We start from the raw sequence: 56,170 nt of genomic DNA on the forward strand, positions 1-56,170 counted from the left end.
CCCGTCGAGCGAAAGGGAGAGATATGAGACGAGCGATATTTGCGGCCATCGCGGCGCTTCTTGCGGGACCGGCAGTGGCGGCGCCGCTATGCGACAATCTGGGGTTTGCGGGCCTTCTTGCAAGCTGCAACCGGGGGGAGACGATCGAGCTTACACTTGCCTCCGGACAGCCGCTTGGCGAGGACCAGACATTGCAGTCGGGTGCCTACTACAAGCTGCACATCACCGCCGACGGGTCGGCCGAACTCGCCGTCTCGGGGCCGGATTTCTTTCGGGCGATCTGGATGAACGAGATTGTCATCAACCAGATCGAGATTCGCCCCATGGCCATCGATAGCCTGGAGTTTGATGCCGCGGGCACAGCAGAGCTTTCCTTCATCGCCATCAAGCCGGGCCGTCATGTGCTTCGGATTCCCGGCTCGACCGGAGAAAGCCAACAAGTCGTATTCAGCATCCAATGAGGAGGATCCCCATGAAAACCCTTGCGACCACCCTGTTTTGCGCCGCGCTCGCAGTGCCTGCCTTCGCGGCCAGCCACGAAGACGTCTCCGCCGAAGCCGTTGCCAAGATCGAGACGACCTTGGCCGACATGAAGTGTCAGATGGACCCGGACGATATCGAGATGACCGAAGACGGGGGCTATGACCTCGACGACGTCATCTGTGAAGGCGGACAGCAATACGACATCGAACTTGATGCGGAGTTCAAAGAAGTCGGTCGCCGGGCCGAGTAAGGCTGCACCCGCTTCTCAGCGTAGAGGACATGTGATGGCGGCAGGCGCAAAATGCGCTTGCCGTTTTTTTGATGTATCCGGGCTGGCCTGTGCGCACTTCACGTCTGATCGGTGTGGTTCTCTCTTTGCACCGAGTGTGGAAAAACGCTTGTCCGTTCCAACTATTTACCAGCGGCATCATTTCTGTTCTCAATCGGTTTATCTAAAACCGATTGGGGCAGGCTATCATGCTTGAAAAGCTGGAAATGTTCATTGCCGTGGCGCAGGAAGAGCATTTTGGGCGCGCGGCTACCCGCTTGGGGATTACGCAACCCTCCCTTTCTGCAGGTATCAAGCAACTCGAAGACCGGCTTGGCGTGAAGCTCATCTTTCGGGGGTCGCGTTTCGGAGGATTGACTCCAGAAGGGCAACGCGCGCTCGTCTGGGCACGCCGCATCGTCGGTGACGCGCGGCAGTTGAAAGAAGAGATGCGCTTTACTCGCCACGGCCTCGCGGGTGAATTGCGTATCGCGGCAATCCCGACGGCTCTGTCTTGGTCCGCACGTCTCGCCGCGCGTTTCAGCGAGACCCATCCACGTGTGAGTTTTACCATTTTATCGCGAACTTCGGGGGAAATCCTGACGCTGCTCGACAACCTCGAAGTGGATGCGGGAATCTCCTATCTCGACAATGAACCAATGGGAAAAGTGACGACGGAGCCGCTTTATCGAGAACGCTACATGCTCGTCTGCCGTGAGGATTCACCCTTTGCCGGGCGAGAGTCAGTTGGCTGGAACGAACTTCTCGGAAGCCGTCTGTGCCTCCTGACCAAGGACCTGCAGAACCGCCGCATCATCAATCGAAATTTCGAGCGGGCGGGGGTACTGCCCGAAGCGATGATCGAATCGAACTCCACGGTCGCTCTCGTTGCGACGGTTCTGGAGGGGGAGTGGGTCACCGTCCTGCCGGCGGATATCGCGCGGTTCCTTGCTCTGGAGAACGGGCTCAAACTCATTCCCCTGATGGAATCCTACACCGGTCATACCGTGGGGCTGGTCGCGCCGTACCGCGAACCGCATACCCCCGTCCTGCAGGCATTGCTAATCGAGGCCCGCCGGTTGGCGACGCTTCTTTGATAGGCATTCTCTATTGGACTACGGAATAACGATATTGATCTAAATAACGTTTCGCCGTTCTCTGTTCCTATCCGGCCAGGTGACTCGGGACGCGGAACAGGAACCGCAAACCTCTCGGAAAGGTCGGAAACCGGGGGTGATGAGAATCGCCACATGGGTTACCGAAGCCTCCCTTCGGTTACATCGGGTTTGGTCTGGACCCGTGACCCAGATGTTGCCGCGAACCGTTCTGCCGCCCCGCGAACGGTTCGCGGCGACCGCTCGGACCAGCATGACTTGGGGTAGAGATCACACGAAAAAGGAGGGCGTCTCCGCCCTCCCGTACTCGCTACAAACACGGTGGTTCTGGCTACACGGGATCTCTCGGTATCATTGTCCATCCAAGGTAAACAAAGGTCGAGAGAAAACCCCGCGTACCGATCACAATTCCGCGATCATCCGGTCCAACTCGTTGCGAGCATCTTCTTTGCTCTTGCCGTATTTGGCCTGCACGATACCGGCCAGTTGTTCCCGGTCGCCGCGTGCTTTTTCGACTTCGTCGTCGGACAATTCGCCATAGGCTTCGCGAACACGACCTTTGAATTCAGTCCAACGGCCTTCAACTTGATCCCAATTCATAAGAGCCTCCACTCTATTGATTGCTGATACGGGATGAACGTTGCGCGGCGCCAAGTGTTCCGGGCTGAGAATCCGAGCGAAGCGGAAATTTGCCGATGTCAGATGCGTCCCTGTGACAGCCAGCGCCCAAACCGATCCACGGCGGCATGAAGCAGCAAGGTAAGGATCGCCAGAACGATAAGCGCTGCAAACATCAGGTCGATCTTGGCGCGCCCGTTGGCGAGCAGCATGAGATAGCCAAGCCCTCGCGACGCGCCGACCCACTCCCCGATGATCGCTCCGATCGGAGCATAAACCGTTGCTAGTCGCAGGCCGGAGGCAAATCCGGGCAGTGCGGCAGGGATGCGTACATGCCACAGGATGCGGCCGCGGTTGGCCCCCATCACACGGGCGAGTCCGATCCAACCTTCCGGGGTGCGCATGAGCGCGTCGTAAAAGGCGGATGTGACGGGAAAGAAGATGATGAGCAGCGCCATCGCGACTTTGGACCACAGCCCATAGCCAAGCCACAGTGTGAGAATGGGCGCGAGGGCAAAGACGGGCACTGTCTGGCTGAAAACCAACGCGGGCCGCAGGATGGCGCGCGCCGTGCGAGATGTGGCCAGCAGGATGGCAAAGAAGAAACCGAGGGCAGCCCCGAGGACGAGCCCGATCAGCACTTCTGCGCCGGTGATGAGAGCATGCTCGGCGATGAGAGATCGGCTAAACCAGAGTGTCTGTGCCACGAGGCTTGGAGGCGGCAAGATGAACCGGGGCAGCCCAGCTACGATCACAAGGCCCTCCCATAGCAGCAGGAAGAACGCGATAAGGGCGAGGCTTCTGCCGATCGTTCTCATGCGTCGGCCATGAGGCGGCGCATCAATTGTGCCTCAAATCGAAGTGTCTCTTCGGCATCGGGCGCGCGCGGCGAGGTGCCTTCGGGCGGAGCAATAGCGTCTATCCGGTCGCGGGACATGAGCAGGATCTGATCGCCGAGGCGGGCCGCTTCGGCAGCATCGTGAGTGATATGCAAAACAGTCCTCTCGCGGAGCACCTCCCCGGCAAGCCGCTGCATCCGGGCGCGGGTCTGGGCATCGAGCGCGGAGAAAGGTTCATCCAGCAACACGATGGGCCTGTCTTCCATAAGAGTGCGAGCGAGTGCGGCGCGCTGTCTCTGGCCCCCCGACAAGGCAGAAGGCGGTTTGGCCGCGTGATCGGCAAGGCCGACGCGCGCCAGAATGTCCCTTGCCCTCGTGTGATCGGGCCGCTCACCGCGCATCCGCGCCCCAAGCGTGACATTCCCCATCACATCAAGCCACGGCAGCAAAAGATCATCCTGCGCCATCATGGCAACGCGCGGCATGAGGGGCCCGCCGTCCGAGGCGCCATAGTCACCATCAAAGGTGATCCCCTCATCCAGACCGGCAAACAGCCGCAAGATGGTTGACTTGCCAACACCCGAGGGTCCGAGCAGGCAGGTCCATGCTCCGGCAGGGGCCATCATGCTGAGCGGGCCGAATATACGCGTTGCTCCGATATGCGCGGTGCCGTTCAGGGAAAGCGTGGGGGTCACGGATCAAGCCCCATATCCCAAAAACCGACCTCAAGCCGCGTCGCCGTGGTGAACCGCTTGCTGAGTGCCGCCCAACGGGGTGAGGCGGCAAGGTCCGCGCCGATCCGCTGCGCGACTGCCGTGTCCAGAAGCGCGCCTACCTCGGTGCAGAGGTGCTGGTAACCTGCCCCGCCATAGGTTGCGATCCAGTCGGCATAGGGCGTTGTTTCCCCGCAGTGCGAGAGCCTGTTGCCGATTTCACCATAACCGAGAACGCATGGCGCAAGAGCGGTGAGCAAGTCCAGAAAGTCACCCGAGTATCCCGCGTCGAGAACATAGCGGGTGTAGGCGAGGTTTTCCGGACGTTCTTCAGCTTGCTCCAACTGGCGGGCGTTGATCCCCGCCTCGCCGCACAGGGCTACGTGAAGCTGCATTTCTTCGTGCAGCAAGGCATGGACGACCCCTGCGCAGTAACGCATCTCATCCAGCGTTCCGGCCTTCGCCACGGCGAGAGACCAGGCGCGGGAGAAATGGATCAGAAAGAGGTAGTCCTGAACGAGGTAGTGCAGGAACGCAGCTTGCGGCAGGGTGCCATCGCCCAGTCGCTCGACAAAGCTGTGGTGGGTGTAGTCCTGCCAGATCGGCCCCGCTGCCTTTCGCAGGGCCGAGAATGTCGTGCCATAGGTCATTGCTGACCCAGATCCACAGCCAACTCTGAGACCGGGCGAGCCTCTTGCAGCAAGCCAGCCTCGACAAGGAACGCCTCGAACCGGGCATAGCGCCCCTCATCCAGCGCTTCGGGCCGCAGGGCAAAACGCGTGATCGTATCTGCCCATGCCTTCTCGTTCAGCTCATCCTGAAGCTCTAGGGAGGTGCCCGCAAAGATCTCCCAGCTTTCCTGCGGGTGGTTCACGATGAATTGGGTGGCAAGCTCGGTCGCGGCGAGGAAACGCCGGATCTGGTCGCGATCCATCGTTTCGGGGTTCGCGACATAGATCAATTCGTCATAGGCCGGAACGCCTTCTTCCTCGATATAGAAACAGCGCCCTTCGATCCCTTCGATTTCCATCTGGTTCAGTTCGAAGTTGCGGAAGGCCCCAATGACGGCGTCAACCTGCTCAGACATCAACGCCGGAGAGAGGGACCAGTTCACATTGACAAGCTCGACGTCGTCCAGCGCGACATCGTGCTTGGCAAGAACCGCGGTCAGGAGCGCTTCTTCGACGCCAGCGACGGAAAACCCGATCTTGCGACCTTTGAGGTCGGCGATGGATTGCACCGGCCCGTCCGCCAGCGTCAACAAGCAGTTGAGCGGCGTCGCGACCAATGTGCCCACCCGCGTGAGGGGAAGACCTTCGGCGACCTGAAGATGCAGCTGCGGCTGGTAAGATACAGCGAGATCCGCGCGACCCGCGGCCGCCATCTTGGGCGGATCGGCGGGATCGGCGGGGGCGATGACATCCACTTCAAGCCCCTGATCCGCGAAGTAGCCGTTTTCCTGCGCGATGATGATCGGTCCGTGGTCAGGATTGATGAACCAGTCGAGAACGAGCGTCATCTTGTCTTGGGCTGCGACAGGGGATGCGGCCAGGGTCATGGCTGCGACAATGGTCAGGTATTTCATTCAGGGTCTCCTCCAGTATGGGTCGTGTCGCCAAGGGCGACGAGTGCGATTTCGCCGTGCCAATGGGCGGCCAGCCGTGATGCGGCCTGCCAGGCACGAAGCCCCGAACGGCAAGCCAAAACGGCGCGAGCGCCGTCCGGTGGGGTCATGTCGGTAAGCTCTTGCACGCCGGCGCGGCGGGCGCGCGGTGCGGCGAGCGGCCCCTCATCGGGGCGGCGCAGATCGATGATCCAGTCTCTATCCTGCAACGTGCCGGGCGCAATGAAGCGGAACGCGGTATCCGGCTCTGGCGCGCCGTCAAACCGGAAGCCGCCGTACCGATAGGTACGGGCATCGAGCGTGACGAGTTGACCGAGGGGCGACGGCGCAGCCCCAGCCAGAGCGGCGAGGGCCATTTGCGCCTGAAGCGCGCCAATCATTCCGACCACAGGCCCAAGAACGCCGCTTTCGGCACAGGTCCCCCAGGTATCTGGCAGATCGGGGAAAACCGCCCGCAGGCTGGGGGAGCCTCCGCAAAACCCGCCCGCATAGCCCTCGGTGCCGATGACGGACGCGCTGATCAGGGGGCGCGCAAGAGAATGGCAAGCGTCTGAAAGCGTGTAACTCGCCGCAAAGCTGTCAGCGCAATCGAGGATCAACGAGGCACCGCCGATAAACGCGCCAGCGTTGGAAGGATCGAGCCGCGCAACCACCGGCGAAATGCGGATGCCTGAGTTCAGCGCGAGGAGATGCCGCGCCGCAGCTTTGGCCTTGGGCTGGCCGATGTCTTCTTCACGGAAGTGGACCTGCCGGTGCAGGTTGGACAACTCAACATGGTCAGGGTCCACGATTGTCACATGCCCGATTCCAGCCCCCGCGAGGTAGGGCAGAACAGGTGCCGCCAACCCGCCCGCGCCGATCACGACAACATGCGCGGCGGCCAGCTTGGCCTGTACGTCCCCGCCATAGCCGGGCACGGCATTTTGCCGAAGGTATCGGTTCACCGGGTTTCTTCCAGCCAGCGCTCTACCCGATCTTCGGGGGCGCTGTTGAGGGTGATGTCAGTTACCGCGGCCACGATATCGGCGCCCGCGTCGAAGGCGCCCCGCGCCCGCTCGACACTCATCCCGCCGATGGCCACGAGGGGAAGATCGCCGATCTTGCGTTTCCATTCCGTAACCCGGTCCAGTCCTTGTTCATGCCATTTCATTTTCTTCAGGATCGTCGGGTAGACCGGACCAAGCGCGACATAGTCGGGTTTCAACGCAAGCGCTCGGTCGAGTTCGGCATGGTCATGCGTGCTGATCCCGAGTTTTAGCCCGGCGCGCCGGATCGCAGGCAGGTCGGCAGTGTCGAGATCCTCCTGCCCGAGGTGCAACCAATCGGCCTTTTCCTCGATCGCCAGTTCCCAATGATCGTTGACAACGAGCGTCGCCCCATGCTCGCGCGCAAGAGCAAGCCCCTCGCGGATTTCGGAACGAAGGCTCTCTTCGGGGCGATCCTTGACGCGGAGCTGCACGAACTTGATGCCCAGCGGCAACAACCGCCTAAGCCAATCTGCGGAATCGAAAATTGGGTAGAAGCGATCGGTCACAGGATGGCCTTTCCAAGGATGGGCGTGGAGGGTGCGGCCATATCACGGGGCTCCATTGGATCAGCATCAAAGGCGAGCCGACCCGCCTCCACGGCCCGTGCGAACCCTTCGGCCATTCCTGCAGGATCACCGGAGCGGGCAACGGCCGTGTTGAGCAGAACCGCGTCAAACCCCATCTCGATGGCCTGCGCGGCCTGACTGGGCAGCCCGAGCCCCGCGTCGATGACCATCGGCACATCCGGCAGTTGCGCCCGCAACGTCCGAAGCCCGTAGATGTTGGTCAGGCCCAGCCCGGTCCCGATCGGGGCCCCCCACGGCATCAAAACCTCGCACCCGGCATCAAGCAAGCGTTCGGCAAGAACGAGATCTTCCGTGGTATAGGGAAAGACCTTGAACCCTTTCTTGGTGAGTGCCGCGGCCGCCTCGACCAGCCCGAAGGGATCGGGTTGCAGCGTGTCCGCATGGCCGATCACCTCCAGCTTGATCCAGTCCGTCTCGAAGAGTTCGCGGGCCATCTCTGCGGTTGTCACGGCCTCCCGCGCGGAATGGCATCCTGCGGTATTGGGGAGGACGTGCACACCAAGATCCCGCACGAGCGTCCAGAATCCTGCCCCCGTGCTCTCTCCGCCCGCCTCTCGCCGGACCGAAACCGTCGCGATGCCCGCCCCGGAACGGCGAAACGCCTCGGCCAATATCGCGGGGGAGGGATACTGCGCCGTGCCGAGCATGAGGCGCGAGGGAACGTCGGTGCCATAAAAGACGGGCATGTCAGCCTCCCTGCCGCGGGGTGACGACTTCGAGCCGGTCACCGGGTTCCAGCGTCATGCCACTGCGAGCAGGTGCCGCCACGAAGGCTTCGTTCACGGCCGTCGCGACTTTTGCCTCCCCGTAACCCAACTCTCTCAGCGCGTCTTCGAGCGAGGTCGTCGAAATCTCGCGGGGTTCACCATTCACCGTGATCTTCATCCATTACCTCCGGAGTTTTGCCGTCACTTATCCAGTCCGCGACCATGCGCGCCAAGGCGGGCGCAAGCAGAAAGCCGTGGCGAAAGAGACCGTTGACGAAGAGAGTTTTGCCGCGCCTGCGAATGCGGGGCATGTTGTCGGGAAAGGCGGGGCGCACATCGGCCCCCAGTTCCAGAATTCGCGCCTCGGCCAAAGCCGGATGCAGGGCGTAGGCGGCATTCAGCAATTCGGATGCCGAGCGCAGCGTGACCGGGCCACGATCCGCGCTTTCTATTTGCGTTGCTCCCAGCATGTAGATCCCATCCCCGCGTGGCACGATGTAAAGAGGGAACCGGGGATGCAGCAGACGTACGGGACGGGAAATCTCGACTTCGGGAGCCTCAAGAATGACCATTTCCCCCCGCACGCCACGCAAATCGCTCAGACAATCCCGAGCGGCAAAGCCGCGACAGTCGATCACACGGCCCGAGGTCGGTCCCGTCTGCGGATGGATGCCGCGCGCCGCGAGTTGGGCATGCAAAGTGGCAAGTGCATCTCTCGGCGCCAGAAAGCTTTCGCTGGGGAAGTGCAGCGCGCCGTCGACCCGTTCGGCAAGGAGAGGCTCCAGCGCGGCAAGCTGGTCTCTTTCCAACGCGACGTGATGGGATGTGCGGCGCGCGAAACGATCCAACTCACGGCGATCTCGCCCGAGGGTGACGACAACTGAACCGCCGGGGTGCACGCTGACCCCGTGGCGCGCCCACCAACCCGCGGCCTCCTGCCCAAGGCGCACCACTGGCTCCTCAGCGGTCTCGCCTTCGCAATGGGGGGCGAGCATGCCCCCTGCCCACCAGGAGCAGGCTTGCGGCCCCGGCTTTGGTGAAGGGTCAACGAGGCGAAAGGGAACCCCGCGCGCGTCCAGTTCGGTCGCGACGCACAGGCCGGCGACCCCCGCCCCGAGTATGGTCAGGGCTTCGCTCATGTCCAAAGTGCATGGAAATGATGGACGGGTCCGTGCCCACTGCCGATCGCGAGCCTATCGGCGTTTCGGATCGCGTCATGTAACCATGCCTGCGCAGTCCGCACTGCGCCCGGTAGCGAGGCCCCCTTTGCCAGTTCCGCCGCGATGGCGGCGGACAGGGTGCATCCCGTGCCGTGAGTATTTCGCGTGGCGATCCGCGGGGCGGTGAAGGTGACCGTGGGGTCGTTGGAGACAAGCTGGTCGACGCATGTGTCGCCTTCGGCGTGGCCGCCTTTCATCAACACGGCCTTCGCACCAAGGTCGCAAAGCGCGCGCCCCTGTGCCTCCACATCTTCGGGAGTCGTAGCGGGTGTAACGCCAAGAAGGCGTGCCGCTTCGGGCAGGTTCGGGGTGAGCAAATCGGCTCGTGGCAACAGATGAAGCAGAAGCGCCTCGACGGCGTCATCGGCTAGAAGCGCATCGCCAGATTTTGCCACCATGACCGGATCAAGCACCACCGGGCCATCATAGCCCGCGAGGGCGGTGGCGACTTCCTCTGCGATTTCCGCGTTGGCCAGCATGCCGATTTTCACCGCGTGAATGTCGATGTCCGACAGGACGGCGGCGATCTGGGCGGCGGTCATGCCGGGTGAGACAGGTTCGGCGCGCGTGACACCGCGCGTATTCTGGGCCGTAGTGGCCGTGATGGCTGAACAGCCAAAGACACCAAGCGCCGAGAAGGTCTTCAGATCAGCTTGAATGCCGGCACCGCCGCCGCTGTCGGATCCCGCGATGGTCAGGGCTGTTGCGGTCATCGTCGTCACTCCTCCCGGCATGGGGGACCTCGGACGGATCAAGAGCCGCGTTTCGAAGTCCGTTCCCTACGCCGGCATTGTCCGGATCAGGTGCGATGGGTTGGCTCTCGGCCTCTCAGCCCCTTTCGGGACACCCCAACGGATTTGGCGAATGGTAACCACAGGGAAAGGGCGGCTTCAAGCCCTCTTCAGGACCGGCGCCCCTCCGCATCAAAAAACATCTGCTGCGTTTCATCCCACGCCACGGAAATGTCGGTGCCTTCGGGCGGTGTTGGGGCGGCACCATCCTGACGGATGGTGAGTGTGTCACCCGCTGAGCTACGGACATGGACGAGGGTTTCGGCCCCAAGCGCCTCTGTATAGAGCACGTGCCCATCGAGACGGCCAGCGCCGCGCGCCGTCAGAATCATGTGTTCGGGCCGGATCCCTATCCGCGACTGTTGCCCATCCGCGATCCCGAGGCTGCTGGCCTCAAGGAAGTTGGTCGGAGGGGAGCCGATGAACCCCGCGACGAAGTCGGTGGCGGGATTGGCGTAAACCTCCAGCGGCGCGCCGATCTGATCCGCGCGCCCTCCGTTCATCACGATCATCCGGTCGGCCAGTGTCATGGCCTCTACCTGATCGTGGGTCACATAGAGCGCGGTCACGCCCAGTTCGCGTTGAAGCTGCTTGATCTCCAGCCGCATTTGAACGCGAAGTTTGGCATCGAGGTTCGACAGAGGCTCATCAAAGAGGAAAACGGCGGGTTTGCGCACGATGGCCCGGCCCATTGCGACGCGCTGCCGCTGTCCGCCGGACAACTCGCGCGGTCGCCGTTGCAGATAGGGTTCCAGTTGCAGCATCTTCGCCGCCTGCGCCACGCGCTCGGCGATTTCGGGTTTCGGCGTTTTCGCGATCTTCAGCCCATAGGCCATGTTGTCGAACACCGACATGTGAGGATAGAGCGCGTAATTCTGGAACACCATCGCGATGTCGCGCTCCATCGGCTCCTTTTCATTCACGCGCGCGCCATTGATGCGCACTTCCCCTTCGGAGACGGATTCCAGCCCCGCAACCATCCGCAGGAGCGTGGATTTCCCGCAGCCCGACGGGCCGACAATCACGATGAATTCGCCGTCCGCCACGTCGATGTCCACGCCGTGGATCACCTCGGTCTTGCCGAAGGTCTTTTTCACATTCTCAAGGGTCAGGGTCGCCATTTATTTCTCGCTGTCCACAAGGCCGCGGATGAAAAGTCTCTGCATGGAAATCACAACGATCACGGGCGGGATCATCGCGAGGATGGAGGTCGCCATGATGACGGGCCAGTTGGCAGTGTCGTCCCCCGAGGGGAACATCTGCTTGATGCCCATCACGATGGTGTTCATCGACGGATCGGTGGTGATGAGCAGGGGCCAAAGATATTGGTTCCAGCCATAGATGAAGAGGATGACAAAGAGCGCGGCAATATTCGTCCGGCTCATCGGCAGGAGGATATCCCAGAAGAACCGCATGGGTTTCGCCCCGTCCACACGAGCAGCCTCGGCCAATTCATCGGGCACGGTCATGAAGAACTGGCGAAAGAGGAATGTAGCGGTTGCACTCGCGATGAGGGGAAAGATCAGTCCCGAATAGCTGTTGAGCATGCCGAAGTTGGCGGCCACCTCATAGGTGGGCACGATGCGAACCTCGACGGGAAGCATGAGCGTCAGGAAGATTAGCCAGAAGAAGAGCCGCCGCAGCGGAAAGTTGAAGTAGACGATCGCAAAGGCCGATAGCAGCGAGATTACGATTTTGCCGACCGCGATGCCAATGGCCATGATGCCGGAATTGAGTAGCATGAGTGCCACGGGGGCGTTGATCCCGGAAAAGAGCGCCTCGCGGTAGTTCGCAAAGAACTGATCCCCGGGCAGCAGCGGCATGGGCGGCCGAACGATTTCGGGCTGGCTGACCGTGGAGGCGACAAAGGCCAACCAGATCGGGAAGAAGATGAAGGCGACCCCGATGATCAGGCCAAGATGGGTCAGCCAATAGGCGCGGCCGCGTCGTTCCACCATCCCATCAGGGGGCGGACGGCGTCGCGCCGCGGGGGAGGTTTGGGGGGCGGTCAATAGTGCACCCTCCGTTCGATGAACTTGAACTGTACGATCGTGAGCGCGCCGACGACCACCAGAAGGATCACCGATTGCGCGGCGGAGGACCCAAGATCCTGCCCGACGAACCCATCGGCGAAAACCTTGTACACAAGGGTTGTCGTCGCCTGTTGCGGTCCGCCCGAGGTGATCGTGTGGATCACGCCAAAGGTCTCAAAGAAGGCGTAGACGATGTTGACCACCAGCAAAAAGAATGTCGTGGGCGACAGAAGCGGAAAGACAATGGTGCGAAAGCGGGTCCAGAAATGCGCGCCATCGATGGCAGCAGCCTCGATCACCGAGCGGGGGATCGCTTGTAGCCCCGCGAGAAAGAACAGGAAGTTGTAGCTGATCCGGCCCCAGGCGGAGGCGATGACCACGAGACCCATAGCCTCGGATTCATTCAGAACATGGTTCCAGTCATAGCCCAGAAGGCCGAGATACCACGTGACCACGCCCACTCGCGTGTTGAACATGAAGAGCCAAAGAACACCCGCAACCGCTGGTGCGACCGCATAGGGCCAGATGAGCAGCGTGCGATAGGTGCCCGAGCCTTTGATAAGCCGGTCCGCCAGAACGGCGAGGTAAAGTGCAACACCCATCGAAACCAGCGTGACCAACAGCGAAAAGACCGCCGTCGTGACGAAGGATGCGCGATAATAGGGGTCCGACAGGAGGAATTCAAAATTGCCGAGCCCAACATAGCGCATCGACAGGCCGAAGGGATCGGGGATGAAGAGCGATTGCCAGATAGCTTGCCCAGCGGGGTAAAAGAAAAAGACAGCCGTCACCAAAAGCTGCGGCAGGACCAGCAGCAGTGGCAAAAGGATGCCTTTGAACTTGACGCGTTTTTCCATGGTGAGGTGGTGCCCCGGACAAGCCGGGGCACGCTTGCCTTAGCGGTTGGCTTGCTCGAAACGGCGCAGCAACTGGTTGCCGCGTTCGGTCGCGCTGCTCAGCGCCTCTTCGGCGGATTTGTCACCGGCCCAGACGGCCTCGAGTTCTTCGTCGATGATCCCGCGAATCTGATCGAACGAGCCAAGCCGGAGGCCCTTGGAGTTCGACGTCGGCTCATTTGTGGTCATCTGTTTCACGGCTACATCGGTACCGGGGTTCTCTTCATAGAAACCCTGTTCGCGCGTCAGATCGCCAGCAGCGGACGTGATCGGAAGATATCCGGTGTCCTGATGCCACTTGGCCTGAATCTCGGGCGAGGAGAGGAAATTCAGGAAGGCGGCCACGCCTTCGTATTCCTCGTCGCTCTGGCCGGCCATGACCCACAGAGATGCGCCGCCGATGATGGTATTCTGCGGAGCGCCCTCCACGCCTTCCCAATAGGGAAGCGGGCGTACGTCAAAGTCGAACTCGGCTTCGGACTTGATGCCGGCATAGCCAGCGGAGCTTTCGGTAAAGAGCGCGCATTCACCGGCGCGGAAGTTGGCCCCGCCCTCGTTGCGGCGTCCGGCATAGACGAACTTGCCCTCTTCGGCCCACTCACCCATTTGCGCGACATGCTTGGTCTGTACCTCGCCGTCGATCATCAGTTCGGTGTCGAGCCCGGCAAATCCGTTCTCCTGCGACGCGAAGGGAACGTTGTGATAAGCGGAGAGGTTCTCAAGATGAATCCAGCTCTGCCATGCGGTCGTCAACGGGCAGTCGTGCCCCGCCTCAGCCAGTTGGTCGAGCACGGTGTCGACCTTGTTCCATGTCGACAGATCCGTGTCGGCGTCGATCCCGGCCTCCTCAAGCGCGTCACGGTTGACCCAGAGAACCGGGGTCGAGGAATTGAATGGCATCGACAGCATCTCGCCATCGGTCGTGGTGTAGTAACCCTTGACCGCGCCGATGAAGGCATCGGGGTCAAACTCTGCACCCGCATCTTCCATCAGCTGATAGACCGGCTTGGTCGCGCCAGCGGCGGACATCATCGTGGCGGTGCCAACCTCGAAGACCATGAGGACATCAGGCTGCTCACCGGCGCGGAACGCCGCGATCCCGGCATTGAGCGTCTCGGAATAGTTGCCCTTGTGTGCCGCGTTGACCACATAGTCCGACTGGCTGGAGTTGAAGGTTTCGACCTGTTCGGCAACCAGTTCACCGAGACGGCCGGTGAAGGCATGCCAGAATTCGATCTCTGTCTGAGCGGCGAGTGGCCCGCTCACGAGGGCAACAGCCGTCGTGGACCATGCCAAGGCGCGAATGTTCATCAAGTTTCCTTCCCGTGTCATTCCTTGGGGCATTTGCCCCATACTCCGCGTTGATCGCGAACCAGCGTTTGGCACCTCTTTGGTCGCTGGCCTGTCGATCACGACAAGGGCGCGGCCTAGGGTGCTTCTGTTACGCCGGCGTGACGTTAAGGTATCAGATTCATGACGTCTATAGGCCAAACTCTGTCGCTGACTGCAAAAACTCCGACATGGGGGGCGACAGGCGAGCCGGCACGCATATATGAAAGGGCATGAGTTTTTCCGCCCTGACCACACGCCTCACGAATTGGATCGACGGATTCGCCCCGGCCGAGGGCCCTCCGCCGCGCACCTTGGTCGCGTTCTTCCGCTGGGCAATGAAAGGCAGCGCGCCGATCTTGTGGGTTACCGCCGTCGCGTCTGTGGCCGCGGGCACGGTTGAGGTCATGGCCGCGCTCGTCTTGGGATGGGTGGTCGATGGCACGCTTGCGGCAGACGCGCAGGACCTGTTCGCCGACAAGGGGTGGTTGTTGCTGGGGGCCGCCGCGTTTTTCGTGATCCTGCGCCCGCTGATCTTCTGGATATTCTCTTTCTTCCAGACGATCGTCGTCGCGCCAAACATCTTCAACATGGTCCTGTCGCGGCTGCACCGCTGGACCATCGGCCATTCGGTGCAGTTCTTTGACGACGACTTTGCCGGCCGCATCGCGCAGAAGGAGATGCAGACGGCGCGCGCCATGACCGATGTTGTGACCGAGGTGTTGCACACGGTTCTTTTCGCGCTGGCCTCTGTTATTTCGTCCGCTGCGTTGCTCACCACCATCGACTGGCGGATCGCGCTTGTCCTGATGCTCTGGCTTGTCGGGTATCTGTGGATGATCCGGTATTTCCTGCCGCGCGTGCGAACCCGGGCCAAGGCGCGTGCAGCGGCTCGGGCCATGGTGACGGGTCAGGTGGTGGATACTGTCACCAACATCAAGACCGTGAAGCTCTTTGCCCATTCCGATCATGAGGATCGCGCGGCACTCAACGCGATGCACAGCTTCCGGCAGAAACAGCTGGAGTTCGGGAAAGTCTCGGTCACCTTCCGGTTCTGGCTCATGGCACTGGCCGGAATCCTGCCGGTAATCCTCGTGGGCGGGGCGCTCGTCTTCTGGTCGACGGGTACGGTCACAGCCGGGGATATCGCGGCAACCGGTGCTGTCTCGCTCCGTCTGGCGCAGATGACGGGCTGGGTCTCATTCACGCTCATGGGGCTCTATGCCAACCTGGGTGAGGTGGAAGACGGGATGCGCACGCTCACCCCGGAACAGGCGCTTCGAGATGCGCCCGGTGCGAAGGAGATGGACAGGGCCGAAGGGCGGATCACGCTTGAAGGTGTCGGCTTTGCCTATGGACGCCGGTCGGGCGGGATCGAGCATATCGATCTGGACATCGCCGCAGGCGAAAAGGTCGGGATCGTAGGGGCCTCTGGCGCGGGTAAATCCACCCTCGTTTCAGTTCTTTTGCGGCTTTATGATGTGGAGGCGGGCCGCGTTCTGATCGATGGGCAGGACATTCGGGATGTCACACAGGAAAGCCTGCGACGCCAGATTGGAATGGTCACGCAGGAAACGGCGATGTTCAACCGCTCCGCGCTGGACAACATCGCCTATGGCCGCCCCGGCGCGGACCTGTCCGAGATTGAGGATGCCGCGCGGCAGGCCGAGGCGCATGACTTCATTCTCGGGCTCGAAGACCACATGGGGCGCGAAGGCTATGAGGCGCATCTGGGCGAGCGGGGCGTAAAGCTCTCTGGCGGGCAGAGGCAGCGTATCGCGCTTGCGCGTGCGATCCTCAAGGACGCGCCGATCCTGATCCTCGACGAGGCGACCAGCGCCCTCGACAGCGAAGTTGAAGCCCAGATTCAGGACGCCTTTCGCCAGATCATGGCCGGCAAGACGGTTCTCGCCATCGCGCACCGGCTTTCGACCCTGATCGAGATGGACCGGATCATCGTGATGGAGGCAGGTCATATCGTCGAACAGGGAACCCATGACGAATTGCTCGCCCAAGGGGGGCTTTACGCACGATATTGGGAGCGCCAATCAGGCGGCTTTATCGGCGTGCAGGATGCCGCAGAATAGGCTAGAGGCCGCCGCATGAGCATTTATGAGATCGAACGGCTGGGCCATCAGGGCGACGGAATCGCGGCAGGCCCCGTCTTTGCCCCCCGAACCCTGCCGGGTGAGCATGTCACCGGACAGCTTGCCGGCGACCGGTTGTCCGACATTCGGATCGTTGAGCCCTCAGCAGAGCGGGTCGCCGCGCCATGCCGCCACTACAAGTCTTGCGGCGGTTGTCATCTCCAGCACGCCAGTGATGGATTTGTCGAAACGTGGAAGGCGGATGTAGTCCGCCACGCGTTGAAGGCACAAGGTCTCGAAGCGCCAATTCGAGGCGTGCACACATCCCCCCCGCAGTCGCGCAGACGGGCGACCTTCTCTGCACGAAGAACCAAGAAGGCGGCCTTGTCGGGTTTTCATGCCCGTGCCTCGGACGTCGTTATCGAGGTGCCCGGTTGCCTGCTGGTACAGCCAGACGTGCTGCGGGGCCGCGAGATTGCCGAAGAACTCGTTCAGGTCGGTGGCAGCCGCAAGGGGGAGTTGCGGGTGACGGTCACCAGTTCGGAGATTGGCCTCGATCTGGCGGTTGAGGGGGGCAAGCCGCTTGATGCCGCTCTGCGGATGGATCTGGGCCAGATCACACAGCGCGTGGGTATCGCCCGGCTGACATGGGATGACGAAACGGTCGCGATGCAGTCCCCGCCGACGCAACCGATGGGTCGTGCCCATGTCGCGCCGCCTCCCGGCGCATTCCTACAGGCAACACCTCAGGGAGAGGCCGCGCTGCTTGCCGCCGTCCGTGAGGCGGTTGGTCCTGCCGGGCGTATCGTCGATCTTTTCGCAGGCTGCGGGACCTTCTCACTGCCATTGGCAGAGCGGGCCGAGGTTCACGCGGTAGAGACGGCGGCGCCCATGCTCGAAGCGCTCAACGGGGGCTGGAGATACGCCCATGGGCTGCGCAAAGTGACGACAGAGGTGCGCGATCTCTTTCGTGATCCGCTGGTAGCTTCGGAGCTTGCGGCCTTTGGGGCGGCTGTCATTGATCCCCCGCGTGCGGGAGCAGAATCGCAAACCCGCGAACTCGCCCAAGCTGGCGTGCCTCGGGTTGCGGCCGTATCCTGCAACCCCGGCACATTTGCGCGAGACGCGCGTATTCTGACCGAAGCTGGATATTCGCTCGATTGGATCGTGGTGGTAGATCAGTTTCGGTGGTCTCCGCACGTGGAGCTTGCCGCCGCGTTTTCCCGACCCGTCTGAGTGCACAAACACTGTTGCTCGTATTCGCTTTGCGGTACTAATGACGCAAAGAAAAAAATTGAGCAGAAGTGAGCAGGTTTATGCGTATCCTTGGTTGGATGCTCGTCGTCGTCATTGGATTGACGCTTTCGGGCTGTGCCACGAAATTCAAGACGTATGATGGCCCGGAGGTCACGCGGGTCGTCATATTCAAGAACGAACGGAAGATGTACCTCTTCCATCATGACAAGGTCCTTGCGTCCCATGATGTCGATCTTGGCTTTGCCCCGCGCGGTCACAAGCGGATCGAAGGCGACGGGCGCACCCCTGAGGGGCGCTACCTGATCGATCGGCGCAACCCCAACAGCGCTTTCCACCTGTCCATCGGGATTTCATATCCAAACGAGGCGGATGTTGCCGCGGCGCGAGCCATGGGGAAATCGCCGGGCGGCGATATTTTCATCCACGGCACCACGCCGGCCAACCGGGGCAAAGGCCGTGATTGGACAGCGGGATGCATAGCGATTTCCGACAAGGAAATGGAAGAGGTCTACGCCATGGTTCGCGACGGAACGCCCGTAGACATCTATCCCTGAGCTATCGTCACTGCAGGACGGAGGAAATCCGTCCTGTGAAATCGTCCGTATCGGCGCTTGCGACCGGGCCAAAACCCGATCCCGCGGCACCAATCGTGAGCGTCCACCAGATCTTGCCGTTCTGCTCCTGCAGCCAGGCAAAGCCCATGTCCGTCGCGCGTTGGTCCAGGATCACGCGCCGCGGACCTTCCTCTTCCATCCATGCGGCGAGGGTTTCCAACTCGGTCTCGTAGGTTTCCGAGAGGGTTTCCCCCACCAAGGTCCCGTTGTAGCCCGCACGGCGTACCCGGTCGATCGGGGAGGAGCCGTCGGAGCCAAAGTGCCAAGGGCGGTTCTGGCGGGCCATGTCGCGGGAATGTGTCTCCGCCGCTGCATTGAGCTCGGCGTTCAGTTGCAGAGGGGCGCCACCAGTCTGCGCCCTGAGGGCGTTGACAGCGTCCAGCATGCGGTACTGGATCTCTGCCTCGCTCCCAGAGCTGATGCGATAGACGCGGGGCAGGGGCTTGCCATCCGGGCCGATGGTCGGTTGCGTTGTCGTCGCACAAGCGGCGAGGCCGAGCATGGCCACGAAAAGGATCGTCAGTCGGCGGGTCAGCATACTCGGAAACTCCGTAATGATGTGCGGCGAAACACCTAGTCCGAGGAGGGCGGGGAATCAAATGACATCGTAAGATGTGACCCTATCGCAGCAGTTTGATTTGCCGGAGCGGCATTCGCGCCATATATCCAACCTTGATCTCTGTTTTTCAGACGTGGAGCAAGACAATGACAGTGCGCAGCACTTCAGACTTCAGCCGGCGGGGTTTCCTCGGGGCCGGCGCCGCCGCCCTTGGAACGCCGCTTATCGCGCAGGACGTGAACGGCGCGGGCACGGTGGAAATGGAGCGTGACCTTGGCGGTTCTGTCCGTCGCAACATCTCCAGCTTCCGAACCCTGGACTGGCGACCCTATTTCAACTCGTTGAACAACGGCGCGATTCTTGTCGATATCACCTCGCGGGCGCTGCACTACTGGTCGGAGGATGAGAGCATCTATCGCCTTTACCCAACGTCCGTTCCGGCGACCGAGGATCTTACGCGCCGCGGACGTACCAGCGTGATCCGCAAGGTCGAGGGCCCAAGCTGGGCACCGACACCGGCGATGAAGCAGCGAAACCCCGAATGGCCCGATTTCGTGCCGCCCGGCCCGGAAAACCCGCTGGGGACACATGCGCTTTACCTTGATTGGAAATATTACCGCATCCACGGCACGCACGACACGCGCAAGATCGGGCGACGGTCCTCGAACGGCTGCATCGGCCTCTACAACGAGCATATCGCTCAGCTTTTTGCGATGGTGGATAACGGAGCGCAGGTGTTGCTAATTTGACGACAAGCGCGCAGGCGTGATGCAGGTTGACGCAAGTTACATTTGCTTTCGCTTGGAATCGCGCCATAACCACCTGTACGAGGTAAGCCTTTCGGTCTTGCGTCGTTATTGAAAAGACGCAAGACGAATATCTGGAGGATAGCATGAAGAAACTCGCTCTCGCAGCCGCACTTTCCGTAGCCGGCACGCACGCATTTGCAGGTTCCATGGCCGAGCCGGTCATGGAAGCACCGGTCATCGTTGAAGAGACGGAAGCGTCTTCTTCGGGTGCCGGTCTGATCGTTCCCCTGATCCTGATCGCGCTCGTTGCAGCAGCGGTTTCCGCTGACTAATTAGTCATCGGGACAGTGAAAAATGGAAAAGGCGGTGGGCAAACCCACCGCCTTTTTCTTTGTTGTCTTCAGTATCCGGGCAAAGGTTTTTCCAAAAGCGGACGTCCATCCCAACAAGGGACTACGCAAAACCCCGGCCTGATTTAGGGGGGGCAATTCGCGGGGTGAATGGTTTTGGACGAACCAAAAAGAACTCTTGCAGCGAAGGCAACTCGTGTCTGCAAAAACCGGCGTAGAGTAGGGGTTTCCCGGCGCAAGCCTACTCCAGCCAGCCACCCAGATTGTCTTTAATCACCTTGGTCAGCGCCGCGATATGCGCCGGATTGTCATTGAGGCAGGGGACATAGGTGAATTGCTCACCGCCCGCATGTTCAAAGCTCTCCTTGATCTCTTCATTGATCTCTTCGAGCGTTTCGATGCAATCGGCGGAAAAGGCGGGAGCGCAAACCGCGATCTTTTTCTTGCCCTCGTCTCTGGCAAGGCGTGCCACCTCTTCGACCGTATAGGGCTTGAGCCATTCCTCGGGGCCGAACTTCGATTGAAAGGTCGTTTTGATCTCGGTATCCGCCCAGCCGAGCCGCTCCTTCAGCAGACGCGTCGTTTTCTGGCACTGACAGTGATAGGGGTCGCCCTCCATCAGGTACCGTTCCGGCACGCCGTGATAGGAGCACAGCAGGATATCGGGACGCTCGGGGATCTTGGCATAGGCTTGCTCGACTGATTGCGCGAGAGCTTCGATGTAGAGCGGTTCCTCAAAGTAGGGGTCCACCACCCGCGCTGTCGGCTGCCATGTTTCCTTCATCAAGGCGCGGAAAAACTGGTCATTCGCAGTGGCCGTGGTCGCACCCGCATAGTGCGGATAGAGCGGAAAGAAGAGGATCTTGGTGCAGCCGGCATCCACCATCGCGCGAACCTTGGACCGCGTGGAGGGATTGCCGTAGCGCATGCAGTAATCGACCATGACCCGATCGCCATAAGCCTCCGTCAAGGTGGTGCGGAGCGCGTGGGTCTGGTCCTTGGTGATGGTCATGAGGGGGCTTTCGTTCGCCGCCTCGTTCCAGATCGATTTGTAGGCCGCGCCGGAGGTAAAGGGCCGTTTGGTCAGCACAATGAGTTGCAGGATCGGTTGCCATTTCCAGGCGGGGTAGTCGATCACGCGCTGGTCCGACAGAAACTCGTTCAGATAGCGCCGCATCGCCCAGTACCCGTAGTTGTCCGGCGTGCCGAGATTGGCGAGAAGAATGCCCACTTTTTCCCGGGGGATCTTTGGGTGATCGGCGGGGGCGTGAGCGGGGCAGGTGGCGTCTTTGGCGTCCGGCATGATTTTCCCTTCTCGCATCGGTTGGTTCGGAGATAGCCAAGCTCCGACGTGGGTCAATCGCCCAATGGTATTTCCTCGGTGCCAAGGGCCTCCGAAAGTCGCTTTGTCGCACTTCCGGGGCGCAAGGGCTGTGGCTGAGTCCCGTCCGGCGCCCATCCGGAGAGGAAGATCATCTCGAACGTGGCACGAATGCCCCCCTCTGGGTGAGGGTAGTTCTCTTCGTAGATCCTTGCCGCTTCCAGCAAGACCGCGCGCCGCGTTGGTCTGCGGAGCCGTGCCTCCAGCGCGTTGGCTTCGCCCATGGCGCGCAGGTCTCGCATGAGGTGGAGCGCGCTTTTATAGCGAATGTCCAGAGGTACGGTGTCCGCCACGGGAAGCGCGGCCCCCGCACGTTGTAGCAACCCGCCGAGATCGCGGATCTCTGCCATGGGGGCGACCCGGGGCGACAGGCCCCCGGTAACACGCACTTCTGCTTCAGAGAGGCAGGTTCGCAGTTCGTGCAGCGTATTCCCCCCCAAAAGCCCAGCAAGAAGCAACCCATCGGGACGCAGGGCGCGCCGGCATTGGATGAGTTGGCCGACAGGGTCCCCCGACCAATGCAGGCCAAGCGCATGGACGACAAGGTCGTGGGCACCCTCTTGGAGGTCTAGAAGCTCCGTCTCCTGCACCATGCGCGCGCCGGGTACGACCTCTGCCCAAACCTGTGGAAATCCGCTCACCACGGCGGCTTGCGTAAAGCGCCTGTTAACCAAGGCGAGGCGATCTTCCACCTCCGCGCGGGCCTCGCGCTGCAGGAAAGTCTCGCTGGCGCGGGCCCTGTTTCGGGTCAGCGCGTTCAAATCGGTCAGGCGGGGCGTGTCACTCATGGCATGCGAACATAGGTGGGTTACGAGAATGCTTCAAACGGCTTTACGTGCAGTTTATCCGCCGCGGTGTCTGGGTTGCGGGACACTTGTCGAAAGCGATTTTGGCCTGTGCAGCGCCTGCTGGAGTGAGACACCCTTCATCGAAGGAGCGGTGTGCAATTTTTGCGGGGTCGCGGTTGCCGGAGGCGCCGGGCCGGGCGAGCGCGCAGACGAGATCACCTGCGAGGCATGCCATGCGACGCCCAGGCCGTGGAGTGCCGGCCGCGCAGCGCTGGCCTATCAGGACAAAGCGCGTGTGTTGGTCTTGCAGATGAAGCACGGCGACCGCGATGACATCGCCCGAAGCGCTGCGCTCTGGATGGCGCGGGCGGCACGCGGGATATTGTCGCACAATATGCTCATTGCGCCGATCCCCTTGCACTGGACCCGTCTGTTGAAACGGCGCTTCAACCAATCCGCGCTCCTCGCCGACGGGATCGCCGCCGCGACCGGGCTTTCGCATTGCCCCGACCTTCTCATTCGGCCCCGGCGAACACCGCCCCTCAAGGGGATGGATCAGGAGGAACGGTTCGCGCGGCTTCACAAGGGGATCGGGCTGCACCCGCGCAGGCGACACCGCATTGCCGGACGCGATGTACTTTTGGTGGACGATGTCTTTACCAGCGGCGCGACCTTCACTGCTGCGACCGAGGCTTGCCTTGACGGCGGCGCGGCGCGGGTATGCGTTCTGTCACTGGCAAGGGCGGCCCCGGATGCCTAAGTTGTTCGGGACACACCAGACCGGGACTTAGAAATGCAAACTGTCGAAATCTACACATCGCCGCTCTGCGGTTTCTGCCACGCGGCCAAGCGCCTGTTGACCGATAAGGGCGTCAGCTTCTCCGAGGTGGATGTGCTGGCGAACCCAGATCGCAAACCTGAAATGATTCAACGGGCCAATGGTGGCCGCACTGTTCCGCAGATTTTCGTCGGCGATACCCATGTGGGCGGTTGCGATGATCTCTTTGCACTGGACCGCGCGGGGAAACTCGACGTGTTGCTGGCGGGCTGAGCAAAATGCGCGCGGCGTTGCTGCAACTCAACGTGACCGACGATCCCCTTGCCAACCTACCCGTCACGCGGGACTTGGTGGTGAGGGCCGCATCCCAAGGGGCAACGTTCGTCCTCACCCCCGAGGTTACAAATTGCCTGTCGTCGAGCCGCGCGCATCAGAATGACGTACTGCGCCCCGAGGATGAGGATGCGACGCTGGCGGGGCTGCGTGAAGCTGCGGCAGCCCATGGGATCTGGCTACTGATCGGGTCCCTTGCGCTCAAGACCGACGATGCGGACGGCAGGTTTGCAAACCGCTCCTTTCTCATCGCACCTGACGGAATGATCGCTGCCCGCTACGACAAGATCCACATGTTCGATGTGGCTGTCTCAGAGACGGAGACTTATCGGGAATCCGCCGGATATCGCCCGGGTGAACGCGCGGTATTGGCCCAGGCCGGTGACGTCGCTCTCGGAATGACGATTTGCTACGACGTGCGGTTTCCGGCGTTGTACCGAACGCTCGCGCAGGCCGGCGCAGAGGTTCTTGCTGTGCCATCGGCATTCTCCCCCGTTACCGGCGTGGCACATTGGGAAAGCCTGCTTCGGGCCCGCGCGATCGAAACCGGCAGCTACGTCTTGGCACCGGCACAAACCGGGGTGCATTCCGCAACGCACGGGCGGGAACGCAGCACATACGGCCATTCGCTTGCGGTTTCTCCCTGGGGGGAGGTTCTGGCCGACGGGGGCGAGGCACCGGGAGTGATCATGGTGGAGATCGACCCCGAGCAAGTTGCCGAGGCGCGCGCTCGTATCCCCTCCCTCGGACTGGATGCCCGCTATTCCGGACCCGAAGCAATTTGATTTCCGCCGCCGGGAACAAGACCCATAGTCCCCGGCGCAAACGTGGTATAAAAGCCCGACGCATGACCAAATCGTCCGAATTGACTGACTCTCAGCGCCGGTTGGCCGAACCCGCAGCGCGGCAATCCATCATCCGTCTCGTGAAGGAGGTGGTCCCCGATAGGTGGAAACTGTTCGCGTCGGCCCTGATCTGCATGATCGCGGTCGCAGGCTTCACCGGGGCGCTGGCCTGGTCGACCAAGCTTATCGTCAACGATGTCTTTGTGGCGGACGATGCCGTAGCGGCCCGGTGGGTCGCAGTGTTGGTCATCGGAATTTCACTGGGCAAGGGGATTGCGCAATATTGCAATTCGATCCTTTCAGTACAGATCAAGCGCCGCGTCGCCGCCTTTTATCAGCGCAAGATTTTTCACAAGGTTCTGCGCCAGAGCGTACAGGATTTCGCGGGTCTTTCCGCCCCGCGCCACATGGCCAAGATCGGTCTTTATGGGACGTCTGCGGGAACGATCATCATTGCGCTTACCAGCAAATTTTTGACCGATATGCTGACCCTTGTCGCGCTGGTGGGGGTGATGATCTGGCAGGATCCGATGATGTCGCTGATTACGGCGATCCTGTTTCCCGCCATCTTCCTGCTGGTCAATCGGCTCACGCTGCGCGTTCGTAAGCTTGCTCAGGCTCAGGCCGAGTTGCAGGGAACGATTGGCGCGGCCGGAATTGAGGCGATCCACGGGATCAAGACGGTCAAGTCCTATGGGCTTGAGGAGAAGACTTACAAGCGGTTCTCAGACGCGATCGAAGCGCTGGAGAAACGCCTGTTCGAGATTGCCCGCGCCACCTCGGCCACGGTGCCACTCATGGAGGTTCTGGGCGGGATCTGCATCGGTCTTTTCGTGATCTACGCAAGCTGGCAGACCACGACAGAGGGGAAAACACCGGGGGAGTTCACCGCCTTCATTACCGCGTTTCTTCTCGCCTATCAGCCTGCGGAGCGGGTTTCCAAGACGATGGTGGAGTTGCAAAAGAGCATTATCCATGTGGAAACGATGTTCGACATGCTCGACAAGGCAATGCCCGACGAAAGCCGGGGCACCGGTTCGCTCGAACATGCGACGCCCTCGATCACCTTCGAGAATGTGAGCTTTGAATACGACGCCGAGACGCCGGCGCTTCACAACGTTTCAGCCGAGATAAAGCCCGGGGAGCGGGTGGCGATTGTCGGGCGCTCCGGGGCGGGCAAGACGACGTTGGTGGACCTCGTGCAGGGCTTTTATCCTCCGACGTCGGGGCGAATTCTGATCGGTGGCGTCGATATCACGGATGTTCCGGAGGCTGAGTTGCGCCGCCATGTGGCGCTGATCTCGCAGGATGTCTTTCTCTTCGAAGGCTCGTTGAGAGACAACCTTTCTGACGGTCGGCAAGGTGCTACCGAAGAAGAGATTCAGGATGCCGCAAATCGTGCCGCAGTGACCGAATTTGCCAACAAGATGGTGCAGGGCCTCGATACACAGGTCGGACCCAACGGTCAGTCGCTTTCGGGTGGGCAGAAGCAGCGCGTCGGTATTGCCCGTGCGCTCGTCAAGAAAGCCAAAGTCTATATCTACGACGAAGCGACCAGCGCGCTCGACGGGGAAAACGAGCGGGCGATCATGGGGGCCACCCTTGGTCAGGAAAGCGACAGTACGATCCTGTTTATTACGCACCGGCCCTCTACTCTTGAATGGGTTGACCGGATCATGGTGATGAAAGACGGGAAGCTCGTGGCGTTTGGACCCCATGAGGAGCTTGTCGAGACGAGCAAGGCCTATCGGGCGCTCTTTAATCTGGTTGTTTCCGAGCAACGCAAGGCAAAGGGGCGCTACGGCGGGATCATGTCGCTCTTTGCCCGCAAACAAGACTGAGCACCAAGATGTCGGATCGGGGGCCCGAAGTACTTCCGCTTGGACATGACGGCCTTGTCGTTCGTTTCGCACTTCACCTCTCTGAGGCGGCGAATGACGCCGTTCTGGGGTTCGCAGAAGCGGCCCGTGTGGCCAATGTTCCGGGGTTGTTGGAGGTGGTTCCCGCGCTCGCCTCGGTCTATCTTCGGTATGATCCTGCACGTGGCGAGGCATTCGGGAAGGATGTCTCGGATCTTCTGGAAACAGATGACTGGTATTCGCGCGGACGTCCCCCGGCCAAGCGTTGCTGGGAGATACCTTGCTCGTTCGAAGCCGCCGATGCGCCGGAACTTGGCGCGGTCGCACGGGCCACGAGCCAGACGCCGGACGCGGCGATAGCTGAAGTACTGGCGACGGAGGTGCGTGTGCTCGCCATCGGTTTCGCTCCCGGACAACCCTACCTTGGCCTCCTTCCGCCCGCGTGGGACCAACCGCGCCGGCGCGAATTGACGGAAGTTCCCGCAGGGGCCCTTGTCACCGCGTTGCGCCAACTCGTGCTTTTCGCCAATCCTTCGCCGACCGGCTGGAAACAGATCGGGAGGACTGCGTTTCGGCCGTTTCAAGGGGATCGGGATGACCCGGTTGCCCTGCGCACGGGCGATGCTGTGCGATTTATTCGGGTGGATGGGGCGACACTGGCGGGGATCGAGGAGCGTGATCATTCCGGCCTCGGCGGCGCAAAGCTTGTCGAGCGGTCATGACTTTGTACCTCGACACCGTTGGGCCACAAGTCTCGGTGCAGGATGGCGGGCGGCCGGGGTGCATGGCGTTGGGCATCTCGCGCGGTGGGACTGCGGATCGACAAGCGTTGATCGAGGCTGCGGCGCTTTTGGGCTTGCGCGAACTGCCCGCGGCGGTGGAGATGGCCGGTTTGGGGGGGGCGTTCCGCACGGATACGCCTTGCCGTATCGCCCTCACCGGCGCGTCGATGACCGCCACGATCGATGACACGCCGGCGGCGTGGAATGCCACGCACCTGCTCCTGCCGGGCCAGTCGCTTCGCATCGGTGGCGCGCGCGCAGGGGTTTACGGCTATCTCACTCCGGCGGGAGGGATTGAAACTCCCAAGATTTTGGGGAGTCGCAGCGCGCACCCGGGGCTTGGGGACCGTCTTGTCGCCGGCGATATACTTCCCGTTGGAGCCGACGGGGGCCTGCGACAGCCCTCCCGAACACTTACCACGGATGGTCGTTTTGGAGGTGGAGAGGTGCGGGTGCTTCCCGGTCCGCAAACAGCGCTTTTCCCCCCTGAAATCCGGCGCGCGATCCTGGGCGCGACTTTTGTCGTCGGGCCGCGAACCAATCGGCAAGCCACAGAGCTGCGGGCGGGGGCGCGGCCTTGGTCAGAGCACCGCATTGAGGTCGTGTCCGATGTGATCATCCCCGGGGACATTCAGATTACGGGTGACGGCACGCCCTTTGTCCTGCTCGCGGAATGCCAGACGATTGGGGGTTATCCCCGGATAGGAACCGTCCATCCGAGCGATCTGCCTCGTATCGCGCAGGCTCCGGTGGGATCGCAGATCAGGTTCGTGGAGGTTGAGCACGGCTCCGTGAAGGTTCCGGACGATGCCACCGCGATTGCCGCCGCGTTGCGGGGAGTGCGGGCATTGGTGCGCGATCCGGCGGAGATCGGGGATTTGCTGTCGTACCAACTTGTCGGAGGGGTTACCGCAGGGGATGAGCTTGATGACTGATCGTGGCGCGATACTTGCCTTTCGCAGGGACCGGCTTGGTGGGCGGCTGCGGAGCATGATCAATGCGATGCGGTTGGCCGAACTTGTTGATGCACCCTTGCGGATTCTCTGGCCTGTCGGGCGCTATGCACAAGAACTTGCAGCGCCCGAGGAATTTTTCGCACCCGAGTTTGTTGAACAGTATTTTGTCCGTGATCCAGACGAAATCGAGGCGTTGTTATCCCGTGCGGTGCCTGTCTTGGCTGAGACGCCTTTGGCGGAGCATGCGGCAAAAATTGCCTCGGGCGGCCTGCTTCTTGTGGAGTCGGCTGCGGGGGCCTTGCCCTTCGGTTCCACAGAACGCGCAGCCGCGCAGGCCTTTATAGAGACCAGCCGGAAACTGCCCTTTTCAAAGAGGATCCGGGATGCTGTCGATGCGCTCGTGCCAGAAGAGGGCGATCGCGCTGTGGCGCTGCACGTACGCCGAGGGGATCTGATCGAACCGGGCCGGTGGTCGCGGCGGTATTGGCCGCAAAAGTATGTCGCGGACGAATATTACGACGTGATGATCGAAGCGGACCCCACGGCGCCTTACCTGCTGTTCACCGACACCCCTGCCACAGCGCAACGCTTCGCGGAGCGCCACGGTGTCGTTGCTGCCGCATCCGCGCTCGACCCCTCTCTTTCCGCTGCGCAGCGCGACGTTGTCGAACTTCTGGCAATTGCGCGGTGCGATTTGGTGCTGGCCGCCGCGACGAGCGCGTTCTCCTCGGCGGCGGCCTTGATGGGTGGGGCGCGAAAGTGTGCCTTGCCGGATGATATGCCCGAGGCCCTGCGGCAAACCGCCGAAACGCGGATGTTGGAGCGCGTCCGCACCGGGCCACAGGCCTTTCTCACCCTTGAGGACTATGGGCAGGCGGCGCACGGCGCGATGGATGTGTTGGAGGCGAACGGGCACATTGAGGAGGCCCGCGCATTGCAGGTCGGGGTTGTTGAGGCGGGGCATGACGTGCCCCATCTGACCCGTGGCCTCGTGCCGGACGCGATCGCGGCGGGGAACGACGCGTTGCTCCTGCAGGTGGCGGCGGCCGCACGGCGCAACCGGCCCGTTCGCCCGACCCAGTTCGCCAAGGCCGCATCGGTAAAGCATGTCGTCCGAGATGAGGCGCTGGCTGCAATCGGTTTCGCGGGCGCGGAGGCGGAAGGAGACGCAGTCCGATCGCTCGCCCGGCTGATCTTTCTCCAGCATCGCCTCGGCCCGCTTGACCTGCTCGCGCGGCGCCTTGCTGCGCCGCTTGGCGCGGGGGGGTACGACTGTCCGCCGACGACCCTTTTGCCTTACGACGAGCAACAGCGCCTTCCCCGCGGGATTCCTGCCCTCACGGCCCAGCTTCCGGCCCTGGAGACGCGTTTTCTGGATGGCGCTCGGCCGCTGAACTGGCAGATGGCCATGACACTGGATTGGGGCGATCTGTTTTTTCAAGGTCGCACGACCCTTCCGCCCTTTGCTCTCGCGACGATGCAATCGTTGCCCGCGCATGGCCCGATGGCGCAATCACTAGTGGCGCTTTCGCGCCCCGGTGGCATTGGCCCCGAAATGGAGGCAGCTTTGGCAGAAGCCGGCGAAGCGCTTGAGCCGCCGGAGCGCGCGCTGCTGATGAAACGGCTGGCGCAATGCGCGCTGGCGCGGGGGGATGAGGCGGCTGCCGATGAGCCTTTGAGTATTGCGCTCAAGTTGTCGGATCACCCTGCCTTCCACGCTTTTTCCGCAGCGCGGGATATTGGTCGGGGTCGCCGCGCCGACGCCCTCGCGCGCTTGTGTGCCATACAGGCCCCCCCTTTCTACGTCCTGTGGCAACTGATGAAACAGCTGCCACCGCCTGAGCGCCCTGCCGTCAGAACTCGCTTTTTGGCCGCCTTTGACATCGCGGACCCGGCGGGATGAAGCTGCACCTCGTTACCTTCGGAAACCGGTCGACGCGCGCCGGGCGGGATTTTTTCGCCAATGCGTCCGCGCTGCGTGACGCGGCATTGGCGGGAGGAGTGGATCACGCCCATGCGCTCTCGTCCGATGTATATGCAGGGACATCGTTCGAGGCCCGCAACGCGGAGTTGCTTCGGGAGCCAAGGGGGGCAGGTTACTGGGTCTGGAAGCCATGGGTGATCCGCCGCGCGCTGGATCAGATCGGGCCTGAGGATGTCTTGCTCTATAGTGACGCGGGCAAACGTAAGATCACGGTACCGTTTCCGCGCCCCGACCGCCTCGCGCAATTGGCGCGGTTGGTTCCTGAGGGGATGATCGCGGGCATGCAGCTTTACAACGCCCCAAACGGGGATTGGACCAAAGGCGATGCCTTCTCCCTCATGGAGGGGGACGAGCCGGAGTTTCATACCGCTCATCAAATTCAGGTCGGGTGGAGCGCCTGGACCCAAAGCCCGGCGGCTTATGCATTGCTCGATCAATGGCAGCGGTTCAACGAGGATCGGCGCATCGTCTCAGACGATGAAAATGTCCTCGACCTGCCCAACGATCCGGGATTTGTGGAGCACCGGCACGACCAGTCGATCTATACCCTGTTGGTGTTCAAGATGAATCTGCCTTTTCTCGATTTCAGCAGACGACCCGCGCGCCGCTTCGTCAGGCAGGTTCGGGCGCGGGACGGAGTCTCGTTGCGCAAGATCTGGGGAGGGGAGGCGGTTTTGAAGGCGCTCGAAAATCACTTCGCCCAGCAGGGTGAAAGCGAGCCGCTCAAGGCCGTCGCGCGCAGCGTCGTGCGCCGAATACGTCAATGACCGAAGCCCTGCGGGAGATCGCATTCCTCTGGATCGGAGGGCCGCTCGGCTTTCTTGATCGGCTGTGTATGACGTCGTTTCTGGCGGCGGGGCATAGCGCTACGCTGTTCCACTATTTTCCCGTCGGCCATGTCCCGGCGGGTGTGGATGTGCGGGATGCGAGGGAAATCTATCCAAACGATGATATCCTCATTCACCGCAATGGCTCACCCGCGATGCATGCGGATATCTTTCGTTTGCATCTGATGAAGAAAACCGCGATGATCTGGGCCGATACGGACGAATTCTGTCTTCGGCCCTTTCAGCCCATAAACGGGTTTCTCTGCGCGCGGCAGACGGACACGGAAGTGAGCAACGCGGTTCTCAGGTTGCCCGACGACAGCGCGGCTTTGGAGTTCGCACTTGATTTCGTCAAGGATCCCGCTCCGGTACCGCCGTGGGTTATGCCACAGATGAAACGCAAGCTCATCGACGCGCAGGCAGTGGGGCGGCCGGTTCCGGTGACCGAATTGCCGTTTCCCTCGCTGGGTCCGAAATTGCTGCGCTATGCGCTCCGGCACCATGGCGGGCTTGACGAGGTCGGCCCTGTGGCGCAGTTCCTACCCTTGCCCTCAACGCGGCACCGCTTCACGGTCAAGGCCCGCCTCTATGACGAGGTGCAACAGGCGATAGCCTCTGATACGACCTGCGGAATTCATCTTTGGGGAACGAATTTGCGAAAGAACGGATGGCTCGAACGGATCGAGCGCGGAAGCTTTCTGGAGCGGCGAGCAACGGAGCTCGGGATTGAATTGCCGGGGGGCGACGGATGAAGGTACTAGTCACGGGTTCTGCGGGTTTCGTCGGGTATCACCTGTCGCTGCGGCTCTTGTCCGCCGGGCATGAGGTGATTGGCGTCGATGCGCTTACCGACTACTACGATGTCGCCCTGAAGAAAGCGCGGGAGGATCGCCTCTCTGCCCACACGGGCTACAAGGCGCGGCGTGCGCGTATCGAGGCCCCGGGATTGCTTCGAGGAATGCTTGTCGAGGAACGGCCGGACATGGTGGTTCATCTCGCTGCGCAAGCGGGCGTGCGCTACTCGATCGAAGCCCCGGCGACATATATGGCGGCAAACCTGCAAGGCACCTTTGCCCTGCTCGAAGCGGTCCGGGCGGTCCCTGTCCGGCATTTGTTGATTGCATCGACAAGCTCGGTCTATGGCGCGAATACGCAGATGCCCTACAAGGAGACCGACAAGGCCGACACGCCAATGTCGTTCTATGCGGCAACCAAGAAGGCCACCGAGGCGATGGGGCATTCCTATGCCCACCTCTACGATATTCCGATGACGTTCTTTCGTTTCTTCACCGTCTACGGAACGTGGGGGCGGCCCGATATGGCGCCGTCGCTCTTTGCGGATGCGATCCTGCGGGGGGAGCCTATCCGGGTATTCAATCATGGCGATATGCGGCGCGATTTCACCTATGTGGAGGATCTGGTCGAAGGAATAGAACGTCTGATGGAGGCCATCCCGAAGGTGGGGCAACCGGTCGGGGAGGCGGACAGTCTCTCGCCTGTCGCGCCGCACCGGATCGTCAACATTGGCAATGCCGAACCGGTTCAGCTTCTGGATTTCATCGGGTCGCTCGAAGCCACCTTGGGGATGGAGGCCGAAAAGGTCATGATGGACATGCAGCCCGGCGATGTGCCCGCGACCTGGGCGGATACGACCCTTCTGCGGGATCTGACGGGAGTGGCGATGGGCACGCCCGTGCCAGAGGGTGTCGCAAAATTCGCCGAGTGGTTCAGGGAGTACCACGGGCTCTGAGCCGGGGCCGCTGCGATTCGGGGTTGCGGTCTAGGGCCGGGGGGCCTATATCGCCCTCAACAGCGGCGCGTCGGCCCTTCGGGCGGATGTTCCACCGGGAAATATCGACGGGCCGCGCGCCCGTTTTTTTGTGTCCGGAGTCCTGATGACCGACCTTATCGCCAAGACCGCCATTGATCGGCGCCTGGCCGAGATCGTTTCCCCGATGATCGAAGCGCTGGGCTTTGAACTGGTGCGGATTCGCCTCATGAGCGGAAAGAACGCAGTGCTGCAGATCATGGCCGAGCGCCCCGACGGGGGAATCGAGGTCGACGACTGCGGAGAGATTTCAACGGCGGTCAGCGCCCTGCTCGACGTCGAAGACCCCATTTCGGAGCCCTATGCGCTTGAGGTATCCAGCCCGGGAATCGACCGGCCGCTCACGCGGCTGAAGGATTTCGAGGCTTGGGAAGGCTATGAGACCAAGATTGAGACTCACGACTTGATCGACGGTCGCCGCCGCTTCAAGGGCAATCTGGCCGGAGTCGAAGGCAGCGAAATTCTTATCGAGATCGAAGAAGGCACCATCGGGTTGCAGTTCGACTGGCTTTCAGACGCCAAGCTGGTCCTGACTGACGACCTCATTCGCGATGTTCTGCGCGCTCGCAAGGATGCGGGCAATGTCGACGAGAAGCAATTTGACGAGATCCAGACCATCATCGATGGGCAAGAGGAGTAAGACCCATGGCAATCACTTCCGCTAACCAGTTGGAACTTCTGCAGACTGCCGAGGCCGTCGCACGAGAAAAGATGATCGACCCCGGCCTTGTGGTCGAGGCCATGGAAGAAAGCCTCGCCCGGGCCGCCAAGAGTCGCTACGGCAGCGAAATGGACATCCGTGTCGATATCGACCGCAAGACCGGTCGTGCGAAATTCACCCGTGTGCGCACGGTCGTCGAGGATGAGGCACTTGAGAACTATCAAGCCGAACTGACCGTCGAGCAAGCGAAGCAGTACCTCGCTGAACCGAGCGTCGGGGATCAGTACGTTGAGGAAATCCCGCCCGTGGAAATGGGCCGAATCGCGGCGCAGTCCGCGAAGCAGGTGATTCTCCAGAAGGTGCGCGAAGCAGAGCGTGACCGTCAGTACGAGGAATTCAAGGATCGGGCCGGCACCATCATCAACGGTGTGGTCAAGCGCGAGGAATACGGCAACGTCATCGTCGATATCGGTCGTGGCGAAGGCGTACTGCGCCGCAACGAGAAGATCGGCCGCGAGAGCTATCGCCCGAACGACCGTATTCGGTGCTTCATCAAGGATGTCCGCCGCGAGGCGCGCGGCCCCCAGATTTTCCTCTCTCGTACCGCGCCTGAATTCATGTCCGAGCTCTTCAAGATGGAAGTGCCCGAGATCTATGATGGCATCATCGAGATCAAGGCCGTGGCGCGCGACCCCGGAAGCCGCGCCAAGATCGCGGTTATCTCCTACGACGGGTCCATCGATCCGGTCGGGGCGTGTGTCGGTATGCGCGGCTCCCGCGTGCAGGCGGTGGTCAATGAGCTTCAGGGCGAGAAAATCGATATCATTCCATGGAATGAAGATGTTCCGACCTTCCTCGTGAACGCTCTGCAGCCTGCCGAGGTCACCAAGGTGGTCCTCGATGAAGAGGCTGAGCGTATCGAGGTGGTCGTGCCGGATGAGCAGCTTTCTCTTGCCATCGGTCGCCGGGGTCAGAACGTGCGGCTCGCCTCGCAACTGACCAACCTCGATATCGACATCATGACCGAGGAAGAGGAATCGGCACGTCGCCAGAAGGAATTCGAAGAGCGTACACAACTCTTCATGGATACGCTGGACCTTGACGAATTCTTTGCTCAACTTCTGGTGGCCGAAGGCTTCACAAGCCTCGAAGAAGTTGCCTATGTCGAAGTCGACGAGCTGCTGGTGATCGACGGCGTCGACGACGACACCGCAAGCGAGCTTCAGGCCCGCGCCCGCGATATCCTCGAGGCACAGGCAAAGGCTGCCCTCGACAAGGCACGTGAGCTTGGCGTAGAGGACAGTCTTATTGAATTCGAGGGGCTGACACCCCAAATGGTGGAAGCGTTGGCCGAGGATGGGATCAAATCCATCGAGGACTTCGCCACCTGCGCCGATTGGGAACTTGCCGGCGGCTGGACAACGGTCGATGGCGAGCGGGTCAAGGATGATGGCATTCTGGAAAAGTTCGACGTTTCGCTTGCCGAAGCTCAGAACATGGTCATGACGGCGCGTGTCAGTCTTGGCTGGGTCGATCCTTCCGAGCTTGAAGCCGAAGGTGCCGAATCCGAAGAAGAAGATGCCGTAGAGGCAGAGGACTGAGCGAGGCGGATATGAGCCGTGGAGGCGCGCGAGACGAGCGGGCTGATGGTCCGGAGCGGAAATGCATCGCTACGGGCGAGGTGCGTCCTGCGTCGGATCTGATCCGGTTTGTGGTGGGGCCCGACAATCAGATCGTGCCCGATGTCCGGGGTAAATTGCCCGGACGTGGCATATGGGTCGCGTCTGAACGCGCGGCCCTGAAACAAGCGGTAGAGAAGAAACTCTTTGCCCGCGCAGCCCGTCAACCCGTCACGATTCCGGATGGGATTGTTGACGAGGTGGAACGCCAGTTGGCGCACCGGGTTGTCGAATTGGTCAGCATGGCGCGCAAATCGGGCGCTGCTGTGGCTGGATACGAAAAGGTGAAGGACTGGCTCGGCAAGGGACAGGCACGGATCCTACTACAGGCCAGCGACGGCTCGGAGCGGGGCAAGACCCGGCTCAGCACTCCCCAGGGGGGGCGCTACGTTGGTTGGCTCACGGCTCAGGAGCTTGGATTGGCTTTTGGACGTGAAACTGTGATACATGGCGCGCTTGCGTCTGGCGGTCTGGCCTCTCGTGTTGTAGAGGAAGCCGCAAGACTTAAGGGCCTGCGCGATATTGACGGCGGGAAAACGCCCGCCGGAAAGGGTAAGACGACTAGATGAGCGATAACGACGGCAAGAAAACATTGGGTCTGCGCGGTCCCCGTTCCGGGAACGTGAAGCAGAGCTTCAGCCATGGCCGCACCAAGAACGTCGTAGTGGAGACCAAGCGCAAGCGTGTCGTGGTGCCGAAAGCCGCGGCGGGCAAACCTGGCCAAGGTGGTCGCGGTGGTAGCCCTGCAGGCAATCCTTCGAATCGGCCCGCTGGAATCACCGACGCGGAAATGGAGCGCCGTCTGAAAGCGCTTCAGGCTGCCAAGGCGCGTGAAGTCGAAGAAGAAGCGGCCCGCGCGGCCGATGAAAAGGCCCGCGCGGAAGACCGCGAGCGCCGCCGTGCCGAGCACGAACAGAAAGAGCGCGAACAGCGCGAAGCGGAAGAGCGCGCCAAGGCCAAGGCCGAGGAAGAAGCGCGAGTTGCTCGCGAGGCTGCGGAAGCTGCGAAGCGAGCGGCCGCCCCTGCGGAAGAACCCGCAGCAGCAGCCCCGTCCGCGCCGCGCGCAACCAAGCCTGCGCCCTCCGCATCGCCAACGTCTCCCCGCAAGGCGGAGCGTGAACGCGAAGAGCGTGGCCGCAGTGTCAAACGTGGTGGAGATGCCGGTCGCCGTTCGGGCAAGCTCACTCTGAACCAAGCCCTTTCGGGTGGTGAAGGTGGACGCCAGAAATCTCTGGCCGCGATGAAGCGCAAGCAAGAGCGTGCGCGTCAGAAGGCCATGGGCGGAGCGCGGGAACGCGAAAAGGTTATCCGCGACGTGCAATTGCCCGAAGCGATCACGGTTGGCGAACTCGCGAACCGGATGGCGGAACGGGTGGCCGACGTCGTGAAGTCGCTCATGCAGAGCGGTATAATGGTCACGCAGAACCAGACGATCGATGCAGACACTGCTGAACTCGTGATCGAGGAATTCGGTCACCGGGTTACGCGGGTCTCTGATTCTGATGTCGAAGACGTCATCGAATCCAAGGTCGACAACGACGAAGATCTGGCACCGCGCCCCCCGGTCATCACGATCATGGGCCACGTTGACCACGGCAAGACCTCGCTGCTGGACAGGATTCGCAACGCGAAGGTCGTTGCAGGCGAAGCCGGCGGCATCACGCAGCATATCGGTGCTTATCAGGTTGAGACCGAAAGCGGCTCCATCCTGACGTTCCTAGACACACCGGGCCATGCGGCGTTTACGTCGATGCGGTCGCGCGGTGCTCAGGTGACGGATATCGTGGTTCTGGTCGTGGCGGCGGACGATGCTGTCATGCCGCAGACGATCGAAGCCATCAACCACGCGAAAGCGGCCCAAGTGCCGATGATCGTGGCGATCAACAAGGTCGACAAACCGTCTGCTGACCCCAACAAGGTCCGTACCGCGCTGCTTCAGCATGAAGTGGTCGTGGAGGCGATGTCGGGTGATGTTCAGGATGTCGAAGTCTCGGCGATGACGGGGCAGGGCATTGATGAATTGCTCGAATCCATTGCGCTTCAGGCCGAAATCCTCGAGCTGAAGGCGAATCCGGGTCGGAATGCCGAAGGCGCGGTGATCGAAGCTCAGCTTGACGTTGGCCGGGGTCCCGTCGCGACGGTACTGGTTCAGCGCGGCACCCTTCGCCAAGGCGATATCTTCGTCGTGGGCGAGCAATGGGGTAAGGTTCGCGCTCTGATGAACGATCGTGGCGAGCGGGTAAAAGAAGCCGGTCCTTCGGTACCTGTGGAGGTTCTTGGCCTCAACGGGACGCCGGAAGCGGGCGACGTGCTCAACGTGGTCGAGACAGAAGCGCAGGCGCGCGAGATTGCGAACTATCGTGAGCAGGCGGCGAAAGACAAACGCGCTGCTGCAGGTGCGGCGACCACGCTGGATCAGTTGCTTGCGAAGGCCAAGGAAGACGAGAACGTCAAGGAATTGCCAATTCTGGTTAAAGCTGACGTTCAAGGTTCCGCCGAGGCGATCGTCCAAGCGATGGAGAAGATCGGCAATGACGAGGTGCGCGTGCGCGTGCTGCACTATGGTGTTGGCGCGATCACGGAAACCGATGTCGGCCTTGCTGAAGCGTCCGGAGCGCCAGTCATCGGCTTCAACGTACGTGCCAACGCATCCGCGCGGAATACTGCGAACCAGAAGGGTGTGGAGATCCGCTACTACAGCGTCATCTATGACCTCGTAGACGACGTGAAAGCTGCGGCTTCCGGCCTACTCTCTGCGGAGATCCGCGAGACATTCATCGGCTATGCGCAGATCAAGGAGGTCTTCAAGGTCTCCAACGTCGGCAAGGTCGCAGGGTGTCTGGTCACCGAGGGTGTCGCACGTCGTTCAGCGGGCGTTCGCCTGCTCCGCGACGATGTGGTTGTCCACGAGGGCACGCTCAAGACGCTCAAGCGCTTCAAGGATGAGGTTGCCGAAGTGCAGTCAGGTCAGGAATGCGGGATGGCGTTCGAGAACTACGATGATATTCGTCCCAACGATGTCATCGAGATCTTTGAGCGGCAGGAGGTCGAGCGCGCGCTCGACTGATCCTCCTGGCGACGAAAAGAAAAAGGGGATGGCATGTGATGTGCCATCCCCTTTTTGTTGAATTTAGCGCGGACTGAACCCATTATTCGTTCCGGCAGCGAGTGAGTACCGGAGTCAGGTCGTTGCCTATTTTCTTCAGGCTGCTTTCGCGGTCGCGACTGGGCGACCAGTATAGAGCCTAGACCCCACACGAACGACGATATTTCCGTTATCCAGTGATCTCACCAGAAGTCCCTGGACCGAGACACATGTTCCGATTGCGATTGTCTTGACCATTGTTTTCCCCTGTGCGCCTTGCCGCATGATGTTACTTAATATTCATGGACCGGTAACGTTAAGTTTAAAATTCAGACTTTCGGGTGAAATAAATGGCAAGTTGCATATAGCAGCGGTTTTCCGCCTATCAAAGCCAGTCGCGTAAAACGGGTATTAAGGGAATGTCTGCGGGGGGCATGGGGTAGTTGCGCAGATCCTGCGCATACGCCCATTTAAGTACCTGATTTTCGCGTGGCACCGGCGTTCCGGTCCAACGTCTACAGGCGAACAGAGGCATCAGAAGGTGAAACGATTCGTAGCTGTGACTGGCGAAGGTCAGCGGGGCGAGACAACTTTGCCAGGTTTCGATCCCCAACTCCTCATGCAACTCTCGGATGAGTGCCGCTTCCGGCGTCTCGTCCGCCTCTACCTTACCCCCGGGGAACTCCCACAGTCCGGCCATGGACTTTCCCTCGGGGCGCTGCGCGATCAGGACGCGCCCGTCCGCGTCGATCAGGGCGACCGCCGAGACGAGCACCGTTTTCACGAGCGGTAGTCCGCGTTGATATCGATATATCCGTGGGTCAGATCGCAGGTCCAAACCGTCGCGGACCCGTCCCCAAGCCCGAGATCGACACGTATCAGGATATTTTGTTCCTTCATGTGCGCCGCTGCATCGGCCTCTTGATACTCAGGTGAAACCCAGCCCTTTTCCGCGATCAACGTATCGCCGAACCAGATGGACAGAAGGTCGCGATCTGCGGCTGCGCCGGATTTGCCGATTGCCATCACAACGCGGCCCCAGTTGGGGTCCTGTCCGGCGATTGCGGTCTTTACGAGCGGGGAATTGGCGATCGCCATGGCATGGGTCTTGGCATCGGACGGGGAGGCCGCTCCGGAAACCTGAATTTCGACGAACTTGGTCGCGCCTTCGCCGTCGCGGACGACCTGTTGTGCAAGATCAAGCATCACCCCGTGCAGTGCGTCACAGAACGGACCCTCGCTCTCACCCACGGCCACACCTGATGCACCGGTTGCCGCAAGTATAAGGGTGTCAGAGGTTGAAGTGTCGCTGTCGACGGTGATGCAGTTGAAAGTCCGGTCCGTCAGGTCCGATAGCATCTGCTGCAGTAGAGGTTGTGGCACCTCGGCATCCGTGAAGATGTACACGAGCATCGTCGCCATATCCGGCGCAATCATTCCGGAGCCCTTTGCGATTCCCGCGATCTTCACCGTCCCGCCGGGAAGGGTAACCTCCGCGGTGGCGCCTTTCGGAAAGGTGTCGGTGGTCATGATAGCGCGCGCAGCATCGGCGATGCCATCCGCCGTGAGACCGCCGTGCAACTCTGCCAGTCGGCAGGTGATACGCTCGGCGTTCAGTAGCTCGCCGATGACCCCGGTAGAGGATGTGAAGACGCGGTCCTGCGCAATGCCGAGTTCGCGCGCCACGCTGGCCGTAACGTCCTCCACGGCCTCGACCCCGCGCGTACCGGTAAAGGCATTGGCGTTGCCTGCGTTGACGAGGATCGCCGCTCCGTCTCCATTGGCACGGCCCAGCTTGGCCTGACAGTCGAGTACAGGGGCGGACCGGGTCGCAGACCGGGTGAAGGTGCCTGCAATGGCCGTGCCGGGCTGTAGGGCCGCAAGCATGACGTCCCTGCGGCCCTTGTAGCGCACCCCTGCCTCTACCGAAGCGAAACGGACGCCGGCGATCTGCGGCAGGTCAGGAAACCGCGGCGGTGCCAGCGGCGATACAGGCAAGGATTTGGCCATGAAGACCTCCGTCAAAGATCAGTTATCAACCAGCGAGTAGTCCGTGATCAACGCAGGGTCGATCCCCTCGGCTGCCTCCGTGGTAACCTCTGTCGACTCGCGCAGTTCGTCGAGGCCTTTCTGGAGCGCCTCCTGACGAAGTTTCTCCATTATGTTTGCCCGGACGCTTTCGAGAGGCGGTACGTCAGAGGTGCGCGTTTCATTGAGCATGATGACATGCCAGCCGAACTGAGTTTGGATCGGCCCGCCGATTTCGCCGGGAGCGAGCGCTTTTACGGCCTCCTGAAACGGCTCGACCATGGCGCCGTTACCGAACCAGCCAAGGCTCCCGCCATTCGGACCGGACGGGCCAGTGGATCGGGCCCGGGCCACTTCGGCGAATTGGGCGCCGCCGTCGAGTTCCTCGCGGACCTGCTGCGCCTCTTCTTCGGTTTCGAGCAAGATGTGCGAAGCGTTGTATTCCGGGGCCGCGCCATTGGCGACGTATTCCGATTGATAGGCCGCCTCGATGGCTTCCACGGTCAGGGCCTCGCCGATAATGCGTTCGGCAACTTCGTTGGCCAGCATTGAGCGCTCTTCGTTCTCAAGTGAGAATTTGACGAAGGCCGGCTGATCCCCCTCAAAGGTCTGGGCCAGCAGGGCCTGTTGCACCAACTGGTCGAGAATGCCTTGGAACAGCACGTTCCCGGGAAGTTCGCGATACTGGTCGGGAAGGCGCGCGTGCAGCAAGACCATGTGGCCGAGTGTGATTTCTGTCTCGCCAACTTTAGCCACGACGGTGTTCGCATCCGGAGCTTCGCTTTGCTCATCCTGAGCGCTCACAGCGGTCGAAAGCAGGGTCGCTGACAGCAATGCGGCAGTCAGGCTGCGGGGGAAATTCATGCGGGACGTCCTCTTCGGGTTTCAGGCCATACAGGGTGCACGGCGTTGACACTCATATGCAGGCCCCTTACATCGCTCAAGTCGGGCAGCTTGGGGCCGCTTGCGACCTTTTCTATGGGGCGCACTCCTTCCAAGCAAGCAGATGCCGGACACGACTTTGTAATAGCCGGAAGACATTGGGGCGGAGACAGTATGCTGGGTATCGGAACGCTGACCAGAAAGGTGTTCGGCACGCCGAACGACCGCAAAGTAAAGGTCACCCGCCCGCTGGTCGAACAGATCAACGCTCTGGAGCCGGAATTCGCGGCGCTTGACGACGACGGCCTGAAAGCCAAGACCGAAGAGTTTCGCAAGCGGATCGAAGGCGGCGAGAGCCTTGATGATCTGTTGCCCGAAGCCTTTGCCAACTGCCGTGAAGGAGCCCGCAGAGCGCTTGGCCTTCGCGCCTTTGACGTGCAGCTCATGGGCGGTATCTTCCTGCACCAGGGAAATATCGCGGAGATGAAGACCGGGGAGGGCAAGACCCTCGTCGCGACTTTCCCCGCATATCTCAATGCGCTGAGCGGTAAGGGCGTGCATATCGTCACGGTCAACGACTATCTCGCCAAGCGCGATGCGGAGTGGATGAGCAAGGTCTATGCCGCGCTCGGACTCACAACAGGTGTCGTCTATCCGCAGCAACCAGCGGCAGAGAAGGCCGAGGCCTATGCCTCAGACATTACCTATGCCACGAACAATGAGCTTGGTTTCGACTATCTGCGCGACAATATGAAATCCAAGCTGTCGGATATGGCGCAGCGCGGGCACAATTTCGCGATTGTCGACGAGGTGGATTCGATCCTGATCGATGAGGCCCGAACGCCGCTTATCATTTCCGGCCCCGCGCAGGATCGCAGTGAACTCTATGTCTCGGTTGATCGCCTCATTCCCGAGCTGACAGAAGAACACTACGCGATTGATGAGAAGACCCGGAACGTCACGTTTACCGATGACGGCAACGAGTTTCTCGAACAACAACTGCATGCCCGCGGCCTCCTGCCAGAAGAGCAGAGCCTCTATGATCCCGAAAGCACGACCATCGTTCACCACGTGAACCAGGGTCTTCGCGCGCACAAGCTGTTCCAGAAGGACAAGGATTACATCGTCCGGGGTGATGACGTCGTGCTCATTGATGAATTCACCGGGCGGATGATGTCGGGTCGGCGCTTGTCGGATGGGTTGCACCAAGCAATCGAAGCGAAAGAAAGCTGCACCATCCAGCCCGAGAACGTGACTCTCGCCTCTGTCACCTTCCAGAACTATTTCCGCCTCTACAACAAGCTCGCCGGTATGACCGGGACTGCCTCTACCGAAGCTGAGGAATTCTCCGAGATCTACGGGCTGGGTGTGGTCGAAGTGCCCACCAACCGCCCCATCGCCCGCAAGGACGAAGATGACGCGGTGTATCGTACAGGCCGTGAAAAGTACGAGGCGATTGTTGAGGCGATCAAGGAAGCCAATGCAAAGGGTCAGCCGGTTCTGGTGGGCACGACCTCCATTGAGAAATCCGAGTCCCTCTCGAAATTGCTGACCGATGCGGGTGTGCCGCACAATGTTCTCAATGCACGTCAGCATGAGAAAGAAGCAGAGATCGTCGCGGAAGCCGGCAAGATCGGCGCCGTTACCATCGCCACCAACATGGCAGGCCGCGGAACAGACATTCAACTGGGCGGCAATGTCGAGATGAAGGTCTTCGACGCGCTCGGGGCCGATCCCGAGGCGAACCCGGACGAGATCCGCGCCCGTATCGAGGCAGAGCATGCAGATGAAAAAGCGCGTGTGCTTGAGGCAGGCGGGCTTTTCGTACTGGCCACGGAACGCCATGAATCCCGCCGCATCGACAACCAGCTTCGCGGTCGTTCGGGGCGTCAGGGGGATCCGGGGCGCTCCGCCTTCTTCCTGTCCCTTGAAGATGATCTGATGCGTATCTTCGGGTCCGAGCGGCTCGACAAGGTGCTCTCGTCTTTGGGGCTCAAGGAAGGCGAAGCCATCGTGCACCCGTGGGTGAACAAGTCTCTGGAACGAGCGCAGGCGAAGGTCGAGGGGCGCAACTTCGACATTCGCAAGCAACTCCTGAAGTTCGACGATGTGATGAATGACCAGCGCAAGGTGGTCTTCAGCCAACGACGTGACATCATGGAGGCCGACAACCTCACAGAGATCGTGACAGACATGCGCGATCAGGTGATAGACGACCTGATTGAAACCTACATGCCGCCAAAGACCTATGCGGATCAGTGGGATACCGAAGGGTTCTATGCCGCCTGCATTGAGAAACTGGGTCTTGATGTGCCGATCATTGCCTGGGCCAAGGAGGATGGTGTCGATGATGAGATCATTGCCGAGCGCCTGACCGAGGCCTCGGATGAGATGCTCGCCGAGAAGGCTGCGGCCTTTGGGCCGGAAACGATGCGCAACATCGAAAAGCAGATCATTCTCCAGACGATCGACCAGAAATGGCGCGAGCATCTGCTGACACTGGAGCATCTCCGCTCTGTCGTGGGCTTCCGAGGGTATGCACAACGCGATCCGCTCAACGAGTACAAGACAGAAGCCTTCCAACTCTTCGAGAGTATGCTCGATTCACTCCGTGAGCAGGTTACCCAGCAGATCGCGCAGATCCGCCCGATGACCGAAGAAGAGCAGCAGCGGATGATGGACCAACTCCGTGCCCAGCAGGCTCAGTTCGAAGCCGCGGCGAAGGATCCCGGCGATGCAGTTCCTGTCGCAGAGGCTGCTGCGGCGGGGTTTGACGAAAACGACCCCACAACATGGGGTAATCCCGGCCGGAACGAGCTTTGCCCCTGCGGCTCCGGTAAGAAATTCAAGCATTGTCATGGGCGGTTGGCCTAATCCGCCAACTGTTCCCGCAGGACGGTAGCGGGGCCTCAGACGGGGCTCCGCAATTCGCGGGCAGGGCTTTCGCTGGGTCTTGCCGGTGCGATCTAGGTGGGGCTCACAGCGTTCACCCCCAAAATCATTTCTGCCTTTGGACGAGGACGTATTGAGTATCTATGCGGATACCTCCCGCCCGGTGAGTATCATTCAGGTACCGCTGGGTGGTGAATTAAAGATAGCCTTCGGACCGAAAGCTGAGCTCGCGGGACTTGCCGATGATGAGGTGATCATGGAGCGTGATGCCCATGACTTCCGCGGCGTCCAGAATCTGGTTCGTCATGGTGATATCGGCATCCGAGGGCGTAGGATCTCCAGACGGGTGGTTATGCACGAGGATCAACGCCGAGGCGTTGAGTTCGAGCGCCCGCTTGACCACCTCGCGGGGATAGACCGGCACGTGGTCGACCGTGCCTTGCGCCTGTTCTTCATCGGCGATCACGACGTTCTTCTTGTCCAGAAAGAGAATGCGGAATTGTTCCGTTTCGCGATGCGCCATGGTGGCGTGGCAATAGTCTATCAGAGCCTGCCAACTGCTGACGGCGTGGCGTTCCATAACGCGGGATCGTGACAGCCGGTGCGCCGCCGCTTCAACCACTTTGAGTTCGCAAACCACCGCAGGCCCCACACCGCTCACTTTCAGCAAACGAGAGGGCGGGGCAGACAGGACGCCGTTGAAGTCACCGAACACTTCGAGCAGGTGCCGAGCAAGCGGTTTGACATCCCGCCGAGGGATCGCGCGGAACAGCATGAGTTCCAGAAGCTCGTAGTCGGGAAGTGCATTCGCTCCGCCATTGAGAAAGCGCTCTCTGAGCCTGGCGCGATGATCCTTGATATAGGATGGCAGCTTTGAGGCGCTGTCGCTTTTGCCCTTCGATTTCGTCACACGGACCTCATCATTCGAAAAGAACGACATGGGAACTTCGGCGAAATTGAAGAACTTTTTCATGCTATGCACGATGCCGTTTACAGCATGAAAAATTGGTTAATGATGGGGAAAGATAGAGGTGAGAGAGGAGATATGTTCGCCGCCCGCAAGTAGCAGGCGGCGATGGTATCAGCTCTTCATGGAATCCCAGAAGCTCTTGACCGAGCTAAAGAAAGACGAACTCTCAGGACTGTTGTCAGCGCTCATGGAATCGAAATCACGCAGCAATTCACGCTGCCGACCGGTCAGGTTGACTGGTGTCTCGACTGCCAGTTCGATAAACATATCGCCTCTCGCTCCGCCACGCAGCGCGGGCATTCCCTTGCCCCGCAGACGCATTTGCCGCCCGGACTGACTGCCCGCCGGAATCTTCACCCTTGAGCGGCCTCCGTCGATCGTAGGCACCTCGATGTCCCCGCCGAGCGCGGCGGTTGCCATGCTGACCGGCACGCGACAGTGCAGATCGTTGCCGTCGCGCTCAAAGAGCTTGTGCGGGCCGACTTCGACGAAGATATAAAGATCGCCCGACGGCCCGCCCCTCAGGCCGGCCTCGCCTTCACCGGCAAGACGTATACGGGTTCCTGTCTCAACCCCGGCAGGGATATTCACAGAGAGCGCGCGATCATTGTGTACGCGCCCGGCGCCGCCACAAGCCTGGCAGGGGTTCGAGATGGTTTGTCCAAGTCCGGAACAGGTCGGGCAGGTACGCTCTACGGTGAAGAAACCCTGTTGAGCGCGTACCTTCCCCATCCCCGCGCAAGTCGGACAGGTGGTCGGTTCCGCTCCGCCTTCCGCGCCCGAACCCTTGCAAGAGTTGCAGGCGACTGAGGTCGGCACGTTGATCGAGCGCTTGTGGCCACTGAATGCCTCTTCAAGGCTAATACGGAGGTTATAACGCAGGTCAGCCCCGCGAGCCGCGCGCTGACGCGCTGATCCGCCGCCCTGACGGCCTCCCATGAAGTCGCCGAAGAGGTCGTCGAACACGTCTGAGAATGCGGAGGCAAAGTCGCCTTGGCCGGCTCCGCCCATGCCGCCGCCGGGCCGTCCGCCGCCGCCCATGCCGCCCTCAAACGCCGCATGGCCGAAACGGTCATATGCGGCCTTCTTGTCGGCGTCTTTCAGCACTTCGTAGGCCTCGTTGGCCTCCTTGAATTGTGCCTCGGCGTCGGGGTTGTCGGAATTGCGATCCGGGTGCAACTCCTTCGCCTTCGTGCGATACCCCTTCTTTATTTCGTCTGCCGAGGCCCCCTTAGAAACACCGAGAACCTCGTAATAGTCGCGTTTTGCCATGGGTTTATCCCCCTATCGGAACGATTAAGGCCGGCCCGGTGCCCGGACCGGCCCCAATCATCAGGTTCCGGATGATGATCAGGCGCGCTTGTCGTCGCCGAGGTCTTCGAAATCCGCATCGACGATGTCATCGTCGCCCGGCGTCCGAACTTCCTCTGGACCATCCTCGTCGGTGGCACTCTCTTCCTGGCTCGTCTTATAGATCGCCTCGCCAAGTTTCATGGCCGCTTCGGTCACGTTCTGGATGCCGGATTTGATCTTGTCGGCATCTTCCTTCTCCATCACCTCTTTGAGGGCAGAGATCGCAAGCTCGATGGCTTCAATGGTGGAAGGATCGACCTTGTCGGAGTGCTCTTCCATCGATTTCTCAGTCGAGTGGATGAGGCTCTCGGCTTGGTTCTTGGCTTCCACGAGATCCCGGCGAGCCTTGTCGGCCTCTGCGTTTTCTTCGGCTTCCTTCACCATCTTCTCGATATCGGCGTCGGACAGCCCGCCCGAAGCTTGAATCGTGATCTTCTGCTCACGGCCCGTGCCCTTGTCGGAGGCGCCGACGGAAACGATACCGTTGGCATCGATGTCGAAGGTCACTTCGATCTGAGGCATGCCGCGTGGCGATGGCGGGATATCTTCGAGGTTGAACTGACCGAGCATCTTGTTGTCGGCGGCCATTTCACGCTCGCCTTGGAAAACCCGGATCGTCACTGCGCTCTGGTTGTCTTCGGCGGTCGAGAACACCTGCGACTTCTTCGTCGGGATGGTCGTGTTCCGGTCGATCAGACGGGTGAAGACACCGCCAAGCGTTTCAATCCCGAGCGAGAGAGGGGTTACATCGAGAAGGACCACATCCTTCACGTCGCCCTGCAGAACGCCCGCCTGAATCGCGGCACCCATGGCAACCACTTCATCGGGGTTGACGCCTTTGTGCGGCTCTTTCCCGAAGAACTTGGTGACCTCTTCGACAACCCGCGGCATCCGCGTCATGCCGCCCACGAGAACCACTTCGTCCACGTCGTTTGCGGAGATCCCGGCATCCTTGAGCGCAGCCTGACAAGGCTTCAGCGAAGATTTGATAAGATCGCCAACGAGGCTTTCCAGCTTCGCACGGGTCAGCTTCATCACCATGTGAAGCGGCTGACCGCTGTTGGGGTCCATCGAGATGAAGGGCTGGTTGATCTCAGTCTGGCTGGAAGACGAAAGCTCAATCTTCGCCTTCTCGGCAGCTTCCTTGAGGCGCTGCAGAGCCATCTTGTCCTTCGTCAGATCAACGCCGTGCTCTTTCTTGAACTCTTCGGCGAGGTAGTTGACGATCCGCATGTCGAAGTCTTCACCGCCGAGGAACGTATCACCGTTGGTGGATTTCACTTCAAAGAGGCCGTCGTCGATCTCGAGGATGGTCACGTCGAAGGTACCGCCGCCGAGGTCATAGACCGCAATCGTGTGGGTTTCGGTCTTGTCGAGGCCATAGGCCAGAGCGGCCGCGGTCGGCTCGTTGATAATCCGGAGAACCTCAAGACCGGCAATCTTGCCCGCGTCCTTGGTCGCCTGACGCTGTGCGTCGTTGAAGTAGGCCGGAACGGTGATGACCGCTTGGGTCACTTCTTCACCGAGATAGCTTTCGGCGGTCTCTTTCATCTTGCCCAGAATAAAGGCCGAGATCTGGGAGGGGCTGTACTTCTCGCCCTTTGCTTCGACCCATGCGTCGCCGTTGCCACCGTCAACCAAGTTGAAGGGCAGGTTCTTCTTGTCTTTGGCAAGATGGGGGTCGTCGAAACGGCGACCGATCAGACGCTTGACGCCGAACACGGTGTTCGCCGCGTTTGTAACAGCCTGCCGCTTGGCGGATTGGCCTACAAGGCGTTCGTCGTCCGTAAAGGCGACGATCGAGGGGGTGGTACGTGCACCCTCGGAGTTTTCAATGACCTTGGACTGTGCGCCGTCCATGATGGCGACGCAGCTGTTGGTTGTCCCAAGGTCGATACCGATGACTTTAGCCATGATTTCAGATCCCTCTTCTTAGGCGATGTCGGGGGGCTCGGACCCGTAGCGGCATCCTGCCCCGATCACGGGTGCCGAGGCACGGGATGCGCTCTCGACGTTCAGCGGGCTATATAGGGGGCGCAAATTGGGCCTGCAACCATCACGCCTCGCGCAAACGTGCTTTTGTGAGACATTCCGTTACATTCTCGTCACCAAGACCGTGAGGAGAGCACATATGTATCGCATCAGAGGATTTGAGATCCACGATGGCTATCTCGACCGACACGCGCAATCGTCAGTGTTCAGCGCGGTGCAGGAGATCGCCCGCGCTGCGCCGCCCTATGCGCCCATGACCCCGTGGGGCAAGCCGATGCGAGTCAAGATGACCTCCGCCGGGCGACTGGGGTGGTATTCGGATCGGCGGGGCTATCGGTATGTCGATCAGCATCCTGACGGCATTCCATGGCCTCCGATCCCTGAGGTGATCATGGAGATGTGGAGGGATCTGGTGCCTGGCGGTCGCGATCCCGAATGCTGCCTTGTGAATTATTATGGCGAAGACGCCCGTATGGGTCTGCATCAGGACAAGGATGAAGCTGATTTTGCCTATCCGGTTGTCTCTGTCTCGCTGGGTGACGACGGACTGTTTCGCATTGGGAATGACACGAAGGGCGGAAAGACGGAATCGCTCTGGCTGCGGTCCGGTGATGTGGTGGTCATGGGCGGAGACGCCCGGCTGCGCTATCATGGCATAGACAAGATCCGGTTTGGCACCTCTACGCTGCTGCCAAAGGGCGGCCGGATCAATCTTACTCTGCGGGTCGTGACCTAAGGCATGAGTGAGCAGCATCCTGACAGCAACCGCATGCCCATCGGCGCCTCGAGCAGGAGATCACTTGTCAGCCCATAGATGATATCCGACATCCCGTCGGAACAGGCGCGCCGCGACACAAGAAGCTGCGCAGTCCCCTCGGCACTTCGGATCAGGGCAACATCGCTTCGGTTGGCGGAGCTTATGCTGTCGCCAGCTGCGAAGGCCGTTTCGGCGCCCTCAGGGGTCCGAAAGGTGAGTTGCCCATCTGCGCCTACCTGGAGCGACCAGAACGGCTCAGTCCCCGAGCATTGGAGTGGACGCCCTAGCAACGCTTCGGAGCCGGGCTGACGGCGCATGTAACGGGCGGATACCCATGCGGGGCCGCCCTCATGCGTGATGCGAAGCCAGCCGTCCTGAGCCCCGGTGACCTCAACACCCGACGCCGACGCTGAAAGGTCTCCGATATCCTGCCCCTGTACTGTGGGCGCTGCGCGGATGTTCAGGGAAACGTTTGGCGCCAACCCGTCCACGTCATACAGGGCGGGATAGTCCTCTGCCGCTGCAGGCAAGGCGAGGGCCAAGATCATGACTGCCCAGAGGCCCCTCATCGACGTGCCCCCCAGCTGAGGGAGGCATTCTTGCGGGTAACGAACTCTCCGAGAAGCCCGAGCATGAGGAAAGCTATAGCGAACCAGATCGGGTAGCTGATCGAGGAATTGCGGGGAAAGTAATTGAGAAACATGAATCCTCGGGCCTGATCAATTGCATGGAACAGCGGATTCCAATCAAAAAGTGCGACCATTGAGGCTGGCAAGGTGTTGGCGACGAACATCTTGCCAGAGGCGATCATATTGACGCGCTGGTAGATGGTGGAAACGAGGCTGATCGTGCCGGGCATCCATGGTTTCAAGGCGAGCAGTACAAGCCCGATGGAGCAACCCGCGAACCATGCCAGCACGAACATCGCGAAAGCCCCCGCCGGATTGGGAATATAGATTGGCGTGAAGGCAACGTGATAGATGAAGAGAAGCGTGAGCATGGCAAGTATCTGAACATAAAGCGCCGCCAATGCCGCCGAACTGATGGCGATGGCGGTGTTCATCGGAGCATGCTTCATCATCGGGGAGGTCGGACCTTCGGCGCCCATCACCGCTGCGAGTCCCGCGTTGTGGGACAGGAACAGGAATATCCCGGACATCAGATAGAGCATGAAGTCGCCGCGGATCGCCGCACCTCTGATGTCCAGCAGGGTGAACATCGCATAAAATGCGCCGAGCATCACGATGCCCTTGGTCATGGAGGTCATCAGAGCAAGCACGGCGTTGCCGTTCTTTTTGCGCACATGCCGAACGGTGGAGTGATAGATCAACTCCAGCGTCGTTGCCATGGCGGGCAGGCTGCCCGTGCGGCGAGAATGTCCAAACATGATGCACCGCCCGATCCGATTGCACGGCAATGGCACGCCAATCTTGCCGTTCCGTTCACGGGGGACCATAAAGAGCGCGACCTGTTGAGGCAATCTCGTCTCTCCGGGGCTTGAAGGAGACTGATTTTGAATCACGAAGAGCTTGTGTCTGTCATGCGCCGCCTGTCGATTGAGGCAGGAACGAAGATCATGGAAATCTATGAGGCGGACGATTTCGACGTGAAGGAAAAATCGGATTCGAGCCCGGTGACCGCAGCAGACGAAGCGGCGGACGCGCTCATCTCCGCCGGACTGAGGGAGGCATTCCCGGACGTTGATCTCGTTACAGAAGAGCAGGCGGAGAGCCATACCGGCGCGGGGGATACGTTTCTGATCGTCGATCCGCTTGACGGAACCAAGGAATTCATCAAGCGCCGCGGCGATTTCACTGTGAACATCGCCTATGTTGAAAGTGGTGTTCCGGTGCGCGGCGTTGTCTACGCCCCTGCCAAAGGCCGGATGTTTTATACCACCGCAACCGGCAAGACCGTCGAAGAGGCCGGCCCGTTTGATCCTGAGACGCCGGGAGAGACCACGCCCATCACGGTGCGGACTTCGGATAACGATGCGTTGCTTGTCGTCGCGTCCAAGTCGCACCGCGATCAGGCAACGGACGACTATATCTCCAAGTACAAAGTCGAGGACATGAAAAGCGCGGGTTCGTCGCTGAAGTTCTGCCTCGTTGCCGCAGGTGAGGCAGACCTCTATCCCCGCTTGGGACGTACGATGGAGTGGGATACCGCTGCGGGCCATGCCGTTTTGCTGGGCGCGGGAGGCAAGGTTGTCAGGTTTGACGATCTGACCCCGCTCACCTACGGCAAGGCGGAGCATGCAAATCCGTTCTTCATTGCCTATGCGCCCGATGTCGAACTCAAGGAGACGAACTGAAATATCCCAGTTGACCGTTTCGGTCGTGGTGGCGAGCCGTGGCCGGCCGGAGCTTCTACCGCGATGCTTGATGGGGGTCGCGCAATCGTTCCACCCGCGCTTTGAGATCGTGCTGGTGGCAGATCCTCCGGGATTGGCCGCAGCGCGGCAACTCCCCTTCTTCGGGGCGATCAAGACGATCGGATTTGATACGCCAAACCTCTCCCGCGCCAGAAACCGCGGAATAGCCGCCGCGTCGGGGGAGATTATCGCATTTATCGACGATGATGCGGTTCCCGAGCCGACGTGGCTTGACCGTCTTTGCGCGCCCTTCGATGATGAGACTGTCGCCGCCACGACAGGCTTTGTTCGGGGGCGCAATGGCATCAGTTTTCAGTGGCGTGGGGAAACGGTTGATTTTACGGGTCAGGCCAAGTGCTTGCCCGTCGCGCGAACCCAAATCTTCCCGCCCAACCCTGACCGGATCGTGAAGCTTCACGGGGTGAACATGGCCGTAAGGCGAAACTGGCTCGCCGCCTTGGGAGGGTTCGATCCGTCGTTCGCGTTCTATCATGACGATGCCGATCTTGGACTGCGCATCGCGGTGGCTGGCGGACATGTAGCCGTTGTGCCTGACGCTCAGGTTCACCACGGGTTTGCCAGGAGTGTCCGCAGGCGATCGGATCGCGTGCCGCTAGACCTTCTTCCCATTGGCCAAAGTGAAGCGATCTTCCTACGCAAGCATGCCCCGAAAGCCGTCAGGGCGCCGATGCTCGCGGCCCAGGCGGCGGCGCAACGGCGGCGACTTCTTCGCCACATGCAGGGCGGCACGCTTGACGCATCCGAGGTGGTCCGTCTTTTGGCCGGGCATACGGAAGGACAGGAGGAGGGGCTTCGCGCGACGTTGCCTCCCACAGAACCTTTGGGGGAGCGGCAGGAGGACTTCCGCCGGTTTCCCGCGTTATTCGGGCCGCCCGTCTTTCTGGCCGGGCCATGGCGTCATCGAAAGGCGCTGATGATGGAGGCTCGGCAACGCACAAGACGGGGGGAGCGTGTGAGCCTTCTGATCCTCTCACGCACAGCGCTCTATCATAAGGTAAGCTTTGTTCAGGAAGGCTTTTGGCTACAGCGGGGCGGAGTGTGGGGCCGTGCAAGACGCGCTCAGCAATTGATCCAAAAGACGGGATTCGCCGAAAGGATTGGCCGCGAGCGCAGGCGTATTGCCCTTTTGCGGGGGTTGAGATCGCAATAGTAACAAATGATAGGTAAAATGTCGCTGACGGAGTAGGGAATTTCCGACTTTGTCCAATGCATTGACATGTTGGTGCCAAATTACTGGTATCAAGTGTGTCGGGCGGGTCCTATAGTCCCGACGACTTCGATTTCAGGCATATGAAGAGGCGAATTATGCAACGCAAGGTGACCAAGGCGATCTTTCCTGTGGCCGGTCTTGGGACGCGGTTCCTCCCTGCGACCAAATCGGTGCCGAAGGAAATCATGACGCTGGTGGATAAACCTCTCGTTCAATACGCGATTGATGAAGCGCGTGCCGCCGGGATCAAGGAATTCATCTTCGTGACGTCGCGCGGCAAAGGCGCTTTGGAAGATTACTTCGACCATGCCCCCCAGTTGGAGGAAGAGCTCCGTCGAAAGAACAAGACGCAGTTGTTGGAGGTGCTCGAAGCCACGAATATGGATTCTGGTGCCATCGCTTACATTCGGCAGCACAAGGCGCTCGGTCTCGGGCATGCAGTATGGTGCGCGCGCAGGCTCATCGGGGATGAGCCCTTTGCGGTCATGCTGCCCGATGATGTCATCGCGGCGGAAAAGTCCTGCCTGCAGCAGATGGTAGAGGCCTATGAAGGCACAGGCGGCAGCATGGTCGCCGCAATGGAAGTCCCTCATGCCAAGACGAGCGCCTATGGCGTGCTCGACGTGCGGGAGGATCTCGGCTCGCTGGTCTCGGTCAATGGCCTCGTGGAGAAGCCCAAGCCCGAAGACGCGCCTTCGAATCTTGCCGTGATCGGCCGTTATATCCTTGATCCCCATGTCCTTCAGAACCTCAATGCGATGAAGTCCGGAGCCGGCGGTGAAGTGCAGCTTACGGACGCCATTGCACAAGAGATTCAACAAGGGCGCGGCGTGTACGGCATGCGTTTCAATGGACAACGCTTTGATTGCGGGTCCAAGGCGGGCTTCTTGCAGGCCACCGTCGCATTCGGTCTCGCACGTGAGGAGTTGCGCGACGATCTGTACAACTACCTTCAGGATATGATGGCCTCCGAAAAAGCCGCGCAATAGGGTCTGAATCTTATGACCAACATTCTGGTGACTGGCGGGGCGGGTTATATCGGATCCCATGCCTGCAAGGCGTTGTCGAAGGCGGGCTATACGCCCGTTACTTATGACAATTTCTGTACTGGTTGGCGCGATGCTGTGAAGTTCGGCCCCTGTGAGGAAGGTGATCTGAGTGATCGCACCAAGCTGGACGAAGTCTTTGCGCGCTACCAACCTGCTGCAGTCATGCATTTTGCCGCGCTCAGTCAAGTTGGCGAGAGTATGCGCGATCCGGGGATCTATTGGCGGAACAATGTCGAAGGATCCTTGACGCTGATGGAGGCTGCGGTAGAGGCGGAATGCTTCGATTTCGTGTTTTCCTCCACCTGCGCAACCTACGGCGAACAGGACAACGTCGTGCTCGATGAGGGCAGCGCGCAATTTCCGATCAATGCCTACGGGGCCTCCAAGCGCGCGATCGAAGAAATGCTCCGCGATTTCGAAGCGGCCCACGGCCTTCGTCATGTGATTTTCAGATACTTCAATGTCGCCGGTGCGGATGAAGAGGGCGAGGTTGGTGAATTTCATCAGCCAGAAACGCACCTTATCCCACTGATGCTCGATGCAATCGACGGGAAACGCGATGCCCTGACGATCTTCGGGACTGATTACGACACCCCGGATGGGACCTGTATCCGAGACTACGTTCATGTCATGGATTTGGTCGATGCACATGTCCTTGGGGTGAAATGGCTGGAGGATGGCAAAGGTAGTCGGGTGTTTAACCTCGGCACTGGCAGCGGATTTTCGGTCCGCGAAGTCATCGAGGAATCCCGCAACGTGACGAACCGGACAGTCCCGTACAATGAGGGGCCGCGTCGGGCGGGTGACTGCACGAAGCTTGTCTCGGGGTCGCGGCGCGCGGAGCTAGAGCTCGGTTGGCAGCCGGAGCGATCAACGATGAAAAGGATGATCTCGGATGCCTGGCGCTGGCACCAAAGCGGGCACTACGACCGCTGAATTGTCTGCGTATCTGATTGACCTAACCCGTCTTGCTCGCCGTGCCGGGCGTTGTCTTACCGGGATCGACCGGGTGGAGCGGGCATGGCTTCGACACGCCATAACAGAACTGCCGCGATCATGGGGGCTCATCCGTACAGCTTATGGCTATTTGCTTCTCGACAGGGCAGGGATGGCGTTTCTCGACGCGTCTTTGTCCTCTGGAGATTGGGGGAACTCCGACCTCTTGTCCCGTCTCGCACGCGGACTGGATGCTCCTCAACAACGGGCGGAAGCCGCGCTGCGGCGAGCCGCGATGACTCGCTGCGCCGCACCCATGCTAAGGAGGATGCTAAGCCGCAGCCTCCCCGGAGATTTCGACTATATCAACGTCGGGCATTCCAATCTTACCGAGCGGGTCATGTCCTCTGTCCGGGCGAGTACATGTGGCCGGATCATCGTCCTTCTCCACGATGCCATACCTCTCGATTTCCCCCAGACTCAATCCCCCGAGGCGCCCGAGCGGTACCGGCGAAACCTGTCGATCGCAGGGCGTTTCGCAGACAGGCTTCTGTACCCGTCGACATATTCAAAAGAGCGCTGCGAGGGGCATCTCACGCAAATGGGGCCGGTGCCCCCGGGTCGCGTTGTCCCGCTTGGAATGACGTCGGTGATGCCCTGCGCGACAGAGATTCCCCCCGGCGTGCTACCCAAGGGCCCCTTTTTTCTCGCGATTGGAACGGTCGACCCAAGAAAGAACCATCTCTTCCTCCTCGACCTGTGGGAGAGGATGGGGCAAGGCAAGTTCAGTGAACTCCCGCCCCTGTTGATATGCGGCGCTCCCGGATGGGAGGCTGACACGATCCTCCATCGGTTCGCGACCTCGCCGCTCTGGGGCAAGGGCGTGCACGTATACTCCGGGTTGAGTGACGGGGCTATCGCAGCGCTGCTCGAGCGTGCCTCGGGGCTGCTCTTTCCGAGCCTCGCCGAAGGCGCGGGACTGCCGCCGATCGAGGCTCTGTCACGGGGCTGCCCGGTGATCTCCGCGCCTTTGCCGTCGTGTCGTGAATACCTCGGGGATAGTGTGCGATACATTCCGCTTGAAGCGATTTCGCAGTGGGAAAAAGCAGTTGCCGAGCTTTCCGTAGGGTCACTTGGAGGGGCGGGCGCAACAAGGAATAGCCCTTATATCCGAAAGGATTGGAGGGAACACTTCAAACTTGCCTTAACGTATGCCTGCCAATAGTGCAGGATGGCTAAACTGGTGGCAGGGATGAAGTTGAGTGGACGTAATTCAGTCCTATAGGTTGCGTTTGCAAAGGAAGCGCTGGCGTGCAAGAGCCTTCCGCAAACGTCGGGAGTTGGCTCCTCGGACGGTGCGCACTGGGCTTATCAAACCCAGCGATATCCTCTGTTTTGTCACGTTGCGTGATGAACTCGTCCGGCTTCCTTACTTCCTGAAATACTATCGCTCCATGGGTGTCGATCACTTCTTGATTGTCGACAACGACAGCACTGATGGCTCTGACCAGTATCTCGCACAGCAGCCAGATGTCTCACTCTGGCATACTACCTCCAGCTATCGCGGCGCACGATTCGGTGTCGATTGGCTGAATTGGCTGCAGAGCCGGTATGGTCATAATCACTGGACGCTGGTCGTCGATCCAGACGAATTTCTCGTTTTTCCCTATTGTGAGACCCGCGATTTGCGCGCGCTGACCGATTGGCTCGACTCGGCATCGATCAAGTCATTCAGTGCCATGTTGCTGGACACCTATCCGCGCGAAGCCGTGGGGGCGCGCCGCTATCGCCCGGGGCAGAACCCCCTCGAAATAGCTGGGTGGTTCGATCCGGGAAACTACACGATTTCCCGCAATCCGCTGTATGGCAACCTTTGGATTCAAGGCGGTCCACGCGCGCGGCGTTTCTTTGCAGACAAGCCGGATCAGGCGCCGGCGTTGAACAAGATTCCCCTCGTCAAATGGCATCGCCGCTACACCTACGTCAGCTCGACCCACATGCTGCTGCCGAGGGGCCTGAACCTCGTTTACGATGAGTGGGGCGGTGAGAAGGC

General features: G+C 60.7%; 56 protein-coding genes, 1 pseudogene and 1 riboswitch (1 of these 58 cut by a window edge). Of the genes and pseudogenes, 31 read left to right on the forward strand and 26 right to left on the reverse strand.

Features of this window, described 5'->3' with window-relative positions; translation table 11 throughout:
• The first annotated feature begins 23 nt into the window (after positions 1–23).
• From BM234_RS14540 to BM234_RS14550, 3 genes are all read left to right on the forward strand, one after another.
• Positions 24–461, forward strand: coding sequence for a cupredoxin domain-containing protein (locus BM234_RS14540; protein ID WP_092066268.1), 438 nt, complete (start codon positions 24–26; stop codon positions 459–461).
• A gap of 11 nt (positions 462–472) precedes the next feature.
• Positions 473–733 carry a PepSY domain-containing protein gene (locus tag BM234_RS14545; RefSeq protein ID WP_092066270.1) on the forward strand — a complete coding sequence of 87 codons (261 nt, stop codon included), beginning with the start codon at positions 473–475 and terminating at the stop codon, positions 731–733.
• 227 nt (positions 734–960) lie between these two features.
• Positions 961–1,848: a LysR family transcriptional regulator gene (locus BM234_RS14550; RefSeq protein ID WP_092066272.1), complete on the forward strand. Its 888-nt coding sequence runs from the start codon at positions 961–963 to the stop codon at positions 1,846–1,848.
• Between the two features lie 420 nt (positions 1,849–2,268).
• Here BM234_RS14550 and BM234_RS14555 read toward each other — a convergent pair whose 3' ends face one another.
• The 15 genes from BM234_RS14555 to ugpB all read right to left on the reverse strand — a co-directional run bounded on the left by BM234_RS14555 (position 2,269) and on the right by ugpB (position 14,233).
• Positions 2,269–2,466, reverse strand: coding sequence for a CsbD family protein (locus BM234_RS14555; protein WP_092066274.1), 198 nt, complete (start codon positions 2,464–2,466; stop codon positions 2,269–2,271).
• Positions 2,467–2,564: 98 nt separating this feature from the next.
• Positions 2,565–3,302, reverse strand: coding sequence for an ABC transporter permease (locus BM234_RS14560; RefSeq protein WP_092066276.1), 738 nt, complete (start codon positions 3,300–3,302; stop codon positions 2,565–2,567).
• Positions 3,299–4,018, reverse strand: coding sequence for an ABC transporter ATP-binding protein (locus tag BM234_RS14565; protein WP_245752669.1), 720 nt, complete (start codon positions 4,016–4,018; stop codon positions 3,299–3,301). Before BM234_RS14565 ends, BM234_RS14560 begins: the two co-directional genes overlap by 4 nt.
• Positions 4,015–4,686 (reverse strand): thiaminase II, encoded by a 672-nt coding sequence (tenA, locus tag BM234_RS14570; protein ID WP_092066278.1) that lies wholly within the window; start codon positions 4,684–4,686, stop codon positions 4,015–4,017. The genes BM234_RS14565 and tenA overlap by 4 nt, the downstream gene beginning before the upstream one ends.
• A complete protein-coding gene (locus BM234_RS14575; protein ID WP_092066280.1) occupies positions 4,683–5,621 on the reverse strand; it encodes an ABC transporter substrate-binding protein in 939 nt (312 codons plus the stop codon). Before BM234_RS14575 ends, tenA begins: the two co-directional genes overlap by 4 nt.
• The gene (locus tag BM234_RS14580) at positions 5,618–6,604 is read right to left on the reverse strand and encodes a HesA/MoeB/ThiF family protein (RefSeq protein ID WP_175501285.1); all 987 of its coding nucleotides are present in this window, start codon (positions 6,602–6,604) and stop codon (positions 5,618–5,620) included. The genes BM234_RS14575 and BM234_RS14580 overlap by 4 nt, the downstream gene beginning before the upstream one ends.
• A complete protein-coding gene (locus BM234_RS14585) occupies positions 6,601–7,194 on the reverse strand; it encodes a thiamine phosphate synthase (protein ID WP_092066284.1) in 594 nt (197 codons plus the stop codon). Before BM234_RS14585 ends, BM234_RS14580 begins: the two co-directional genes overlap by 4 nt.
• Positions 7,191–7,961 (reverse strand): thiazole synthase, encoded by a 771-nt coding sequence (locus BM234_RS14590; protein ID WP_092066286.1) that lies wholly within the window; start codon positions 7,959–7,961, stop codon positions 7,191–7,193. The genes BM234_RS14585 and BM234_RS14590 overlap by 4 nt, the downstream gene beginning before the upstream one ends.
• A 1-nt stretch (position 7,962) precedes the next feature.
• Positions 7,963–8,160 (reverse strand): sulfur carrier protein ThiS, encoded by a 198-nt coding sequence (thiS, locus tag BM234_RS14595; protein WP_092066288.1) that lies wholly within the window; start codon positions 8,158–8,160, stop codon positions 7,963–7,965.
• The gene (locus BM234_RS14600) at positions 8,138–9,121 is read right to left on the reverse strand and encodes an FAD-dependent oxidoreductase (RefSeq protein ID WP_092066290.1); all 984 of its coding nucleotides are present in this window, start codon (positions 9,119–9,121) and stop codon (positions 8,138–8,140) included. The genes thiS and BM234_RS14600 overlap by 23 nt, the downstream gene beginning before the upstream one ends.
• The gene (gene thiD / locus BM234_RS14605) at positions 9,118–9,915 is read right to left on the reverse strand and encodes a bifunctional hydroxymethylpyrimidine kinase/phosphomethylpyrimidine kinase (RefSeq protein ID WP_092066292.1); all 798 of its coding nucleotides are present in this window, start codon (positions 9,913–9,915) and stop codon (positions 9,118–9,120) included. Before thiD ends, BM234_RS14600 begins: the two co-directional genes overlap by 4 nt.
• A gap of 46 nt (positions 9,916–9,961) precedes the next feature.
• Positions 9,962–10,063, reverse strand: a riboswitch (TPP riboswitch).
• 40 nt (positions 10,064–10,103) lie between these two features.
• On the reverse strand, positions 10,104–11,114 hold the full coding sequence (gene ugpC, locus BM234_RS14610; RefSeq protein ID WP_092066294.1) for a sn-glycerol-3-phosphate ABC transporter ATP-binding protein UgpC: 1,011 nt from the start codon (positions 11,112–11,114) through the stop codon (positions 10,104–10,106).
• Positions 11,115–11,951: a sn-glycerol-3-phosphate ABC transporter permease UgpE gene (gene ugpE / locus BM234_RS14615; RefSeq protein ID WP_092066689.1), complete on the reverse strand. Its 837-nt coding sequence runs from the start codon at positions 11,949–11,951 to the stop codon at positions 11,115–11,117.
• Positions 11,952–12,001: 50 nt separating this feature from the next.
• Positions 12,002–12,883 carry a sn-glycerol-3-phosphate ABC transporter permease UgpA gene (gene ugpA / locus BM234_RS14620; protein WP_092066296.1) on the reverse strand — a complete coding sequence of 294 codons (882 nt, stop codon included), beginning with the start codon at positions 12,881–12,883 and terminating at the stop codon, positions 12,002–12,004.
• 39 nt (positions 12,884–12,922) lie between these two features.
• Positions 12,923–14,233, reverse strand: a complete 1,311-nt coding sequence (gene ugpB, locus BM234_RS14625) for a sn-glycerol-3-phosphate ABC transporter substrate-binding protein UgpB (RefSeq protein ID WP_092066298.1) — start codon at positions 14,231–14,233, stop codon at positions 12,923–12,925.
• Positions 14,234–14,484: 251 nt separating this feature from the next.
• On the opposite strand from ugpB, the gene BM234_RS14630 reads away from it, so the two are divergent.
• From BM234_RS14630 to BM234_RS14640, 3 genes are all read left to right on the forward strand, one after another.
• A complete protein-coding gene (locus tag BM234_RS14630) occupies positions 14,485–16,338 on the forward strand; it encodes an ABC transporter ATP-binding protein (protein ID WP_092066300.1) in 1,854 nt (617 codons plus the stop codon).
• 15 nt (positions 16,339–16,353) lie between these two features.
• Entirely contained in the window at positions 16,354–17,574 is a 1,221-nt protein-coding gene (locus tag BM234_RS14635; RefSeq protein ID WP_092066302.1) for a class I SAM-dependent RNA methyltransferase, read from the forward strand.
• 80 nt (positions 17,575–17,654) lie between these two features.
• The gene (locus tag BM234_RS14640) at positions 17,655–18,149 is read left to right on the forward strand and encodes a L,D-transpeptidase family protein (protein ID WP_092066304.1); all 495 of its coding nucleotides are present in this window, start codon (positions 17,655–17,657) and stop codon (positions 18,147–18,149) included.
• A gap of 7 nt (positions 18,150–18,156) precedes the next feature.
• On the opposite strand, the gene dalA is transcribed toward BM234_RS14640, so the two are convergent.
• Positions 18,157–18,747, reverse strand: coding sequence for a divisome-associated lipoprotein DalA (gene dalA, locus BM234_RS14645; protein WP_092066306.1), 591 nt, complete (start codon positions 18,745–18,747; stop codon positions 18,157–18,159).
• Positions 18,748–18,914: 167 nt separating this feature from the next.
• Between dalA and BM234_RS14650 the strand changes: the two genes are divergently transcribed.
• Together BM234_RS14650 and BM234_RS14655 are read left to right on the forward strand one after the other, a co-directional pair.
• Positions 18,915–19,517 carry a L,D-transpeptidase gene (locus tag BM234_RS14650; protein WP_092066308.1) on the forward strand — a complete coding sequence of 201 codons (603 nt, stop codon included), beginning with the start codon at positions 18,915–18,917 and terminating at the stop codon, positions 19,515–19,517.
• Between the two features lie 143 nt (positions 19,518–19,660).
• Entirely contained in the window at positions 19,661–19,849 is a 189-nt protein-coding gene (locus tag BM234_RS14655; RefSeq protein WP_092066310.1) for a hypothetical protein, read from the forward strand.
• A 259-nt stretch (positions 19,850–20,108) separates the two neighbouring features.
• Here the strand turns inward: BM234_RS14655 and hemH are convergent, their stop codons facing one another.
• Both hemH and BM234_RS14665 read right to left on the reverse strand, forming a co-directional pair.
• Positions 20,109–21,170, reverse strand: coding sequence for a ferrochelatase (hemH, locus tag BM234_RS14660; protein WP_092066312.1), 1,062 nt, complete (start codon positions 21,168–21,170; stop codon positions 20,109–20,111).
• A gap of 53 nt (positions 21,171–21,223) precedes the next feature.
• The gene (locus tag BM234_RS14665) at positions 21,224–22,036 is read right to left on the reverse strand and encodes a methyltransferase domain-containing protein (protein WP_092066314.1); all 813 of its coding nucleotides are present in this window, start codon (positions 22,034–22,036) and stop codon (positions 21,224–21,226) included.
• Between the two features lie 28 nt (positions 22,037–22,064).
• Between BM234_RS14665 and BM234_RS17805 the strand changes: the two are divergent.
• The 15 genes and pseudogenes from BM234_RS17805 to infB all read left to right on the forward strand — a co-directional run.
• Positions 22,065–22,256: pseudogene (locus BM234_RS17805) on the forward strand (double zinc ribbon domain-containing protein); the annotation flags it as partial.
• Positions 22,257–22,346: 90 nt separating this feature from the next.
• Positions 22,347–22,796, forward strand: a complete 450-nt coding sequence (locus BM234_RS17810) for a ComF family protein (protein WP_342714735.1) — start codon at positions 22,347–22,349, stop codon at positions 22,794–22,796.
• Positions 22,797–22,829: 33 nt separating this feature from the next.
• Positions 22,830–23,087, forward strand: a complete 258-nt coding sequence (gene grxC / locus BM234_RS14675) for a glutaredoxin 3 (RefSeq protein WP_092066318.1) — start codon at positions 22,830–22,832, stop codon at positions 23,085–23,087.
• Between the two features lie 5 nt (positions 23,088–23,092).
• Entirely contained in the window at positions 23,093–23,932 is an 840-nt protein-coding gene (locus BM234_RS14680; protein ID WP_092066320.1) for a carbon-nitrogen hydrolase family protein, read from the forward strand.
• A gap of 62 nt (positions 23,933–23,994) precedes the next feature.
• Positions 23,995–25,833, forward strand: a complete 1,839-nt coding sequence (locus BM234_RS14685) for an ABC transporter ATP-binding protein (protein WP_092066322.1) — start codon at positions 23,995–23,997, stop codon at positions 25,831–25,833.
• An 8-nt stretch (positions 25,834–25,841) separates the two neighbouring features.
• Complete coding sequence (locus tag BM234_RS14690) at positions 25,842–26,573, forward strand: 5-oxoprolinase subunit B family protein (RefSeq protein WP_092066324.1); 732 nt, start codon at positions 25,842–25,844, stop codon at positions 26,571–26,573.
• Positions 26,570–27,568 (forward strand): 5-oxoprolinase subunit C family protein, encoded by a 999-nt coding sequence (locus tag BM234_RS14695; protein WP_092066326.1) that lies wholly within the window; start codon positions 26,570–26,572, stop codon positions 27,566–27,568. Before BM234_RS14690 ends, BM234_RS14695 begins: the two co-directional genes overlap by 4 nt.
• Positions 27,561–29,492, forward strand: a complete 1,932-nt coding sequence (locus tag BM234_RS14700) for a hypothetical protein (protein WP_092066328.1) — start codon at positions 27,561–27,563, stop codon at positions 29,490–29,492. Before BM234_RS14695 ends, BM234_RS14700 begins: the two co-directional genes overlap by 8 nt.
• A complete protein-coding gene (locus tag BM234_RS14705) occupies positions 29,489–30,340 on the forward strand; it encodes a hypothetical protein (RefSeq protein ID WP_092066330.1) in 852 nt (283 codons plus the stop codon). Before BM234_RS14700 ends, BM234_RS14705 begins: the two co-directional genes overlap by 4 nt.
• Positions 30,337–31,152, forward strand: coding sequence for a glycosyltransferase family 32 protein (locus BM234_RS14710; protein ID WP_092066332.1), 816 nt, complete (start codon positions 30,337–30,339; stop codon positions 31,150–31,152). Before BM234_RS14705 ends, BM234_RS14710 begins: the two co-directional genes overlap by 4 nt.
• A complete protein-coding gene (locus BM234_RS14715) occupies positions 31,149–32,150 on the forward strand; it encodes an NAD-dependent epimerase/dehydratase family protein (protein ID WP_092066334.1) in 1,002 nt (333 codons plus the stop codon). The genes BM234_RS14710 and BM234_RS14715 overlap by 4 nt, the downstream gene beginning before the upstream one ends.
• Positions 32,151–32,295: 145 nt before the next feature.
• Positions 32,296–32,868: a ribosome maturation factor RimP gene (gene rimP / locus BM234_RS14720; RefSeq protein WP_092066336.1), complete on the forward strand. Its 573-nt coding sequence runs from the start codon at positions 32,296–32,298 to the stop codon at positions 32,866–32,868.
• Positions 32,869–32,873: 5 nt separating this feature from the next.
• Positions 32,874–34,490: a transcription termination factor NusA gene (gene nusA / locus BM234_RS14725; RefSeq protein WP_092066338.1), complete on the forward strand. Its 1,617-nt coding sequence runs from the start codon at positions 32,874–32,876 to the stop codon at positions 34,488–34,490.
• A gap of 11 nt (positions 34,491–34,501) precedes the next feature.
• Complete coding sequence (locus BM234_RS14730; RefSeq protein ID WP_092066340.1) at positions 34,502–35,137, forward strand: RNA-binding protein; 636 nt, start codon at positions 34,502–34,504, stop codon at positions 35,135–35,137.
• Complete coding sequence (gene infB / locus BM234_RS14735) at positions 35,134–37,635, forward strand: translation initiation factor IF-2 (RefSeq protein WP_092066342.1); 2,502 nt, start codon at positions 35,134–35,136, stop codon at positions 37,633–37,635. The genes BM234_RS14730 and infB overlap by 4 nt, the downstream gene beginning before the upstream one ends.
• Before the next feature lie 403 nt (positions 37,636–38,038).
• On the opposite strand, the gene BM234_RS14745 is transcribed toward infB, so the two are convergent.
• Genes BM234_RS14745 through BM234_RS14755 form a run of 3 tightly spaced genes read right to left on the reverse strand, consistent with a single transcriptional unit; the run spans position 38,039 to position 40,545 of the window.
• On the reverse strand, positions 38,039–38,437 hold the full coding sequence (locus tag BM234_RS14745; protein ID WP_092066346.1) for a (deoxy)nucleoside triphosphate pyrophosphohydrolase: 399 nt from the start codon (positions 38,435–38,437) through the stop codon (positions 38,039–38,041).
• Positions 38,434–39,663 carry a bifunctional glutamate N-acetyltransferase/amino-acid acetyltransferase ArgJ gene (gene argJ, locus BM234_RS14750; RefSeq protein WP_092066348.1) on the reverse strand — a complete coding sequence of 410 codons (1,230 nt, stop codon included), beginning with the start codon at positions 39,661–39,663 and terminating at the stop codon, positions 38,434–38,436. The genes BM234_RS14745 and argJ overlap by 4 nt, the downstream gene beginning before the upstream one ends.
• A gap of 18 nt (positions 39,664–39,681) precedes the next feature.
• Positions 39,682–40,545 (reverse strand): peptidylprolyl isomerase, encoded by an 864-nt coding sequence (locus BM234_RS14755; RefSeq protein WP_092066350.1) that lies wholly within the window; start codon positions 40,543–40,545, stop codon positions 39,682–39,684.
• Between the two features lie 192 nt (positions 40,546–40,737).
• Between BM234_RS14755 and secA the strand changes: the two genes are divergently transcribed.
• The gene (gene secA, locus BM234_RS14760) at positions 40,738–43,437 is read left to right on the forward strand and encodes a preprotein translocase subunit SecA (protein ID WP_092066352.1); all 2,700 of its coding nucleotides are present in this window, start codon (positions 40,738–40,740) and stop codon (positions 43,435–43,437) included.
• Positions 43,438–43,651: 214 nt separating this feature from the next.
• On the opposite strand, the gene radC is transcribed toward secA, so the two are convergent.
• The 3 genes from radC to dnaK all read right to left on the reverse strand — a co-directional run bounded on the left by radC (position 43,652) and on the right by dnaK (position 47,692).
• The gene (gene radC, locus BM234_RS14765; protein ID WP_092066354.1) at positions 43,652–44,428 is read right to left on the reverse strand and encodes a RadC family protein; all 777 of its coding nucleotides are present in this window, start codon (positions 44,426–44,428) and stop codon (positions 43,652–43,654) included.
• A gap of 108 nt (positions 44,429–44,536) precedes the next feature.
• Entirely contained in the window at positions 44,537–45,697 is a 1,161-nt protein-coding gene (dnaJ, locus tag BM234_RS14770; protein WP_092066356.1) for a molecular chaperone DnaJ, read from the reverse strand.
• Positions 45,698–45,775: 78 nt separating this feature from the next.
• Positions 45,776–47,692 (reverse strand): molecular chaperone DnaK, encoded by a 1,917-nt coding sequence (gene dnaK, locus BM234_RS14775; protein ID WP_092066358.1) that lies wholly within the window; start codon positions 47,690–47,692, stop codon positions 45,776–45,778.
• 217 nt (positions 47,693–47,909) lie between these two features.
• Here dnaK and BM234_RS14780 point away from each other — a divergent pair, with 217 nt between their 5' ends.
• A complete protein-coding gene (locus tag BM234_RS14780) occupies positions 47,910–48,506 on the forward strand; it encodes an alpha-ketoglutarate-dependent dioxygenase AlkB family protein (protein ID WP_092066360.1) in 597 nt (198 codons plus the stop codon).
• Here the strand turns inward: BM234_RS14780 and BM234_RS14785 are convergent.
• The gene (locus BM234_RS14785; RefSeq protein ID WP_092066362.1) at positions 48,503–49,096 is read right to left on the reverse strand and encodes a COG3650 family protein; all 594 of its coding nucleotides are present in this window, start codon (positions 49,094–49,096) and stop codon (positions 48,503–48,505) included. The genes BM234_RS14780 and BM234_RS14785 overlap by 4 nt on opposite strands.
• A complete protein-coding gene (locus BM234_RS14790; protein WP_092066691.1) occupies positions 49,093–49,914 on the reverse strand; it encodes an ABC transporter permease in 822 nt (273 codons plus the stop codon). Before BM234_RS14790 ends, BM234_RS14785 begins: the two co-directional genes overlap by 4 nt.
• 126 nt (positions 49,915–50,040) lie before the next feature.
• Between BM234_RS14790 and cysQ the strand changes: the two genes are divergently transcribed.
• From cysQ to BM234_RS14820, 6 genes are all read left to right on the forward strand, one after another.
• On the forward strand, positions 50,041–50,841 hold the full coding sequence (gene cysQ, locus BM234_RS14795) for a 3'(2'),5'-bisphosphate nucleotidase CysQ (RefSeq protein WP_092066364.1): 801 nt from the start codon (positions 50,041–50,043) through the stop codon (positions 50,839–50,841).
• A 10-nt stretch (positions 50,842–50,851) separates the two neighbouring features.
• Positions 50,852–52,072 carry a glycosyltransferase family 2 protein gene (locus tag BM234_RS14800; protein ID WP_245752670.1) on the forward strand — a complete coding sequence of 407 codons (1,221 nt, stop codon included), beginning with the start codon at positions 50,852–50,854 and terminating at the stop codon, positions 52,070–52,072.
• Positions 52,073–52,227: 155 nt separating this feature from the next.
• Entirely contained in the window at positions 52,228–53,121 is an 894-nt protein-coding gene (gene galU / locus BM234_RS14805) for a UTP--glucose-1-phosphate uridylyltransferase GalU (protein WP_092066366.1), read from the forward strand.
• A gap of 12 nt (positions 53,122–53,133) precedes the next feature.
• On the forward strand, positions 53,134–54,117 hold the full coding sequence (gene galE, locus BM234_RS14810; RefSeq protein WP_092066368.1) for a UDP-glucose 4-epimerase GalE: 984 nt from the start codon (positions 53,134–53,136) through the stop codon (positions 54,115–54,117).
• A complete protein-coding gene (locus BM234_RS14815; protein WP_092066370.1) occupies positions 54,077–55,342 on the forward strand; it encodes a glycosyltransferase in 1,266 nt (421 codons plus the stop codon). The genes galE and BM234_RS14815 overlap by 41 nt, the downstream gene beginning before the upstream one ends.
• Before the next feature lie 37 nt (positions 55,343–55,379).
• On the forward strand, positions 55,380–56,170 hold the 5' portion of the coding sequence (locus BM234_RS14820; protein WP_092066372.1) for a glycosyltransferase family 2 protein. It continues 220 nt past the right edge of the window; only the first 791 of its 1,011 coding nucleotides appear in the window; it begins with the start codon at positions 55,380–55,382; its stop codon lies beyond the right edge, outside the window.

It is taken from the genome of Poseidonocella pacifica (assembly GCF_900111875.1).
GTDB lineage: Bacteria > Pseudomonadota > Alphaproteobacteria > Rhodobacterales > Rhodobacteraceae > Poseidonocella > Poseidonocella pacifica.

Bases quoted from the DNA above. Each gene is read 5' to 3' on its own strand.
- BM234_RS14540 (WP_092066268.1), top strand. From the start codon at position 24: ATGAGACGAGCGATATTTGCGGCCATCGCGGCGCTTCTTGCGGGACCG.
- BM234_RS14545 (WP_092066270.1), top strand. From the start codon at position 473: ATGAAAACCCTTGCGACCACCCTGTTTTGCGCCGCGCTCGCAGTGCCT.
- BM234_RS14550 (WP_092066272.1), top strand. From the start codon at position 961: ATGCTTGAAAAGCTGGAAATGTTCATTGCCGTGGCGCAGGAAGAGCAT.
- BM234_RS14555 (WP_092066274.1), bottom strand. From the start codon at position 2,466: ATGAATTGGGATCAAGTTGAAGGCCGTTGGACTGAATTCAAAGGTCGT.
- BM234_RS14560 (WP_092066276.1), bottom strand. From the start codon at position 3,302: ATGAGAACGATCGGCAGAAGCCTCGCCCTTATCGCGTTCTTCCTGCTG.
- tenA (WP_092066278.1), bottom strand. From the start codon at position 4,686: ATGACCTATGGCACGACATTCTCGGCCCTGCGAAAGGCAGCGGGGCCG.
- BM234_RS14575 (WP_092066280.1), bottom strand. From the start codon at position 5,621: ATGAAATACCTGACCATTGTCGCAGCCATGACCCTGGCCGCATCCCCT.
- BM234_RS14590 (WP_092066286.1), bottom strand. From the start codon at position 7,961: ATGCCCGTCTTTTATGGCACCGACGTTCCCTCGCGCCTCATGCTCGGC.
- thiS (WP_092066288.1), bottom strand. From the start codon at position 8,160: ATGAAGATCACGGTGAATGGTGAACCCCGCGAGATTTCGACGACCTCG.
- BM234_RS14600 (WP_092066290.1), bottom strand. From the start codon at position 9,121: ATGAGCGAAGCCCTGACCATACTCGGGGCGGGGGTCGCCGGCCTGTGC.
- thiD (WP_092066292.1), bottom strand. From the start codon at position 9,915: ATGACCGCAACAGCCCTGACCATCGCGGGATCCGACAGCGGCGGCGGT.
- ugpC (WP_092066294.1), bottom strand. From the start codon at position 11,114: ATGGCGACCCTGACCCTTGAGAATGTGAAAAAGACCTTCGGCAAGACC.
- ugpE (WP_092066689.1), bottom strand. From the start codon at position 11,951: ATGGTGGAACGACGCGGCCGCGCCTATTGGCTGACCCATCTTGGCCTG.
- ugpA (WP_092066296.1), bottom strand. From the start codon at position 12,883: ATGGAAAAACGCGTCAAGTTCAAAGGCATCCTTTTGCCACTGCTGCTG.
- ugpB (WP_092066298.1), bottom strand. From the start codon at position 14,233: ATGAACATTCGCGCCTTGGCATGGTCCACGACGGCTGTTGCCCTCGTG.
- BM234_RS14630 (WP_092066300.1), top strand. From the start codon at position 14,485: ATGAGTTTTTCCGCCCTGACCACACGCCTCACGAATTGGATCGACGGA.
- BM234_RS14635 (WP_092066302.1), top strand. From the start codon at position 16,354: ATGAGCATTTATGAGATCGAACGGCTGGGCCATCAGGGCGACGGAATC.
- BM234_RS14640 (WP_092066304.1), top strand. From the start codon at position 17,655: ATGCGTATCCTTGGTTGGATGCTCGTCGTCGTCATTGGATTGACGCTT.
- dalA (WP_092066306.1), bottom strand. From the start codon at position 18,747: ATGCTGACCCGCCGACTGACGATCCTTTTCGTGGCCATGCTCGGCCTC.
- BM234_RS14650 (WP_092066308.1), top strand. From the start codon at position 18,915: ATGACAGTGCGCAGCACTTCAGACTTCAGCCGGCGGGGTTTCCTCGGG.
- BM234_RS14655 (WP_092066310.1), top strand. From the start codon at position 19,661: ATGAAGAAACTCGCTCTCGCAGCCGCACTTTCCGTAGCCGGCACGCAC.
- hemH (WP_092066312.1), bottom strand. From the start codon at position 21,170: ATGCCGGACGCCAAAGACGCCACCTGCCCCGCTCACGCCCCCGCCGAT.
- BM234_RS14665 (WP_092066314.1), bottom strand. From the start codon at position 22,036: ATGAGTGACACGCCCCGCCTGACCGATTTGAACGCGCTGACCCGAAAC.
- BM234_RS17810 (WP_342714735.1), top strand. From the start codon at position 22,347: ATGAAGCACGGCGACCGCGATGACATCGCCCGAAGCGCTGCGCTCTGG.
- grxC (WP_092066318.1), top strand. From the start codon at position 22,830: ATGCAAACTGTCGAAATCTACACATCGCCGCTCTGCGGTTTCTGCCAC.
- BM234_RS14680 (WP_092066320.1), top strand. From the start codon at position 23,093: ATGCGCGCGGCGTTGCTGCAACTCAACGTGACCGACGATCCCCTTGCC.
- BM234_RS14685 (WP_092066322.1), top strand. From the start codon at position 23,995: ATGACCAAATCGTCCGAATTGACTGACTCTCAGCGCCGGTTGGCCGAA.
- BM234_RS14690 (WP_092066324.1), top strand. From the start codon at position 25,842: ATGTCGGATCGGGGGCCCGAAGTACTTCCGCTTGGACATGACGGCCTT.
- BM234_RS14695 (WP_092066326.1), top strand. From the start codon at position 26,570: ATGACTTTGTACCTCGACACCGTTGGGCCACAAGTCTCGGTGCAGGAT.
- BM234_RS14700 (WP_092066328.1), top strand. From the start codon at position 27,561: ATGACTGATCGTGGCGCGATACTTGCCTTTCGCAGGGACCGGCTTGGT.
- BM234_RS14705 (WP_092066330.1), top strand. From the start codon at position 29,489: ATGAAGCTGCACCTCGTTACCTTCGGAAACCGGTCGACGCGCGCCGGG.
- BM234_RS14710 (WP_092066332.1), top strand. From the start codon at position 30,337: ATGACCGAAGCCCTGCGGGAGATCGCATTCCTCTGGATCGGAGGGCCG.
- BM234_RS14715 (WP_092066334.1), top strand. From the start codon at position 31,149: ATGAAGGTACTAGTCACGGGTTCTGCGGGTTTCGTCGGGTATCACCTG.
- rimP (WP_092066336.1), top strand. From the start codon at position 32,296: ATGACCGACCTTATCGCCAAGACCGCCATTGATCGGCGCCTGGCCGAG.
- nusA (WP_092066338.1), top strand. From the start codon at position 32,874: ATGGCAATCACTTCCGCTAACCAGTTGGAACTTCTGCAGACTGCCGAG.
- BM234_RS14730 (WP_092066340.1), top strand. From the start codon at position 34,502: ATGAGCCGTGGAGGCGCGCGAGACGAGCGGGCTGATGGTCCGGAGCGG.
- infB (WP_092066342.1), top strand. From the start codon at position 35,134: ATGAGCGATAACGACGGCAAGAAAACATTGGGTCTGCGCGGTCCCCGT.
- argJ (WP_092066348.1), bottom strand. From the start codon at position 39,663: ATGGCCAAATCCTTGCCTGTATCGCCGCTGGCACCGCCGCGGTTTCCT.
- BM234_RS14755 (WP_092066350.1), bottom strand. From the start codon at position 40,545: ATGAATTTCCCCCGCAGCCTGACTGCCGCATTGCTGTCAGCGACCCTG.
- secA (WP_092066352.1), top strand. From the start codon at position 40,738: ATGCTGGGTATCGGAACGCTGACCAGAAAGGTGTTCGGCACGCCGAAC.
- radC (WP_092066354.1), bottom strand. From the start codon at position 44,428: ATGAAAAAGTTCTTCAATTTCGCCGAAGTTCCCATGTCGTTCTTTTCG.
- dnaJ (WP_092066356.1), bottom strand. From the start codon at position 45,697: ATGGCAAAACGCGACTATTACGAGGTTCTCGGTGTTTCTAAGGGGGCC.
- dnaK (WP_092066358.1), bottom strand. From the start codon at position 47,692: ATGGCTAAAGTCATCGGTATCGACCTTGGGACAACCAACAGCTGCGTC.
- BM234_RS14780 (WP_092066360.1), top strand. From the start codon at position 47,910: ATGTATCGCATCAGAGGATTTGAGATCCACGATGGCTATCTCGACCGA.
- BM234_RS14785 (WP_092066362.1), bottom strand. From the start codon at position 49,096: ATGAGGGGCCTCTGGGCAGTCATGATCTTGGCCCTCGCCTTGCCTGCA.
- BM234_RS14790 (WP_092066691.1), bottom strand. From the start codon at position 49,914: ATGTTTGGACATTCTCGCCGCACGGGCAGCCTGCCCGCCATGGCAACG.
- galU (WP_092066366.1), top strand. From the start codon at position 52,228: ATGCAACGCAAGGTGACCAAGGCGATCTTTCCTGTGGCCGGTCTTGGG.
- galE (WP_092066368.1), top strand. From the start codon at position 53,134: ATGACCAACATTCTGGTGACTGGCGGGGCGGGTTATATCGGATCCCAT.
- BM234_RS14815 (WP_092066370.1), top strand. From the start codon at position 54,077: ATGCCTGGCGCTGGCACCAAAGCGGGCACTACGACCGCTGAATTGTCT.